This is a genomic window from Marinobacter sp. AN1 (assembly GCF_026013985.1).
Lineage (GTDB): Bacteria > Pseudomonadota > Gammaproteobacteria > Pseudomonadales > Oleiphilaceae > Marinobacter > Marinobacter segnicrescens.
Genome location: NZ_CP110342.1, coordinates 1,322,645 through 1,380,315, shown reverse-complemented (window position 1 = coordinate 1,380,315; position 57,671 = coordinate 1,322,645). Strand labels below are relative to the sequence as shown.

The following is a 57,671-nucleotide window of genomic DNA, read 5'->3' as shown; positions in this document are numbered from 1 at the left end:
CTCCGTCTCCGGCACACGTTGTACCCGGTGGGCGCCGGATTCGAACTTGAGCGCACCGTAAACGCCCTCGCCACTAACCCGGCTGATGATTTCCTTGTAGCCGCCGTGCTCCCCTTCACTGGCGCTGATCACCTCGATCTGCCAGCGACGGGTTTCCGCATAGCGGCTGTACATGCGGAACAGGTCGCCGGCAAACAGGGCAGCTTCATCGCCACCGGTGCCGGCGCGGATTTCCAGGAACACGTTCTTGCTGTCGTCAGGATCCTTGGGCAGCATCAGGCGCTGCAGCTCTTCGTCCAGTTCATCACGCTTCTGGCGAGCGGAAGTCATTTCCTCTTCTGCCATCTCGCGCATATCCGCGTCCCCTTCCCGGGCCAGCTCCTCGGCCGTGGCCAGGTCATCCAGGGTGCGACGCCAGGCCTGGAAGCACTGGACGATGGGCTCGATCTCGGCAAATTCCTTCGACAATGCCCGGAACTGCTTCTGGTCAGCAATCACGCCCGGGTCACCCAGCAAAGCGCTGACTTCCTCGAAGCGGTCAACCAGTTGCTCGAGGCGGGCCTGAATGGATGATTTCATGTTTTTTCCAGTGTGGTGGGAGCGTCCTGAGGATCCAGTGCTTCGAGCTGGTGCAGCTCACGAAGCCAATCGGCCACCTCCGGACGACCTTCAGCGGAGGCCTTGCGCACCTGCACCGAAGGTTCGTGCAACAGCTTGTTGGTCAGCCCCCGGGCCAGGCTGCGCAGTACAGTTTCCGGGTCGTTGCCGTTGTTCAGGGCCCTGAGCGCCTTCGCCACTTCGAGGTCCCGCAGGGTCTCGGCCCGCTCCCGGTACTGTTTAAGTGTGGACACCGCATCCAGGGCACGGATCTGACTGATGAAATCCTGGGTGCCGGCGATGATGAGATTCTCCGCTTCCTTGGCCGCACCGGCCCGGGAACGAAGGTTTTCCTCGATCACCTGGCGCAGGTCGTCGACGGAGTACAGGTAGACATCGTCCAGGCGGGCCACTTCCGGCTCAATGTCCCGGGGGACGGCGATGTCCACCATGAAGTAGGGGCGATGCTTGCGCTTCTTCAGTGCGCGTTCGACGGCACCCTTGCCGAGAATGGGCAATGGGCTGGCGGTGGATGAGATAATGATGTCCACATCCTTGAGGTAATCCGGGATATCCGACAGGACGATGCCCTGCCCGCCGTGTGCCTCAGCCAGGGCTTGCGCGCGTTCCACGGTCCGGTTGGCAACAATAAAATCCTTCACACCGGCTTCCGAAAGGTGCCGGGCAACCAGCTCAATGGTCTTGCCGGCGCCGATCAGCAAGGCGCGGTTACGGGACAGGTCCGAGAAAATATGGTGCGCCATACTGACCGCCGCATAGGCAACGGACACCGGGTTCTCACCAATGGCGGTTTCAGTCCGCACCCGCTTGGCCACTGAGAAGGTGTGCTCGAACAGGCGGGAAAGGAACGAGCCGCTGGCCCCATGCTCCCGGGACAGGGCGTAGGCGTCCTTCAACTGTCCGAGAATCTGCGGCTCGCCCAGCACCATGGAGTCGAGCCCGGCGGCAACCCGCATCATATGCCGCACGGCATCGCTGTCCCGATGGATATAGATGGAGTTTTCCAGGTCGGCTGGCGCCAGCTCATGGAACCCTGCAAGCCACCGCAACAGGGTTGGAGCGCAGTCATCATCTCCCGCCAGGTAAAGCTCGGTTCGGTTACAGGTCGAGAGGATTGCCGCCTCACTGGCACCGGTCGCCACCCGCAGCTCGCGAAAGGCATCCGGCATACGCTCCGGCGTAAAGGCCACCCGCTCGCGGATTTCCAGCGGCGCCGTGCGATGGTTAATACCCAGTGTGATCAATGCCATAATGAACGAGCTGACTCCGAAGCCGGTCCCGGGAGAGCGGACTTGACGTTTATAAAGGGCATTTTACCGGCGCAACCGCCTGTCTGCCACCCACCAATAGAGGAATACCCTTGTAACCACGGTGTGAAATGAGTGACTTGGGCCGAACCCGGCCTTGTGCCATCATAGCTCCAACGACGGCACCGGCAGCGTATACCTTGCCCTCTATTCCAGGAAGCCCAATGCCAAGAAAAGCCTTGTATCTCGCTATCAGCCTTCTTGCCTTCACCGGCTGCGCCAGCATGGACAGCAAGGAACCCTCGCCGGATTCCGGTGCACCGGGGCAACCGGAAGCCACGGCCGCGGTTGAGCAAACCACCGACCAGGCAACTGACAGGGAGTTCCGCCCGGAAGAACTCTATCTTCTGTTAACCGGGGAAATTGCGGCCCAGCGTGGCCGATATGACGTTACCCTCGCGAATTACGTCGAAGCAGCGAGGCAGTCCGGTGATACCGGCGTGATACGGCGTGCGTTGCTGATAGCCGAGTCACTCAATAGCCCGGGCGCGGTCCGCACCCTGACCGAAACCTGGATCGAAGTCGCGCCCCGGAGCGAGGAAGCCCGCCGCGCCGCAGCCATCCAGGCGCTGCGGGATGGCGACCTGATCGGGACCCTGGAGCACCTGGAGCAGATTCTGCAGATGGGCGGTGATGCGGACTTTGACGGCCTCGCCTCCATGGCACCAAGGCTGCCTGCAGATCAGCAACGGGAGCTCCGGCGGCTGTTCGACCAGCTTCAGAAACGACACCCGGACAATGCCGAAATCCGTTACAGCACTGCCCTGCTGCAGAACCTGACGGGGGCCCCGGAACAGGCTCTGGAGACACTCCGCCCATTAATGGAAACCGATGACAACGAGTTCCAGCCGGCGCTGGTGCTTCAGGGTGAGTTACTGTACGAACTCGGACAACGCCGTGAGGCACTGAGACACCTGCAGACCAGCTCCCGGCGCTACCCGGAAAACCGCCAGCTGGGCACACTCTATGCCCGGATCCTGGTCAGTGAAAACGAGATGCGCGCCGCCCAGGATGAGTTCAGCCGCCTGGTGGAGCAATTCCCCAACGAACACGGCCTTCGCCTCTCCCGGGCACTGGTTGCCATCGAGAACGATGAGCTGGACCTGGCTCACCAGGACCTGAAGCACCTGATCAACCTTGGCCAGCAAACCGGCCAGGCCCACTACTACCTCGGGCAGATTGCCGAGAAACGAGGCAACACGGACCAGGCCATCACCTGGTATGAACAGGTTACCGAGGGCAGTCATTACCACCCTGCCCTCAGCCGCGCTGCGGAGCTGCGTGCCGAGGCAGGCGACCTGGACTCGGCACTTGATCAGCTCAGGGACGTCCGTGAACTCAACCCGGAAGATGCAGTCAGCCTCTGGCTGGTCGAGGTCAACCTGCTGCAGGGCCTGGACCTTGACCAGCAAGCCCTGGCCAGTGCCACGGAGGCACTTGAGTCCCATCCGGACGACCAGAGCCTCCTCTATGCACGCTCCATGACGTATGAGCAACTGGGCAGGATCGAGCAGGCGCTGGGTGACCTGCGAACCATGATCGAGCTGGAGCCCGACAACCCCACCGCGCTGAATGCCCTTGGATACGTAATGACTGTCCATACCGAGCGGCTGCAAGAGGCCCGGGGTTATATCGAGCAGGCGCTGGCAATGGACCCGGACAACCCCGCCATCCTTGACAGCATGGGCTGGGTCCTCTTCCGCCAGGGTGACAAGGAGGGTGCGCTTGGCTACCTGCGCCGGGCCTACGAGATCTACCCGGACCCGGAAATTGCCGCCCACTATGGCGAAGTGCTGTGGTCGCTGGATCAGAGGGCCCAGGCGAGAGTCATCTGGGAACGGGCCGAGGACGAGGACCCGGACCACGAACTACTCCAGGAGACCCTTCAACGACTCGGTGTGGACGACCTGTGAGACATCCCGTCACGACGCTCATGAAACCGCTGGCAGCCATTGCAATGAGCCTTGCATTGGTCGCCTGCGCCACCCTTGAGCAGGAGCCCCTGCCGGCAGGGCTCAGTGAACAGCCACCGGCCGACTGGCCACAGCGGCAGACCACCCTGCAGAACTTCAATCATTGGGTGCTGACCGGAAAACTGGCGGTTCGCCAGCCTGGGGACAGCGGCTCTGCCGTGATCAACCGATGGACGCAGAACGACGAACACTATGAGCTGGCGCTGTCGTCAAGCTTCCTCGGAATGGGCAGTACCCGCCTTGAGGGTAGCCCGGGCTTCATCGAGCTCGAACTGCCGGATGGCGAAACCTATGCTTCCTCGGATCCCCAGGGGCTCATCTACTCCGCCACCGGCTGGGAGTTGCCCATCGACGCCCTGGTCTGGTGGATACGCGGACTGCCATCGCCGGATGGCAACTACCGCCTTGCCTTTGATCGCGAGGGCCAGCTAGCACAGGTGCAACAGAAAGGCTGGACCATACGCTATGAACGCTGGCGGGCATTCATGGACGACAGACCCGAGTTACCGGCCCGGCTGACAGCCCGCAAAGGTGAAAAGCTGGTTCGGCTGGTGGTGTCATCGTGGCAACCTGGCTCAGCTGACTGACCATGACGGACCTCACTCGCCCGGACATCACGCTGCCCTCGCCGGCCAAGCTCAACCTGTTCCTGCATATCACCGGCCGCCGTGCCGACGGCTACCACGAGCTGCAGACGCTGTTCCAGTTCCTGGACTATGGCGACACGCTCACCTTTCACCCAAGGGATGATGGCGTTATCACCCTCACTCCGGAGCTGCCAGGGGTGCCGGCCGAGCAAAACCTGGTGGTTCGGGCGGCCCGCTGCCTGCAGGAAGCTTCCGGCACCGGCAAGGGGGCCGACATTCACCTGGATAAAAAACTCCCCATGGGCGGTGGTCTCGGTGGCGGTAGTTCCAATGCAGCCACCACCCTGGTTGGCCTCAACCACCTCTGGCAAACCGGCCTGTCGGAAGACCAGCTCGCCGAGCTGGGCCTAGCCCTGGGCGCCGATGTACCGGTTTTTGTCCGCGGCCGGGCGGCCCTGGGTGAAGGCGTGGGCGAGAAACTGACCCCCGCAAACCCTCCGGAGGACTGGTTTATCGTTGTTAAACCGCCGGTTGAAATCAGCACCGCTGAAATTTTTCAGATCCAGGGTTGACAAGGAACACCCCCCGAATCACAATAGCGCCCGCTTTTGAGGGAGACGCCTCAGGGTACCGAAACGATTGCGAGGATGTAGTTAAGCGACTGTATCCCGAGGTAAAAAACAGCCTGGACTGGCTGGCCAAATTCGGACCCGCAAGGTTAACCGGAACCGGGGCTTGCATCTTTGGACGTTTCCCAACAGAAGCAGAAGCCCTGAAAGTCTGGGCAAAAAGACCCACCGGCATCACGGGGTTCGTAGCTAGAGGGGTGAACCATTCACCACTTCACATAAAGCTGACAGAGCTTAAATGATGCCGAGAAAGCAGCACGATACTGGGGTGTCGCCAAGTGGTAAGGCAACGGGTTTTGATCCCGTCATGCGCAGGTTCGAATCCTGCCACCCCAGCCACCTTTCTTCTTCCTCTGAATCCAAAGCTGAATCACAGAAGGATACCGTCGTGTCCAAGTTGATGATTTTCGCCGGCAATGCCAATCCGGAACTGGCCAAGGCTATTGCCCAGAAACTTCATATTCCCATGGGACAGGCGACCGTAGGCCGCTTCAGCGACGGTGAAACCACCGTCGAGATCAATGAGAACGTCCGCGGTCACGACGTCTTTATTATCCAGCCCACCTGCTACCCAACCAACGACAACCTGATGGAACTGATCGTGATGGCCGATGCCCTGCGTCGCGCGTCCGCCACACGTATCACCGCCGTCATCCCGTATTACGGGTACGCGCGCCAGGACCGTCGGGTACGCTCCACACGGGTAGCCATCAGCGCCAAGGTCGTGGCGGACATGATCTCCTCCATCGGAGTGGACCGGGTTCTGACCGTTGACCTCCATGCTGACCAGATTCAGGGGTTCTTCGACATCCCGGTGGACAACATCTACGCCACTCCGGTCATGCTCGAAGACATCGAGAAGCAGCGCTTCGAGAACTTTATCGTGGTATCTCCCGACGTAGGCGGCGTGGTTCGCGCACGGGCCGTGGCCAAGCGCCTGGACGATGCCGACCTCGCCATCATCGACAAGCGTCGCCCCAAGGCCAATGTTTCCCAGGTCATGCACATCATCGGTGATGTCAAAGACAAGACCTGCATCCTGGTGGACGACATCGTTGATACTGCCGGCACCCTTTGCAAGGCAGCCAATGCCCTGAAAGAACACGGCGCCTCGAGGGTTATTGCGTATATTACCCACCCGGTGCTGTCCGGCCCTGCCATTGACAACATCAATGCATCACAGCTGGACGAACTGGTTGTTTGTGACACCATTCCATTGGGTGACAAGGCGAAGAATTGTGATAGAATCCGCCCCCTCGGAATGGCTGGGCTGCTCGCGGAGTCCATTCGCCGCGTAAGCAACGAAGAGTCCATCAGCGCCATGTTCGAGAACGTCTGAGCCAAATCCGGACCAGGGTAAAGCCAGGCACAGAGAACAGACTCTGAAGTATCCGGAACTGGAGCCCCGTTACCACGAGGCTCCAGTTCTGCTTTAAGCGCCGGCACAAAACCGGCATTCACTGACATCACCATCGCAAGCCTGGTCGCGGGCCCGGTGGATGATTCAACGAGGTAATGACCATGTCCAAGAAGGATTTCGTGATTGAAGCATTTCCTCGCGATGACCAGGGGAAAGGTGCGAGCCGCCGCCTGCGTCGCGAGGAGCGTAAGATTCCTGCCATTATCTATGGTGGCAACAAGGAAGCTACGCCTATCTCCATCTGGCACAACGAACTGAAGAAAGACCTGGAAAACGAGGCCTTCTTCTCCCACATCCTGACCATCGACATTCAGGGCAAGAAGGAAAGCGTCATCCTGAAGGATCTGCAGCGTCACCCGTACAAGCCGATCCTGACCCACGCTGACTTCCAGCGCGTTGACAAGGACCACGAGATCCACGTCAACGTACCGCTGCACTTCCTGAACGAAGACAAGGCTCCGGTCGTCAAGCTGCAGGGTGGCGTCATCTCCCACCAGCTGAACGAAGTGGAAGTTATCTGTCTGCCCCAGGACCTGCCCGAGTTCATTGAAATCGACGTCATGGACCTGGAGCTGGATCAGGTACTGCACCTGAGCGACCTGAAGATGCCGAAAGGCGTTCGCTCCGCTGCCCTGCAGCACGGCGAAGACCACGACCAGGCGGTCGTATCCGTTCACCTGCCCCGTGGCGCCAAGGTGGACGATGAAGCCGAGGAAGGCAGCGAGGAAGAAGGCGAAGACAAGGAGTAATCCCTGTCCGGGGAGTTGGCGTCTATGGCACAGGATATTGTCATGGTGGTGGGTCTCGGTAATCCCGGAGCCGACTACGAGCATACCCGCCATAACGCCGGCGCCCTGTTCGTCGAAGCGCTGGCCCGTGAAGCGGGCCAGACGCTCCGCCCCGAAAAGAAATACCACGGTCTCTATAGCCGAATTCAGTGGCAGGGCCTGGACCTTCACCTGTTAAACCCCACCACCTTCATGAACCGCAGCGGCCTGTCCATCAAGGCACTGGCGGACTTCTTCAAGATTGCCCCGGAACAGATCCTCGTCGCCCATGACGAACTGGACCTGCCACCCGGCACCGCCAAGCTCAAGAAAGGCGGCGGTCACGGCGGCCACAACGGCCTGCGCGACACCATCGCCCACCTGGGCACCAAAGACTTCCAGCGACTGCGAATCGGCATCGGCCACCCAGGCGACAGCCGCCAGGTTACTGGCTATGTACTGGGACGGCTTGGCAAGCAGGAAACCGAGCAGCTCAACGCCGTCATTGACGAGATTCTCCGGGTATTGCCGGACGCAGCCGGCGGCAAGCTCGCAGCAGCCATGAACCGATTGCACAGCTTCAAACCGGCACCCCGAACCACCGGTCAGCCAACAGGCCTGAGCTAGCCCTTACTCGCACCTGTACCCGTACACCGGTATAATTCGCGCAAATTCCGGGCGCCGTCTCTGCCTGCAGCGGCAGATCACCAGACGGCCCCCTTTACGATCAGCAGAGGCACAAATGGGATTCAATTGCGGCATTGTCGGCCTGCCCAACGTCGGCAAATCCACGCTCTTCAATGCACTGACCAAGGCGGAAATTGGCGCAGAGAATTTCCCTTTCTGCACCATTGAACCCAACGCGGGCGTGGTGCCCATGCCCGATCCGCGCCTGAACAAACTGGCGGAGATCGTGAAACCCCAGAAGGTCATCCCCACCACCATGGAATTCGTGGACATCGCAGGTCTGGTGGAAGGCGCCTCCAAGGGCGAAGGCCTGGGCAACCAGTTCCTTGCCAATATTCGCCAGACCGACGCCATTGCCCACGTGGTTCGCTGTTTCGAGGATGAGAACGTCATCCACGTGGCCAACAAGATTGACCCGGCTGCCGACATCGAGATCATCAACACCGAGCTGGCCCTGGCCGACCTGGATACCGTCGAGAAAGCCATCAAGCGCGTCCAGCGGGTTGCCAAGAGCGGCGACAAGACTGCCAAGGCGCAGCTGGATATGTTCGAGCAGCTGCTGCCGGTGCTGAACGAAGGCATGCCGGTTCGCAGCATGAACCTGGACAGCGACCAGATGGCACTGATCCGCGAACTGTGCCTGCTCACGGTCAAACCCACCATGTACATCGCCAATGTCAGCGAGGACGGCTTCGAGAACAACCCGCACCTGGACACGGTCATGGCCATCGCCGCTGAAGAGAATGCCGTGGTGGTGCCCATCTGCAACAAGATCGAAGCCGAGATCTCCGAGCTGGAAGACGACGAGAAATCCATGTTCCTGGACGAGATGGGCATGGAAGAACCCGGCCTGGACCGTGTTATCCGCGCCGGCTACAAACTGCTGGGCCTGCAGACCTACTTCACCGCCGGCGTCAAGGAAGTACGCGCCTGGACCGTCCGCATCGGCGCTACCGCGCCCCAGGCGGCGGCTGTGATCCACACCGACTTCGAACGCGGCTTTATCCGTGCCGAAGTCGTCGCCTATGAGGACTTCGTCCAGTACAACGGCGAACAGGGTGCCAAGGACGCCGGCAAGTGGCGACTGGAAGGCAAGGAGTACATCGTCCAGGACGGCGATATCATCCATTTCCGCTTCAATGTGTAAACGCTGAAAAAAATCCGGGGGTAAGCCTTGACAGATACCCCCCGAATACTGAAAATACGCGCCTCGTTTGGGGCGTAAATCCCGACGAAATGGCAAGGTAGCTCAGTTGGTTAGAGCACAGCACTCATAATGCTGGGGTCGGCGGTTCGACTCCGCCCCTTGCTACCAGAATTTAAAAAGGGTCCTCGCGTAAGCGTGGGCCCTTTTTTAATTCCGGCTGATAATGAGTCGAACCGACGAAGGCGGTGCGACCGGAGCACGCAACGCGTACGGAGGAACGTCGGAGCAACGCGACGACGGCCCGGAGGGTGAGGCCGCAGGCCGAATACTCCGCCCCTTGCTACCAGTATTCAGAAAGCCTGGCTCGAAAGAGTCGGGCTTTTTTCGTTCCTGCCTGGGTGTTTCGGGGGCTGGCCCGGGGGCACGGGCGGCCCTTTCTTCACCGCAATTCACGGCCCGTCCCTGGACCGGCCTTGCTCCGCGCCATTCCTGGCGCTGCTGCGAAAGGGCCGCCCGTACCCCCGGTCCGTCATCCTACCTACCGCGCCTGTACGAACCCATTTGAGCATGACAAAGCTCTCTTCAATTACTGATAAGCCTATAACCGCTGGAACTATGCGGCTGGTGTGTCGCCTGTGGCATACTCCCCATGCTGAAACTCATTAAGAATAATCCACCAGCAAGGAACCGACTCATGAAACCGGAAACTCTGGCGCTACATGCCGGCTTTAGCGGCGATCCGACCACCAAGGCGGCTACCACACCCATCTACCAGACCACCTCCTACACCTTTGACGATACCCAGCACGGTGCGGACCTGTTTGACCTGAAGGTGCAGGGCAACATCTACACCCGCATCATGAACCCCACCAATGGGGTGCTGGAAGAGCGCATGGCTCAGCTGGAAGGCGGTGTGGGTGCACTCGCGGTGGCGTCAGGCATGGCGGCCATCACCTACGCGCTGCAAACCATCTGCACCGTTGGCAACAATATTGTCAGCACCGCCCAGCTTTACGGCGGCACCTACAACCTGTTTGCCCACTCCCTGCCCAACCAGGGTATCAGCTGCCGCATGGTTGCCCATGACGATTACGACGGCATCGAAAAGGCCATCGACGACCAGACCCGCGCCCTGTTCTGCGAGTCCATTGGCAACCCGGCAGGCAACGTGGTGGACATCCAGAAATGGGCCGAGATCGCCCACAAACACGGCATTCCCCTGATTGTGGACAACACGGTGGCCACACCTTTCCTGTGCCGTCCGTTCGACCACGGCGCAGACATTGTGGTGCATTCCCTGACCAAGTACATCGGCGGTCACGGCACCACCGTGGCGGGTGTGGTTGTGGATTCTGGCAAGTTTGACTGGAAGGCCAGCGCCGACAAGTTCCCCATGATGAACAAGCCCGACCCCTCCTACCATGGCGTGGTCTACACCGAGGCCCTGGGCCCCGCAGCCTTTATTGGCCGCTGCCGGGTGGTGCCGCTGCGTAACACGGGCAGCGCCCTGTCACCGTTCAATTCGTTCCTGATCATGCAGGGCCTTGAAACCCTGGCACTGCGGATGGAACGTCACTGCGAGAACGCCGAAAAGGTCGCCCGGTACCTGGAAGATCATCCCTTGGTCGAGTGGGTCAACTACGCAGCACTGCCCGGCAGTCCCTACAAGGCCACCTGCGACAAGATCTGTGGCGGCAAGGCATCCGGCATCCTGAGCTTTGGCATCAAGGGTGGCCGTGACGCCGGCGCGAAGTTTATCGACGCCCTGCAACTGATCTACCGCCTGGTGAATATCGGCGATGCCAAGTCCCTGGCTTGCCACCCGGCCACCACCACCCACCGCCAGCTGAACGCGGATGAACTGCGCAGCGCCGGTGTCAGTGAGGACCTGGTGCGACTGTCCATTGGCATCGAGCATGTGGACGACATCATTGCCGATATTGACCAGGCCCTGAAGGCTGCCAGCTAATCCGGCGATAACGAAACGGGGGAGGCCGCGGCCTCCCCCTTTTTTTGATCAGCAGGAACTCAACTCTCCCGTTCTTCCTGCCAGGTCTTCAACAGTTCCTCGTAGGGTACGGTTTCACCCTGAGGCTTTTCGTTATCGAGCTTCGGCTTGGGCGCACCGGGCTGGTCCAGCCAGTACTGGGCGTCCCTGGGCTCGTTCAGTTTGGGGCCGCAGGTTTCCATCACGTTGGCCCGCTCAAGGCGCATCATGATGCTGTCCTGGGCTTCCGCCAGGCCGTCCAGGGCTTCCTGGGGACTGGCCTCACCACTGGCAGCCTGTGAGATATACTGCCACCACAGCTGGGCCAGCTTCGGATAATCCGGCACGTTGGTGCCGGTGGGGCTCCACTGCACCCGCGCGGGGCTGCGATAGAATTCCACCAGGCCACCCAGGCGCGGGGCCGCTTCGGTCATGGCATCCGAGTTGATATCAGATTCGCGAATCGGCGTCAGCCCCTTGAGGGTTTTCTCCAGGGATACGGTCTTGGCCACGGTGAACTGGGCGTAAAGCCAGGCCGCCAGGCGCCGCTCTTCCGGGGTTGAGTCCAGGAAGGTCCAGGAACCTACGTCCTGATAGCCCAGTTTCATGCCCTCTTCCCAGTACGGGCCGTGGGGAGACGGGGCCATCCGCCATTTCGGGGTGCCGTCTTCGTTGACCACTGGCAAGCCGTCTTCCACCATGCTGGCAGTGAACGCGGTGTACCAGAAGATCTGTTGGGCAACGTTACCCTGGGCAGGAACGGGACCAGCTTCCGAGAAAGTCATACCCTGGGCTTCCGGCGGGGCGTACTTCTTCATCCAGTCCAGGTACTTGGTGGTGGCATAGACCGCCGCCGGGCCATTAACCGCACCGCCGCGAGTCACGCTGGAACCCACCGGGTGACACTCCTCCACGCGAATGCCCCACTCATCCACCGGCAGGCCGTTGGGCAGGCCCGTATCGCCAGCACCGGCCATGGAGAACCAGGCATCGGTGAAGCGCCAGCCCAGCGAGGGGTCTTTCTTGCCATAGTCCATATGGCCATAGACCCGCTCGCCGTCAATTTCCTTCACATGCTCGGTGAAGAACTCGGCAATGTCTTCATAGGCGGACCAGTTCACCGGTACCCCCAGCTCATAGCCGTAGATCTCCTGGAACTGCTCCTTGAGATCGTCCCGCTCGAACCAGTCAGCCCGGAACCAGTAAAGGTTGGCAAACTGCTGGGTGGGCAACTGATACAACTTGCCATCCGGGGCCGTGGTGAAGTCCAGGCCAATAAAGTCGTCCAGGTCGAGCGTCGGCAGGGTCAGCTCCTTCGCCTCGTTTTCCATCATGTCGGAAATGGGGACCACCTTCCCATAACGCCAGTGGGTCCCGATCAGGTCAGAGTCATTGATATAGCCGTCATAGATATTTCGGCCCGACTGCATCTGGGTCTGCAGCTTCTCGATAACGTCCCCTTCCTGGATCAGGGTATGGGTCAGGTTGATGCCGGTAATTTCCCGGAAGGCCTGCGCCAGCCGGCTGGACTCATACTCATGGGTGGCAATGGTCTCGGAGACCACGTTGATATCCATGTCGCGGAATTGCTCCGCCGCCCGGGCGAACCAGAGCAATTCCTCCAATCGCTCTTCCTCGCTCAGGGTCGACGTGGAGAATTCCTTGGCCCATTTGCGGGCGGCATCCTCGTACTGGTCTGCGTGGGCCAGTGAGACAGGGCCTGCTGCCAGGGCTGCGATCAGCGCCCCCAGCAACAGTGTTGAGTGCTTGTTGTTATTGAACATATCCAACCTCGTCTGTTCGTGTAAGAGTCGAGTCAAAACTGCGGACTGACTGTATTTGTTCCCGGGCGGCGGGGTGCCTGCACGGGTCGTTCTCTTACATCAGGGACCCGGCTCCGCCAGCCCCCTTCGCCTTGGTGGTTCCATGAGTTCCTATAGGCATACCCTCCCTTCCGGTTAGCTCCTTTCAGCCCCAACGCAGCAAAATCAGCAGCCAGGCCACGGACACTGCCAGGGCAACCCATAGTGAGATCTCACTGAGCCCCAAAAATGCCAGGTGAATGTAGGCCGCACAAAGCAGCCCGATAAACAACCGGTCGCCCCGGGTGGTGGCAATGGGAAGGAAGCCCCGTCGCTCGCTGCACGGCGAAGCCAGTTCCCACACTGACATGGCCACCAGAATGCAGGCGATAACCACGAAGAAAATGGCAACCGGCTGGGTCCAGTTCATCCAGTCCAGCATCAGACTCCCTCCCCTATACACGCCCCAGGGCAAAGCCCCGGGCCACGTGGTTGCGAACGAACCAGACCACCAGTACCCCGGGCAGGATGGTCAGCACCCCGGCCGCCGACAGCACCCCCCAGTCAATGCCGCTGGCGCCGATGGTGCGGGTCATGATGGCGGCGATGGGCTGCGCGTCCACAGACGTCAGCGTCCTGGCCAGTAGCAGCTCTACCCAGGAAAACATGAAGATAAAGAACGCGGTCACCCCGATACCGGAGCGGATCATGGGCATGAAGATCTTCACGAAGAACCGGGGGAAGCTGTAGCCGTCGATATAAGCCATCTCGTCATACTCCCGGGGCACCCCGGACATGAAGCCCTCCAGGATCCACACCGCCAGGGGTACATTGAACAGGCAGTGAGCCAGGGCCACGGCGATATGGGTATCAAACAGCCCGATGGAGGAATACAGCTGGAAGAAGGGCAACAGAAACACCGCCGGCGGCGCCATGCGGTTGCTCAACAGCCAGAAGAACAGGTGCTTGTCCCCCAGGAACCGGTACCGACTGAACGCATAGGCCGCCGGCAAGGCCACAGTCAGGGTGATCGTCATGTTCATCAACACGTAGGTCATGGAGTTGATATAGCCGGAGTACCAGCTCGAATCGGTAAAGATCACCACGTAGTTGTCAAAGGTGAAATTCTGTGGCCAAAGGGTCAGTCCGCTGAGGATCTCCCGGTTGGTCTTGAACGACATGTTCAGCAACCAGTAGATGGGCGTCAGCAGCAGGATAATGAAGACCGTAATGCCCAGTCCCTTGCTGCGGGATCGTTCTCTTATCGCCATGGCCTAGCGCTCCTTGTCCATATGGGTGATGGCAGTAAAGAACAGCCAGGACACCAGCAACACGATCAGGAAGTACACCAGGGAAAAGGCCGCGGCGCGCCCCAGGTCGAACTGGCCCACTGCCATGGTGGTCAGGGTCTGGCTCAGGAAGGTGGTGGAACTTCCCGGCCCGCCTCCGGTGAGCACAAACGGCTCGGTATAGATCATGAAGCTGTCCATGAACCGCAGCAGCACGGCGATCACCAGCACGTTTTTCAGGCGGGGTAGCTGGATATAGCGAAACACCGCCCAGCGTGAGGCGCGGTCAATCTCCGCCGCCTGGTAGAACGCCTCGGGGATGGCCCGCAGGCCGGAATAGCACAGCAGTGCCACCAGTGGCGTCCAGTGCCACACATCCATCAACAGCACCGTCAGCCAGGCGTCCACCGGGTCGCCGGTGTAGTTGTAGTTGAAGCCCAGCTGGTTGAGCCCCCAGCCGAACAGGCCGATATCACCCCGGGCGAAGATCTGCCAGATGGTGCCCACCACGTTCCAGGGAATCAGCAGCGGAATCGCCAGCAGGATCAAGCACAGGGACGCGCGAATGCCACCTTTTGGCATCATTAGCGCGATCCCGATTCCCAGCGGAATCTCGATAGCCAGGACCGCTGCAGAGAAACCGAATTGCCGCAATAGCGACGCCTGCAGGCGCTCGTCCCGCAATACATCCCGGAACCATTCGGTGCCCACGTAATAGGCGTTACCAGGACCGAAAATATCCTGCACTGAATAGTTCACCACGGTCATCAATGGCACCAGGGCGGAAAACGCCACCAGCAGCAGTACCGGCAGCACCAGCCACCAGGCACGGTTGTCCGGGACCTTTCTCATGGCGATGCCTCCACCAGGAATTCGTCCACGTACAGCTTCAGCCAGCGTGCCGGAAAGTGAAGGTGCACCACCTGCTTCCGCTCAACCTGGATATCCTCCGAGAGCCGGACCTTGAGGCCCTGGCCTTCCAGTTGCGCGGTGAGGATCTGGTAGGTACCCAGGTCTTCCACATCCTCCACGATGGCCGGGCAGCTATCCGGGTTCGGCTCTGTCAGTTCGATAAATTCCGGCCTTATACCCAGGCGCAGATTGTCCGAGCCTGTTTCCGCGAGCCGCTTCATCACTCCTTCCGATAGTGGGAAGCGCGTGTTGCCGAACTGCACTCCGCCCGGGCAGCGGGTCACATCTATCAGGTTCATACCGGGGCTGCCGATGAAGAAGCCTACAAAGGTATGGTTGGGGTTCTCGAACAATTCCGTGGGTGTACCAAACTGCACGATGCGCCCCTCGTACATCACCGCGATCCGGTCAGCGAAGGTCGACGCTTCCAGCTGGTCGTGGGTTACATAGATCATGGTGATATCGAACTGTTCATGGATCTGTTTGAGCTTGCGGCGAAGTTTCCATTTCAGCTGCGGGTCGATCACCGTCAGGGGTTCGTCAAACAGGATCGCCGAGACGTCCTCCCGAACCAGCCCACGACCCATGGACACCTTCTGCTTTTCGTCTGCGGTCAGGTTACGGGCCTTGCGGTGCAGCAGGGGTTCCAGCTCAAGGACTTCCGCAATTTCGTTGACCCGCTCCCGGATTTTCGCCTTTGGTAACCCGCTGTTCCTGAGGGGAAAGGCCAGGTTGTCGAACACCGTCATGGAGTCGTACACCACCGGGAACTGGAACACCTGGGCAATGTTGCGCTCCCTGGGCGAGAGATGGTTGACCGGCTTGCCGTCGAACAGTACCTGTCCTTCCGAGGGCGCCAGCAGGCCCGAAATGATGTTGAGCATGGTGCTTTTGCCGCACCCGGAAGGACCCAGCAGCGCATAGGCCCCGCCCTTTTCCCATACGTGGTCCAGCTGACGGATGGCGTAGTCTTCCGGCCCGGCTGGCTCCTTTTCATAGCTATGAGCCATGGCCGTCAGGGCGATCTCAGCCATGAACACCTCCGCTATCCGCCGGGGTATGCACCAGCGCCCGACGCTGGTCGAACACGAAAAGGCGGTTCATGGGCAGGTAGATTTTTACCTGCCCTCCCGGGTGACGTGTATGCACTCCCAGCTCCTGGACCACCATGTCCAGCGCCCCGGCACCCACGTGGAGGAAGGTTTCCGAGCCACTGATTTCCGCCAGTTCCACTTCCATTTCCAACGCCAGGTCATCCTCCCCCGCCGGAGATAAGCCCACATGACTGGGGCGAATGCCGAAAAGGTAGTCACCTTCTGCCAGATCACCCAGTTCACGGGTGAGGTCGTGGTGGATATTGGCGCCAAAGGTAACCGAGTTGCCGGTGACCTTACCCGGTAGCAGGTTCATGGGCGGTTCGCTGAACAGTTCCGCCGCCAGGGTGTTGACCGGTCGACGATAGACCTCCGCCACCGGTCCGGTCTGCACCACCCTGCCCTCATGCAGCAATGTTGTGGTGCCACCCAGTGCCAGGGCCTCGTTGGCTTCGGTGGTGGCATAGACCGCAATGCACTGGCGCTCACGGAACAACTGGCGAAGCTCCGAGCGCAGCTCCTCCCTCAACTTGTAATCCAGATTAACCAAGGGTTCGTCGAAAAGGATGAGCGTTGCATCCTTGACCAGTGCCCGGGCCATAGCGGTCCGTTGCTGCTGCCCCCCGGAAAGCTCCAGCGGGTAACGGGACAGCAGGTTATCGATGTGCAGCATGGCTGCCGTCTCTTTTACCCGACGATCCAGTTCCTGCTCCTTCATCTTTGCAAGGCGCAGGGGTGAGGCAATGTTTTCGTAGACGGTTAGGTTGGGATAATTGATGAACTGCTGATAGACCATCGAGACATTGCGCTTGCGCACGCCCTGACCGGTCACGTCCTCGCTATTATGGAGGATACGGCCGCTGTCGGGCTGGTCCAGTCCCGCCATCAGGCGCATGAGGGAAGTTTTCCCGGCCAGGGTCCGACCCAGCAGCACATTGAACGATCCGGCCTCGAACGTCAGATCGGCATCACGGATGAAATCCACGCCATCAACGGCGCGGGAGACATTCTCCAGTTGCAGCGACATCCGGTTTCCTTCTTGTTTTTGTGCAGGCCGCTCGCAAGCACCCTGCTGTCCCTTTGAAACAACCTCCTATCGTTCTAGTACAGGCTCTGAATGTTCGCAAACAATCATGACCATTTTCGCAGTTTGTTAACGAAAAACGCCTGACTCCCTGTCACGCCACACAACCTGCTGAAATACCACAAGCTGAACGATCCTGGTTTATACTGCAGCGGCAAAAGCCTTTTCGCTGACGAACATCGGGAGTCAACATGCCGCAAACCCGCCGCCAGGAGCAGATCCTGGAACTGATTCAGCAACAGGGGTTTGCCACCACGGAACAGCTGGTTGACCACTTCCAGGTGACTCCGCAAACCATCCGCCGGGACCTGAACGAACTGGCGAGGCAGAACCGGGTACGCCGGCACCACGGCGGCGCCGGAATCGACTCAAGCACGGTGAACACCGCCTACCAGGCCCGCAAGATCATGGAACTGGACGCCAAGGAGCGCATCGCCTCAGCACTGGTGGACATGATTCCCGACAACGCATCACTGTTCATCAATATCGGTACCACCACCGAGACCATCGCCCGGGCCCTGCTGGTAAAGAACAACCTGCGGGTGGTCACCAACAACCTGCACGTAGCGTCAATCCTCTCCGCCAGGGAAGACTTCACCATAATTATCGCCGGTGGCGAGGTACGTAACCGGGACGGTGGCATTGTGGGCGAGGCCACCCGCGACTTTATCAACCAGTTCCGCATGGACTTTGGCATCATCGGTATCAGCGGCATTCACAGTGACGGCTCGCTGCTCGATTTCGACTACCGGGAGGTCCGCGTCGCCCAGGCCATTATCAATAACTCCAGCCAGGTGTTACTGGCGGCAGACCACACCAAGTTCGGTCGCAATGCCATGGTCCGGCTGGGCAACATCGTGCAGGCCGACCATGTGTTCACCGACCAGGCACCGCCTGAGGAAATCTGCCACCTGCTGACCGAACACCAGGTCAGTCTGCACGTCGTCTGAGCTGGAGACACCATCATAGGCACTTTCGTTTATTTTCGATATTTTTCTTTACGAATATCCACGACTTTTCCATACTCCTTCCATCGGTGCACATCCAGGATTAAAGGAAGAACGTGATGACCGGCAAACCGGAGAGTTATGACGTGGTCGTGGTGGGCGGCGGCGTGAATGGCACAGGGATCGCCATGGATGCCGCCGGCCGGGGCCTCAGGGTACTGCTTTGTGAAATGAACGACCTGGCCTCAGCCACCTCCAGCCGCAGCAGCAAGCTGATTCATGGCGGCCTGCGTTACCTCGAACACTATGAATTCCGCCTTGTGCGCCAGGCCCTCGCCGAACGGGAAGCCCTGCTCGCAAATGCGCCCCACATCATGTGGCCGATGCGCTTTCGCCTGCCGCACCAGCCCCACCTGCGACCGGCCTGGATAATCCGCGCCGGCCTGTTCCTGTATGACCACCTGGCCAAGCGTGAACTGCTGCCCGGTTCCCGGTCCATCACCTTTACCCCTGACGATCCACTGAAACCGGAGATCACCCGGGGGTTCGAATATTCCGACGGCTGGGTGGATGACGCCCGACTGGTGGTGCTCACGGCCCGCAAGGCGGAACAGCTCGGTGCCCGCATTCAGACCAGGACCCGCTGCGTCCGGGCCGAACGGGGCAGTGATCACTGGCAGGTTACCCTGCTGGACACCCGAACCGGTGATTCCCGCGTGGTTCGTACCCGGGCATTGGTCAATGCGGCCGGCCCCTGGGTCAGCAGCCTGTTCGACAGCACCCTGGACCAGAAAGCCCCGCGCATGATTCGCATGGTCAAGGGCAGTCATATCGTGGTACCCCGACTCAACCGGGATGATGAGGCCTACATCCTGCAAAACGAAGACGAGCGGATTGTCTTTGTCATTCCCTACGAAGACCACTTCTCACTGGTGGGCACCACTGACGTGGACTACGAGGGCAACCCGTCGGAAGCCACGATTTCCGGCGAGGAAACCCGTTACCTGCTCGATATTGTTAACCACTATTTCCGCCACCAGCTGACGCCGGAGGATGTGGTCTGGTCCTACTCAGGGGTCCGACCACTGATGGATGATGAGGAAGAAAGTGCCCAGAAAGCCTCACGGGACTATTCCTTCGAAGTGGATGCACCTGGCGGAAAAACACCGCTGCTGTCGGTATTCGGGGGCAAGCTCACCACCTTTCGCAAGCTGGCCGAAGCAGCCACTGACCGGCTCTGCCAGTATTTCCCGGAAGCGCGGGGACACTGGACACGGGACGCCGTCCTGCCGGGCGGTGACTTCCAGAGTCAGCCTCGCTTGCAGGAAGCCCTGTGCCAACACTACCCCTGGCTACCCGGCCTGCTCGCCTCACGCCTGGTACGCAGCTATGGTACGGACAGTTACCGACTGCTGGGCGACAGCGCCCGCCTGGATGATCTCGGGCGTCACTTCCTGGGCAACCTCTATGAGCGAGAAGTGGACTACCTGGTACGCCACGAATGGGCAGGCAACGCAGACGATGTCCTGTGGCGGCGCACCAAGCAGGGCCTCTACGCCAGCGCAGAGCAGATCGGCGAACTGGAAAGTTGGCTGATGACCCGCACGTCACAGCCACCCGAGAAGGCCTGCGCTTCCGGCCAGCAACCGGTCTGAACCCGACCAAAGTGGCACCGGGATTTCCCCTATGCCGCTTGTATCCACTGGTCCGGGGCCTTACTCTTTACGTACCCGCATACACCTTCGCAAAGAGACCCCGGTTGCCATGAGCGACAACGCCAAACCCCGCGTAGTCAGCGGCTCGAAGTTCCGCAATGAACACGGATTCTCGGCCATCAAGGATGGCGTCAAGAAAACCGCCAGCGCGGAAACGCCTGTGCAGCGCAAACCCAAATGGCTCCGTGCCCGCATGCCCGGCGGTGAACGCTTCGAGGCAGTGCGTCAGAACGTCAACGAGCATCGCCTGAGCACCGTATGCCAGGAATCCCACTGCCCGAATATTGGTGAGTGCTGGAACAACGGTACAGCGACTATCATGGTGATGGGCTCCGTATGCACCCGGGCCTGCAAGTTTTGTGCGGTGGACACCGGCAACCCCAAGGGCTGGCTGGACCACGACGAACCGGAAAACACGGCGAAGTCCGTTGAGCTCATGGGCTTGCGCTACATCGTGCTCACCTCAGTGGACCGGGACGACCTGGACGATGGTGGTGCCGCCCACTACGCCGCCTGTGTTGCCGCCATCAAACAGCGCACCCCGGAAGTCGCCGTCGAAGCCCTGACCCCGGACTTCGATGCGGTCATGCCCCACGTGGAGAAAGTGGTGGATTCCGGACTGGATGTGTTCGCCCAGAATGTTGAAACCGTCAAACGCCTGACCCGTCGCGTCCGCGACCCACGTGCAGGCTATGAGAAAACCCTGAGCGTTCTCGCCCACGCCAAGCAGTACCGCCCGGACGTGCTCACCAAGACCAGCCTGATGCTGGGCCTGGGTGAAACCGAGGAAGAAATCCTCTCAACCATGGACGACCTGAGGGCCATCGGCGTGGACATCCTCACCCTCGGTCAGTATTTGCGCCCCACGCCCAACCACCTGCCGGTGGAACGTTATATCACCCCGGAGGAATTCAACCGGTATCGGGACATCGGGCTGGAAAAAGGCTTCATGGAAGTTCCCTCCGGCCCCATGGTTCGGTCCAGCTATCGTGCCGACCGGGTATTCGAGAAGAACAACCTTGGCCTGGCCGTGCCGGCGGTACCGCGAGACACCAGCGCCATTCCAGTACGTCAGGTGGACTGACCCCTAAAAACATTGCGCCAGCGGCTTGCCGCCGCTGGCCGCACCCCGGTACCTGCTAACCTCAAGAAAAGCCACCAGCCGCCGATACCTGTTTGTAAGACATTGTCAAAGGTCAGCCCCAACTGATCCGGAGCAAGCATCGCCCCCTGTTCCGGTGATATCTTCAGGAGCCGATTCGTAATCCGTCCACTGCCGCCACCGGTGGACCATGACAACAACAGGTTAACCATGCTGACGCTGCTCAAGAATGCCCGCCTGAAGTACAAATTCTGGCTACTGAACATCATGGTCTTCGTGGTCATGTGTCTGCTGGTGCTCTACGCCATCAGCGATGTCGCGAACCGGACTGACCAGCCGTTCATGACCGTGTTCGCCGACGCAGCGCCCGGATATGCCGGCATCGTAGCGTTACTGATGCTGCTGGAGATGGCCGGCTCCCAGTTACTGATTTCCTTTATCGAACGGCACGTCAACCGGCTCAAGAAAACCATGGTATCGGTTCAGCAGTCCGGCGATCTCAACGAACGGGCCAGTGTTGACTCCAGCGATGAGATCGGTGAGATGGCCGAAGCCTTCAACGCCATGCAGCAACGCACCGGTGACGTGGTCCGCAACATGCTGGAGGCGATCCGCCGCCTGCACGAGGAAGTCCGTGAGCTGACCGCCGCCGCTGAGCAGCGCCGTGACGAGCTGACCCGGCAACAACAGGGTGCCGATCGTTCCGCCGAGACGGTAGAGGCCATGCTGCAGAGTTTCTCGGGCATTGCCGAACAGGCCGGTATGGCCAACACCCTGTCCCATGAAGCACACCGCGCCGCCCGCGAGGGGCACGACCGGGTCACCCGGACGGCGGATTCCATTGAGAAACTCTCACAAACCGTTGAAACCTCGGCCGGGGCAGTGCAGGCACTGGCTGGCAACAGCCAGGAAATCCGCCAGGCGGTGACCGAGATCAGGGGGATTGCCGAGCAGACCAACCTGCTGTCACTCAACGCCGCCATCGAAGCTGCCCGTGCCGGTGAACAGGGCCGGGGCTTCGCCGTGGTTGCCGATGAGGTCCGCAAGCTGGCCCAGCGGGTGCAGGACTCCACCGACCAGATCCAGGGCACCCTGGACCGGCTCCTGGATGCCATGGCGGCCGCGGTTGACCAGATGACGGCCAGCTCGGACGATGCGCACCGCTGCGTCAGCGATGCCTCAGAGGGTCGCCAGGCGTTGCAGGACATCCAGGGCATGGTGGCCCGCATCGACGAGACCAACGAACAGATCGCACGGGTGTCCGCCGAACAGACTGCCGGCACCGATGCCGTCCTTGCCGACGTGCGGGGGATACGCGAAACCACTGAGGGCATGGTCCGAGAACTGGCCGCCAGCGCTGAAATGACCCGGCGCCTCAAGCAGCTTATTGACTCCCTGGAAGAAGCGTCCCGACAGGTACGCGCCAGTTAAAGCGGATGTTCCGGCACGGCGAGTCATTTAACGCTATTTTTCACAAAATTTTTCACAGTGTGGCAGACTTCGCAGTTCCTTCTGACCAGCGGAGTCTGTCACTCAATGCGTTCCTTCTACAGCCTCTATGACCGGCTGATTCTCAACCACCCCTGGCGGGTGCTGATCCTGTTTGCCGTCGTGCTGGTCATTGCCAGCCTGAAACTGCACCAGTTCCGCCTGGACGCCTCTGCCGAATCCCTGGTGCTGGAGAATGATACCGCCCTGGAGGACTACCGCACCGTCAGCCAGCGCTTTGAAGCGTCCGATGATTTCCTGGTGGTAACCTACAAGCCGGACGGCGACCTGTTCAGCCAGCCGGCCATTAATACCCTGCGCAACCTGCGGGATGACCTGGCCGCCCTTGGGCCGGTTGGCTCCACCAACAGCATTCTCAACGTTCCCCTGCTCCACAGCCCGGACCTCGGCATCGACACGGTTGATGAGGAGCTGCTGACGCTGGACCAGGACGAGGTCCCACTGGACCAGGCCAGGGACTCCCTGCTTTCGAATCCCCTCTATCCCAACATGCTGATCAGCGAGGATGCCAGTACCACGGCGATCCAGGTCAACCTGCCAACACCCGACCGTTACTTCGAGCTGGTGCGCCTGCGCAATGACCTGCGGGAGCAGGCCCGGGTAGGTGAACTGAACCAACAGCAACGGCAGAAACTGGAGCAGGTCTCTGAACAGTTCCGACAGCTGGCAGCCGAACTGGAGGCCGAGCGTGAACAAACAATTACCGATGTTCGCGCCATCCTCGACCGCTACCGCGACAACGCCGAGATTCACCTGGGCGGTGTACCCATGATTGCTTCGGACATGATCCGCTTTATCGAAAGCGATCTGTCCACCTTTGGCGTGGGTGTACTGATCTTCCTGCTTCTGACCCTGGTGGTGATCTTCCGTAGCTGGCAGTGGGTAGTGGTACCCATCCTGTGCTGTGGGTTCACGGTATGGCTGGTGGCCGGTTACCTGGGCTGGATGCAGTGGCCGGTGACGGTAATCTCGTCCAACTTTGTCTCCCTGCTGCTGATCATGACCCTGTCACTGACGATCCACCTGATGGTGCGGTACCGGGAGCATCAACAGGCGCATCCCCAGGACGACCGCAAACAGCACCTTCGCGATACGCTCTCCACCATGGTGAAACCCTGTTTCTACATGGCCCTGACCACCATGGTGGCCTTTGGCTCACTGACCTTCAGCGGCATCCGACCGGTGATCGACTTCGGCTGGATGATGACCCTGGGCCTGGCGCTGGCCTTTGCCATCAGCTTCCTGGTGTTCCCGGTCCTGGTCGCCCTTCTGCCTGAGCCGCCGGTGCGCCAGAGCCGCCCGGGCAGCTTGCCGCTGACCGATGCCTTTGCACGCATTACCGAACGCTTTGGCGGTACAGTGCTGGCCGGCTCCCTGGCCCTGGCGGTGCTGTGCGTGGTGGGCATGAGCCGCCTGTCGGTGGAAAACAGCTTTATCGACTATTTCAAGTCCGACACTGAGATCCATCAGGGCATGGTGGTGATTGACCAGAAGCTCGGTGGCACAACGCCACTGGATATCATCATTACTGACCTGGAACGACCTGAAGATGCCGAAACTGATCCCTTCGCCAGTGACTGCGACCCCTTCGTAGAGGACTGCGAAGATGGTGACCTGCGGGACACCTGGTTCACCTGGCAGAAACTGGATCGCCTGGAGCAGGTCCATGACTACCTGGCCGGCCTGCCGGAAACCGGCAAGGTACTCTCCGTCACCACCACCCTGCGCCTGCTGGCCGAAATCAACGGCGGTGAGCCCCTGAACGCCATGGAGGTGGCCTTCGTGCCGGCCATGCTGCCGGATGACCTGGCCCCCATCCTGCTGACGCCCTATATCAATGAGGAGCACCACCGGGCACGCATCAATATCCGCCTGATCGATTCCCTGCCAGACCTTCGACGGGATGAATTGCTGGCCGAGATCCGCAATCACCTGCACGACAAGTTGGGCTTTGAACAAGGTCAGCTACTGTTCACCGGTATGACCGTGATGTACAACAACATGCTCCAGAGCCTGTTTGACTCCCAGATCCGCACCCTGGGCATCGTATTCCTGGCGATCACGATCATGTTTTTCGTACTGTTCCGGTCCCTGAAAATGGCCCTGATCGGCATTGCCCCCAACCTGCTGGCAGCGGGCTCTGTGCTGGGCCTGATGGGCTGGCTGGGCATTCCCCTGGACATGATGACCATCACCGTAGCCGCCATCACGGTAGGCATTGCCGTGGATGACACCATCCACTATATCCACCGCTTCCGGGTAGAGTTCGAAAAGGACCGGGACTATATCGCCACCATGCACCGTTGCCACCAGAGTATCGGTCGGGCCATGTCCTACACTACCCTGACGATTATCATTGGTTTCTCGATCCTGGTGCTGTCCAACTTCCTGCCCACCATCTACTTCGGCCTGTTCACCGGCTTTGCCATGTTCATGGCACTGATGGGAGCACTGATGTTGCTGCCCCGGCTGATCCTTCTGTTGAAACCTTTCGGCCCGGCTGCCAGCCACTAATGAGCCGTTAAAAAAACCCTGGTCACCTTGCGGCGGCCAGGGTTTTCTTTCAGCTTACGGTCATTCAGCTGGTGGTTGGCTTGCCCTCCGGGGTCGGTGTATCGCCGTTATCCGTGTCCAGCATTTCATCATGCTCGGCCATATCCCAGGGCAGCTTGCCCGGCGAGATGTGGAGGAAGTGCAGGTAGTTCTCGAACTGGTCGAGGATGTCCTTGATGATGTCATCCTTGTCATAGCCGAATACATCATAGGAACGACCGCCACGACGCAGGAATACCTCGGCGCGATAGAACACGTCCGGCTTGTCCGGGTCACGCTTCAGCTCCGCATAGACGAAACCGGGCATGGGATGTTCGGTAAGCCGGATGTCATAGACAAAGTCCACATGACCTTCCCGGTGCACCTGGAGGTGGGAACGAATGTTCGTGTCGTCATAGGTCGCTACGGCCTCCCAACCTCGCTCGCGCATTTCCGATTCCACCTCTCGCATTGCAGCCATCACCTTGTCGCGGATGTACCCGGCCACCTGCTCCCGGTCAGGGAATTCCATAATCCCGGCCAGGCGGTGCCGCCACTGTGAGCCTGTCATATGACGATTGGAGGCCATATGAGCCACAAGGCTGGTTTCACGATGCCCTTCGATCACCAGCGCCCGCCACATACCCACCATGGCGATCAGCATGATGATGGCAAACGGCAGGGCACTGGCGATGGTCATTGTCTGCAAGGCATTCAGACCACCTGCCAGCAACAGGGCCGAGGCCACCACCCCTTCCAGTACCGCCCAGAATACCCGCTGCCAGGCCGGTGTTTGCAACACACCACCGGAAGCCAGGGAGTCAATAACCAGCGAGCCGGAGTCGGAGGAGGTCACAAAGAAGGTAATGATCAGGAATACCGTCACCAGCGAGATAAAGAAGGACCAGGGTAACTGATCGAACAACTTGAACAGGGCCACCGCATGGTCATTCTGTACGTCAGCGATCAGCGTGGTTACACCCTCATTCATGATCAGGTTCAGTGCGGTGTCGCCAAAAATGGAGAACCAGAGGAAGGTAAACAGGGAGGGCACCAGCATGACCCCGACCACAAACTCACGAATGGTGCGGCCGCGACTGATTTTCGCGATAAACAGGCCCACAAACGGTGCCCAGGCAATCGTCCAGCCGAAGATGAACAGCGTCCAGTTACCAATCCAGTCGCTACGGGTATACGCCTGCAGGTTGAAGGTACGTTCCACGATGCCGCTCAGGTAGCTACCTGTGTTCTGCAGGAAAGTCTCCAGAATCAGGATGGACGGACCGACGATAAATACGAAGGTCATCAGCAATACCGCCAGCACCATGTTAAGGATGGAGAGATTCTTCACACCCTTGTCCAGGCCGGCCACAACCGAGACCGTCGCGGCCGCAGTGATAATGGCGATGGCGATGATCTGCACCGTAGTGCTGATCGGAATTCCTTCCCAGAGATAGTTGATACCCGCATTGATCTGGGCAACGGAAAGCCCGAGGGTGGTGGCAATACCGAACAGGGTACCAAGGATGGCAAAGACATCGACAATGTGCCCCAGCGGCCCATAGATTCGCTCGCCGATCAACGGGTAGAGTGCGGACCTGATGGACAGCGGCAGGCCGTGACGGAAGGCAAAGTAAGCCAGCACCAGGCCAACCAGGCCATAGATAGCCCAGATATGGAATCCCCAGTGAAAGAAGGCGATCTGCATCGCCTGCTTGGCAGCATCAACCGTTTCTGCAGCCCCTGCGGGCGGTGAGGAAAAGTGTAATACCGGCTCGGCTACCCCAAAGAACAGCAGCGCTATGCCGTAGCCGGCGGAGAACAGCATGGCAAACCAGGCGGGGAAACTGTACTGGGCCTCGGCATGGTCTGGCCCGAGCTTGATATTTCCCCAGCGAGACGCCGCAACGGAAACAATGAATACCAGGAAGATCGCTACTGCGAGCATGTAGAACCAACCAAAAGTGTTGGTAATCCAGGCCAGTGTGCTTGCAAATAACTCGCCTGCGAGCTCAGGATTGGCAATCGTGCCGACAACCAGCAACAGCGTGACCACTACAGCAGGAACAAATACCGGTGCCAGGATGGTCGATTGAAATGATTTTTTTTCTGCAATCATAGTCAGGTCCATGTCTGGGGCTGTCAGTGACGGGTCATGCTTCCCGGTAACAGCCCCCGGTTCGCGAAAATCGTCCGAGATAACTATAGGTTAAAATACTGGTTATGGATCAGTGTTGAGCAATACTCCAATAAAAAAGCCGCACTCCCCGAACCGGGAAATGCGGCTGTCTGATTCCATTGCGCCACCGCAGTGGCGCAATTGTCAGCGCATTACTGCATCTGCTGTTGCTGTTGCATCTGACGCTGCTGCATTTGCTGGCGCATCTGTTGCTGCTGGCGCTGCATTTCACGCATGCGCTGCTCCAGGGTATTGCGCTGCTCTTCAGTGAACACGCTGTCGATGCGGGCCTGCATCAGGGTGGACAGGGCTGTCATCTCACCGTTCAGCTCACCCAGGCGTGCCGCATCTTCGCGGATGGCGCCTTCGTCATAGTCGGGGCCGATCTGGTCCTGCAGCTGCTGCTGGACTTCGGTAGCTTCCGCCTGGAGCTCCCGAAGTTCGCCCTGGGTTTCCTGCATAATCTCGCGGATCTCTGCTTCCTGGTCAGCGCTGAGGCCGACAAGCTCGGCAATCTGGGAAACCTGGTCCGGCTGCTGTTGCTGGGCCATGGCAAATCCGGCAAAGGTCATGGCAATCAGGGCAAGCGCAAAGTTGCGAATAAGGGTCATCTAAATCTCCGTGGTATCATTGGTCAGTCGTTTATGAATGGCATCGGAACATGTCCACCCTAAAGAAATCAACCGGCAAATTCACCCCACAACTGGCGCCTATAACGACATATCATCCACCTGCCGCCTGTCAGGCCCCGGCATCTGCGGCCTCACGGGAAATGTGAAAAATTCTTTATTCCCCGCCATAATGGCGCCCTGTCCCACTTCACACTGCCCATCCACGCCAGGAGCTCACACCATGGCCATCAACTGGTTTCCAGGCCACATGCACAAGGCCCGCAAGGAGATCAAACAGGTGATGCCGCAGATGGACCTGATCATCGAGGTCCTGGATGCGCGCATACCGTTCAGCAGTGAGAACCCCATGGTACCTGCCCTGAGGGGCGATACGCCGGTCATCAAGGTGCTTAACAAGCGGGACCTGGCGGACCCGGAGGTCACAGCGTTATGGCAGCAGTGGCTGGAGAAGGAAAAGGGCATACGCGCCGTGACCCTGACCCACAATCAGCGCAACGAAGCCCTGGGCATTTTGCGACTGGCCCAGGAGATGGTGCCTGATTCGATTCGCGACACCCGTGCCCTTCGGATTATGATCCTGGGCATCCCCAATGTGGGCAAGTCCACCCTGATCAACACCCTGGCCGGGCGGCCGGTGGCGAAAACCGGGAACGAGCCCGCCGTCACCCGGGCCCAGCAGGCAATCAAGTTGCCGGACAATATTTTGCTTTACGATACACCGGGCTTCCTGTGGCCCAAGCTGACCCCGGAAGAGTGTGGCTACCGGCTGGCGGTTACCGGCGCCATCCGGGCAGCGGTCATCGAGTTCGAGGATGTGGCCCTGTTCGCAGCGGACTATCTGTTGCAAGCCTACCCTGACCGCGTTTGTGAACGTTATGGCCTGGACGAGATACCCGCCGACGGCCTTGCACTGATGGACGCCATCGCGGCGAAGCGCCGTTTCTTTGCCCGTGGCGGCATTCCGGATCTGCATAAGGTATCGGAAGTGCTGCTGAACGAGCTTCGGGCCGGCACCCTGGGCGCTGTTTCACTGGAAACGCCGGAAATGGTCGAAGCGGAACAGGCCCGGGAAGCACTGCGACTGGAGCAGGAACAAGCCAGGGAGCAGGAGCGCAAAAAGAAAGGTAAACGCAGGAACGGCAACACCTGACGAAGGTCAAATATCAATCTTTCGCGATTTTGCCTAAACTCTCGCACCAGATCTGAACAGGCGGGTTTTTGGAGTACCCGCCGGGAATGTACACCAGGGTGTTGCTCCCTTGTAGAGGAGCCACCCGGCACCAAGGAGAACAGTATGAGACGGGTTGTGGTAACCGGCATGGGCATTGTGTCCTGCCTTGGCAACTCCATCGACGAAGTCACCAACAGCCTCAGGACGGGCAAGTCCGGCATCCGGTTCAATGACACCTATAAGGAGCTGGGCTTCCGCAGCCAGGTGTGCGGGATGGTGGACGTGGACACCTCGGTCATTGACAGAAAGATCCGCCGTTTCATGGGTGAGTCAGCGATGTACGCCTACCTGTCCATGGAGCAGGCCATCGCGGATTCCGGCCTGACGCCAGAGATGGTCTCCAATGACCGTACCGGCCTTATCGCCGGCTCCGGCGGGGCTTCCTGCTCAAGCCAGGTGGAAGCGGTAGACATTATGCGGGAGAAAGGCGTCAAACGGATTGGTGCCTTCATGGTGCCGCGCATCATGACCTCGACCGTATCCGCCTGCCTGGCCACGGCTTACAAGATTCGCGGCGTTAACTACTCCATGTCGTCAGCTTGCGCGACCAGTGCCCACTGCATTGGCCACGCCATGGAGCAAATCCAGAATGGCAAGCAGGATGTTGTCTTTGCCGGTGGTGGCGAGGAAGAGGACTGGAGCCTCACCATGCTGTTTGACGCCATGGGCGCCCTCTCCTTCAAGTACAACGACACGCCAGAGGCCGCCTCTCGCCCCTTCGACAGTGGCCGTGACGGCTTCGTTATCGCCGGGGGCGGCGGCATGCTGGTCCTGGAGGAGCTGGAGCACGCCCGCAACCGGGGCGCCAATATCATCGCCGAGCTGACCGGCTACGGCGCCACTTCTGACGGCTATGACATGGTGGCCCCCTCCGGCGAAGGCGCTGCTCGCTGCATGCAGCAGGCCATGGCCACCGTGGATGGCGACATTGATTACATCAACGCCCATGGCACCAGTACTCCGGTAGGGGATGTGGCAGAAATGAAGGCGGTGCGCAACGTATTCGGCGACAAGGTACCCGCTATTTCGTCCACCAAGTCCCTGACCGGCCACTCCCTGGGCGCTACCGGTGTGCAGGAAGCCATCTACTCCCTGCTGATGCTTCAGAACGGCTTTGTAGCCGGGACTGCAAACCTGGAAAATCCGGATGAAGAGCTTGCCGGCATGCCCATCGTAGGGCCGGCGTCAAGGCAGGCTGAACTGAACCACGTCATGTCCAACAGCTTCGGCTTCGGGGGCACCAACGCCTCCCTGATTTTCAGCCGACTGGACTGAGCGCCCGGCCCTGGCCGTCATGGCCGGGGCCGGATTTCGGGTTTAAAGAAGGGCGCTAACCATTGGCAAACTGCCTCTGTCGTATTATCGTGTGAGTTGATATGCATCAACCAGGGTCGCCATGAATCAGTCCATTCCCGTAAATCAGGTTTCTTCGATTTCCAAGTCATCCTGTCAGCATTGCAGCCTGAGCAATCTGTGCCTGCCATTGGCGCTCGACAGCGATGACATGAATCGTCTGGACGAGGTGGTAAACCGTGATCGGATCTTCAATCGCGGGGAGCAGGTGTTTACCCAGAGCACGCCATTCCGCTCCTGTTATGCGGTGAAAAGCGGCGCCATCAAAACGTCCGTGATTACTGAATCCGGAGATGAGCAGATCACCGGCTTTTTCATGCCCGGTGAACTGGTTGGCCTGGACAGCATGAGTGACGATACCCACGCGTCGACGGCAAAGGCACTGGAGCGTACCAGCGTATGCGAGATTCCGGTGGAGCAGCTGGAGCAGTTGGCCCATACCCTGCCGGGCATGCAGCATCACATGTTCCACCTGATGAGCCAGGAAATCCGCAACAGCCACCAACTGTCCGTACTGCTGAGCAAGAATACCGCAGAGGAGCGTATCGCAGCGCTGCTTCTGTCGCTGTCGACCCGGTTCCAGCGCCGCAAGCTCTCACCGACCCATTTCAACCTGCCTATGGCCCGTAATGATATTGCGAACTTCCTTGGCCTTGCGGTAGAGACGGTCAGCCGGGTGTTTACCCGTTTCCAGAATCAGGGCCTGATTCGTGCGCGCGGCCGGGACATCGAGCTAGTCGACCTTGAGGCCCTTCAAACCATGGCCCAGGGCACTGCCCAGACCTGACAGGGCCAGCTCCCCTTCCAGCGCGGAACGCCAGGGCAACTGTTTCACCCCGAAGGTGTTGCGGATCTTGGTGCATCCCAGGGTAGCGTTTTCCGGCTCGACGGCTGCCCATGACGGCAGTTCGTCGACCACGTGTATCGCTACCTCATCTCCTTCGCCGTCCATTCCTGGCAGGTCCGCCAGGGTCAGCCCGAGGTCATACTGGCTGATCTCTTCGGCACCGGCGTATTGATAGGTCCCCCAGACCTCCGCACCGCAGTCCATTTGCAGAACCATCGCCCGGATCACCCTGGCGAGATCACCGCTGGCTACCGGCTGCCCCCGATGGCGGCTGGAAAGCCGTAACGGCTCCCCTGCCCCTGATGCACCGTGCACCTTACGAATAAAGCGCTGGAGGCCCCATCCGGTGCGCAACAGTATGTGCCGGGGCAGGACCGTTCGCATCACCTGTTCGCACTCCCACTGCCAGATACCCAGCTGCCCGATAGGGTTACCCGGGTTGGAAGACAGGTAGGCACTTTGCTTGCGACCATCAAAGACGTAGGACGTGGACAGCTGTAGCAGGATCATCTCGTTCGCGGCCGCATGCTCTGCCAGCGCCATGGGCAGGGAGAAGGCCTTGGTGCGGGCCTGTTCCGGGTCCGCCTCGGCGACCTCCGGATCTGTCAGCCACATGGCATTGACGATGAGATCGGTGCTCGGCGGCACCCATTGATCCACTCCGGACAGGTCCAGGTGAGACAGGTCACTGATCAGCAGGGGGGTCACGGCAAGATGGGTGCTACTCAGTTGTTTGAGCAACAGCCGGGCCAGCACACCATTGTCATGGACTACCAGAACATTCACAAATTGGATCCTGTGCTCAGACTTATTGATTTCCCGCCTCGATACGGGGTACTCGCTGGGTGACTCCGGTCAGAAGCTCATAGCTTATCGTACCGGCGCAGACGGCCACTTCGTCAACCGGGATGTTCTCCCCCCAGAGCTCCACAGTATCTCCCACGGCTGCCCCGGGAACGTCACTGAGGTCCACCGCCAGCATGTCCATGGACACCCGGCCGATCAACGGTACCCGTGTTCCACGGATCCACATCGGCGTTCCGTTTACTGCATGACGGGGGTAGCCATCGCCATAACCGATACACACCATACCCATCCGTGTGGGCCTGCAGGCCCGCCAGGTCTCGCCATACCCTACGGCATCACCTGGTGCCAGCTCCCTGGTGGCAATCAGGCGCGACTCCAGGGTCATGACGGCCCTCAGTCCCAGCGCCGGGCCGTGGCACCCAAGCATGGGCGAACCCCCGTAAAGCATGATACCCGGCCGGGTCCGATCGAAAAGCGCCTGCCCGCTCCTGAAATGGGCAGCGGAATTGGCGACGCTTCGGGTAATAGCCCCCAACCCGGCGGTAGCCTGGTCAAAAACCTCTGTTTGCCGCGCAGTACTCTCACTGTGTTCATCATCCGCGCAGGCGAAGTGGGTCATGGCACCGGTAACGGCGACCCCGACTTGCGCCAGTCGGTCCCTGGTCGTCTCCAGATCGCCAGGCGCAAACCCCAGCCGATTCATTCCGGTATTTACCTTGAGCCAGATCTGCGGCCGCGCTTTACCACTCTCCAGCCAGGCCAGTTGCTGGGGGTCGTGGACCACGACGGTAAAGTTCTGCGCTTCACAAACACCCAGGTCCCGGGCCTCATGAACACCCTGCAGGAGCAGAACAGGCTGTGTCAGGCCAGCCTCTCGCAAGGCGATGGCTTCTTCCAGGCAGGCGACCGCATAGAGATCCGTCTCCGCAGCCAGTGCCCGGGCCACGCGCCCAATCCCGTGGCCATAGCCATCCGCCTTCACCACGGCGATGGTACGGGACGGGGCCGCGCGTTCCCGGGCAAGGCGGAAATTATGGCGCAGATTGTCCAGGTGTATGCGGGCAACGGTGGGGCGCGACATCAGTAATCCCCACCGTAGTCGCCGTGGGCCAGGTCCTCGAACTTGGTGTACTTGCCAATAAATGCCAGGCGCACCGTGCCTATGGGACCATTACGCTGCTTGCCAATGATGATCTCGGCGATGCCCTTATCCTGGGTATCCTCGTTATAAACCTCATCCCGGTAGACAAACATGATGACATCGGCGTCCTGCTCAATGGCACCGGACTCACGCAGGTCCGAGTTCACCGGTCGTTTGTTGGGGCGCTGCTCCAGACTCCGGTTAAGCTGGGACAGGGCCACCACAGGGCAACTGAGCTCCTTGGCCAGACCCTTGAGTGAACGGGAGATCTCGGAAATTTCAGCGGTCCGGCCCTCGGTGTTACCGGGCACCCGCATCAACTGCAGGTAGTCCACCATGATCAGGCTGAGCTTGCCACCGTTTTCCCGGGCAATCCTGCGTGCCCGGGAACGCATCTCGGTGGGGCTGAGCCCCGGGGTGTCATCGATGTAGAGGGGTTTGTCCTTGAGCAAACTCACTGCCGAGGTAAGCCTGGGCCAGTCGTCTTCCTCCAGTTTGCCGCTGCGCATGCGGGTCTGGTCGATACGCCCCAATGACGAAAGCATACGCATGACGATCGAATCCGCGGGCATCTCCATACTGAACACCAGGACAGGCTCACCGGAGGACAACAGGGCGTTTTCCACGATGTTCATGGCGAAGGTTGTCTTACCCATGGAAGGACGACCAGCCACGATAATCAGGTCCGCCGGCTGCATCCCCGAGGTCCATTCATCCAGGTCAGTGAAGCCGGTGGTCAGGCCGGTAACTTTCTCACCGGACTCGAACAGTTCCTCGATACGGGTCAGCGCCTGGGTAAGAATGGGATTTATGGCCTTCGGACCGGAGCCCTCCTTGGTGCGGGACTCGGCAATCCGGAAGACATTGCGCTCGGCTTCATCCAGCAGGTCCGAGCTGGTCCGCCCCTGGGGGTTGAAGGCCGAGTCCACGATACCACCAGAAACCTCAATCAACTGACGCAGAATCGAACGTTCTGCCACAATCTGCGCATAGGCCCGGATATTGGCCGCACTGGGCGTTTTCTCCGCCAGCTCTGCCAGGTAGGAGAGGCCGCCGGCGTCTTCAATATCCCCCGCTCGCTCCAGGTATTCTGCCAGGGTCACCACATCCAGCGGCTCACTTTCGGAAGCCAGCCTCTCCACGGCGGCGTAGATCAGCCGATGATCCTGGCGATAGAAATCCCCAGCGGTGATCACCTCGGAGACTTCATCAAAACGCCGGTTATCCAGCATCAGCCCCCCCAGTACGGCCTGTTCTGCTTCCACGGAATGGGGAGGAATTTTCACCCTGGAGGTTTCCAGATCACTGCTGGATGCCTTGAAACTGCTGGTGGCCATGGATTTTCTCGGATACCGGAATACGAATGGAATTGCCCTGGTCGGCCCTGATTAACGGAGCGACCTGACCCGTTCAAGGATACCAGAAACACACAGGCCCGGAAGCTGCCAAGGCAGTCCGGGCCTGTGGATTTGAGAAGCAGGCGAACAGGTCGCCGATTCTCACTTCATGACGAACGGGACAATCAGTCTGCGACAACGGCCAGCTGAACGGTCACAGTTACGTCAGTGTGCAGCTGAAGCTCGATTTCGTACTCGCCGGTGACCCGGATCGGGCCTTCCGGCAGGCGAACTTCGCTCTTCTCGACTTCAGTACCGCCAGCAGTGATGGCGTCAGCGATGTCACGTACACCGATGGAGCCGAACAGCTTGCCCTCGTCACCAGCCTTGGAGCTGATGGTGAAGGACTGGCCTTCCAGCGCCTCGGCGCGGGACTGTGCAGCAGCCAGCTTGTCGGCGGCAGCCTTTTCCAGCTCTGCGCGACGCTCTTCGAACGCCTTCAGGTTGTCTGCGGTCGCCGCTACAGCCTTGCCATAAGGCAGCAGGAAGTTGCGGCCGTAACCGGACTTGACCTTGACCTTGTCACCCAGGGAACCCAGGTTTGCCACTTTTTCGAGCAGAATAACTTCCATCTCGTTAACCTCTTCGTGCTTTATTCAGCCGGACCGGAGGGCTTTATACGGCCCCGGATATCCAGCCAGCTATCCACAATTGCCAACAGCATCAACAACAAACTGATCGTAAAACCCTGAACCACAAGCAAGGCGTAGAATACCACGAGCCAAAGGTTACTGGCGTTCTTGCGACCGACCACGCCGTGTACCAGCGCGATGCCAGCCACCAGCAACGGCAGCCCTGCCACCCAACCCAGCAGTAACGGATTGATTCCGATTACCGGGGCCACCAGCAGCAACAGCACACACAGGGCTGATACGCCGCGGGACAAGCGGAAAGCGTGGAACTCACGCCGAAATCCGCCCGGGTTGTACAGCACCGCCTGCCAGTACCTGGACAGCATCGCCACGGCGACGGCCATACCCAGGTATGTACCTGGCATCAGGCCTTCCACCATGCTGCGCATGGCTTTCTCAAGGTCGCTCCCCAGCTGCTGCGACATGTCCGGATACGCCCATTGATAGAGACTCATGAACGCTTCGGTCACTTCCTGCAGCATGCCGGAAAACAACACCGGCAACGCCAGGCCGATGACCAGCCCGAGGCTGGAGCCTGCGAGCAGGCTCTTTTCCCAGGACACGGTACTGCGAAGTACCGCCGTCATCAGGAATACCAGTAACAGCACCGAAATTACCGTCGGCTCGTTACCTATCCAGGCCCAGCCAAGTGCTGGCAGCAGTGCCCAAAGGGCAATATTGAGCCCCTGGGCCACTCCAAGCCGTAGTATGACCAGGCCAACAACCGCTGCGCCGATCCATGACAGATAGGGTATGGCGGTTGCAAGGGCGGCGACGCCGCCCGCTTGCAGGGGACCGCGCATTACATACTGTGCCAGTGCACGCATGGTCCCGGGTCCTGTACGATCTTAGTTGTCGTGGCTGTCCGAGTACGGCAGCAGGGCCAGGTAACGAGCACGCTTGATGGCGGTCGCCAGCTGACGCTGATAACGGGCCTTGGTGCCGGTGATACGGCTGGGCACGATCTTGCCGGTTTCTGTGATGTAACCTTTCAGGGTGTCCAGATCCTTGTAATCGATCTCTTTGACACCTTCTGCCGTGAAGCGGCAGAACTTACGACGTCTGAAAAAACGAGCCATTGATAAACTCCTCAACTCCGGATGGGGTGATTACTCTTCTTCGTCCTGGGACTTTTCCTGACGGCGCTCACTGCTCTCAGTGTTGCGACGCGGACGGTCGTCGGAACGACGATCTTCCCGGGACTCAGCTGCCTTCATCGGAGACATGTCAGTGTCCGGACCATCACGACGGATCACCAGGTCACGGATGATCGCATCGTTGAAACGGAAGTTGTGAGCCAGCTCGTCCAGTGCGGCCTGTGAACATTCAACGTTCATCAGGACGTAGTGAGCCTTGTGGATCTTGTTGATCGGGTAAGCCAGGTGACGACGCCCCCAATCCTCAAGACGGTGAATCTTGCCGCCATCATCAGTGATGAGGCCGGTGTAACGCTCGATCATGGCGGGCACCTGCTCGCTCTGATCGGGATGCACCATGAATACGATTTCGTAGTGACGCATGTTTTCTCCCTACGGTTTGAACAGCCTCCAGCAGGTGTATCCGCTCTGCAGGAAGCAAGGAGTTGGCAGCATGGAAGCTGCCGCTTTCCGGGAATTGCCATGAAAATCCGGAAGATACTCCGGTTTTCAGACAATAAAACCCCGCCCCTTCAAAAAGGGGTGACGCATTTTATGCCCATGGAGGATTCGTTGCAAGCTATCCGGCGCTTTGACGCTGGCGCACGGCCTCGTAGAGACAGACTCCCGTCGCGACCGAGACATTGAGGCTGTCCACCAACCATGCATGGGAATCTGGATCAGGTGATCACAATGCTCACGGGTCAATCGCCGCATACCCTTGCCTTCCGCTCCCATCACCAGCCCGACCGGACCCTTGAAGTCCGCCTGGTACAGGGTCGCCTCTGCCTCACCGGCAGTACCGATCAGCCAGACGCCCTGCTCCTGCAGCGTGCGCAGGCAGCGAGCCAGGTTAGTGACCCGAACGAAAGGTACCGTCTCGGCAGCGCCACAAGCCACCTTTCGGGCAGTCGGGTTCAGCGTGGCCGACTTGTCTTTCGGTACAATAACGGCTGCAACACCGGCCGCATCAGCGGTGCGCATGCAGGCGCCAAGGTTATGGGGGTCGGTCACACCGTCCAGCACCAGCAGCAGTGGCGGCTCGGACCGGCCGGCCAGCATCCGGTACAGGTCGTCCTCGGTCCACTCCCGGCTCTCGCTGACCTGGGCCACAACGCCCTGATGGGCGCCGGATACACGGGCATCGAGTTCCTTACGATGCACTACCTGCCACTGAACGCCAAGCTGATCGAGCCCTTCGGTAATCTGCCTGACCCGGCGATCCTGCCGGCCCTGCTGGATCCAGACCTGCTGCAATCGCTCCGGCTCTTTCTTCAGAACCGCGTCAACGGCATGCCAGCCAAATACGAATTCTTCCGACACTATTTTGTCCCTTTCCGTTTAGCGGCTGGCGCCGGTTTTCTTGCGACCACTGCTCCTGCGGCCTGAGCCCTTGCCAGAGGCCGGCTTGCGATCCCCCTGCTTGCCAGAGGATTTACTGGAAGCCTCCCTGGCCGCTTCGGCTGACAACTGGTCCTTCGCGGAAGGCTTACGTGAACGGGAGCGGCCCTTGCTGCCCTTACCGCCCTTGCCTTCCCGGGACTGCTGCTCCGCAGACTTGCCCTTCGGCGCCCCCGGAGCCCCCTTCCCTGATGACTTGCGGGCACCGGAACGGCGGCTTGGCTCGCTGACCAGCTCCAGGTCAATCTTGCGGTCGTCCAGGTCCACCCGCACGACCTGTACGCGCACCTCATCCCCAAGATGGAAGCTGGTCGCCGTGCGCTCGCCCACCAGGCGGTGCTTGGCGGCATCGTGGTGATAGTAGTCCCCACCAAGGGTGGAGATATGCACCAGGCCCTCTATGTAGATGCCGTCCAGCTCGACAAAGAAGCCGAAAGGCACCACCGCCGCGATAACACCATCGTAGGTCTCACCCACATGCTCGCGGAGGAACTCGCACTTGAGCCAGGCCATCACATCCCGGGTGGCATCATCTGCCCGGCGCTCTGTCATGGAGCAGTGCTCGCCCAACTGGACCATTCTGGCCTGGTCGTAGGGATACTCCGCCAGCTCCGAATCACGCTTCGGCGGGTGTTCCACGTCCCTGGCCGGCTCCTCGCGATGCACGATAGACTTGATGGCCCGGTGCACGATCAGATCCGGGTACCGGCGAATGGGTGAGGTAAAGTGGGTATAGCTGGTGTAACCCAGCCCGAAGTGGCCACTCTCATCAGGACTGTAGACTGCCTGGCTCAGGGACCGCAACATCACCATCTGGATCACATGGGCATCAGGCCGGTCCTGGATACTGCCGAGCAGCTCCTGGTAGTCGGACGATGAAGGCTTGTCGCCACCACCAAGCTGCAGACCCAATTCACCCAGGAACAGCCGTACGGCCTGCAATCGCTCCTCGGAAGGGCCATCGTGTACCCGGTACAGGGCCGGTACCCGGTATTTCTTCAGGAAGCGAGCCGTCGCCACGTTGGCGCAGAGCATGCATTCCTCAACGATCTTGTGGGCATCGTTGCGCTGCACCGGGACGATTTCCTCGATCTTGCGATGGGCATCGAAGATTACCCGGGTTTCGGTGGTTTCAAAGTCGATCGCGCCACGCTCGGTGCGAGCTTCCCGAAGCACCTTGTAAAGGCCATACAGGTCGTGCAACTGGGGCAGGATATCGGAATAGAGCTGGCACAGACTGATGCCGGTTTCCGTATCCGGGTGCTCCAGCATCTGACTGACCTTGGTGTAGGTCAGGCGCGCGTGGCTGTGCATCACCGCCTGGTAGAACCTGTAGCCGCTGATACGGCCCGAAGCGCTGACGGTCACGTCTGCCACCATGCAGAGACGATCAACCCCCGGGTTCAGAGAGCAGAGCCCGTTGGAGAGCTTCTCCGGCAGCATGGGCACCACATGGTCCGGGAAGTACACCGAGTTCCCCCGGTTGATGGCCTCCTCGTCGAGGGGCGAACCCGGCCTCACGTAATGGGACACGTCCGCAATGGCCACCAGCAACCGGTAGCCGCCCCGGGGACGCGGCTCACAATAGAGTGCATCATCGAAATCCCGGGCGTCTTCACCGTCAATCGTTACCAGCGGCAGGTGCCGGATATCCACCCGGTTCTGCTTGTCTTCCTGCTTTACTTCTTCCGGTATGGCCGCCGTCTGGCGACCAACTTCCGGCGGCCAGGCATGGGGAATATCGTAGGAGCGAATCGCCACGTCGATTTCCATTCCCGGCGCCATGTGCTCTCCGAGCACTTCCACCACCCGACCAGTAGGCTTGGTGCGCTGGGTAGGCTGACGCAGGATATCCACCACCACATACTGGCCATGACGGGCCTTGCCGCAATCTTCCTCGGCAATCATGATCTCGTTATTGATGCGCGGGTTTTCTGGCACCACGAAGGAGATGCCGCTTTCCCGGAACAGCCTGCCCACGGTCTGGGTCGTGCGATGCTCCAGCACCTCGACAATCTTGCCTTCACGACGACCACGGTCATCGACGCTGTCCACCCGGGCCGCTACGCGGTCACCATGGAATACCTGGCGCATCTGGCGCGCACTCAGGAAAAGGTCCGAGCCGCCGTCATCCGGCATCAGGAAGCCAAAGCCATCCTTGTGACCGGATACACGACCGGTCACAAGGTCTGCTTCATCAATAGGCAGGTAACGGCCCTTGCGGTTACAGATCAGCTGACCATCACGGCACATGGCGATCAGGCGGCGACGCAGGGCCTCAATACCCTCCTCGCTGGTCTGGCCAAGCTCCTCGCAGAGGGTCTCGTGGGTTGCAGGGGCTCCCCGCTGGCGCAGGTGGTCGAGGATGAACTCCCGACTCTGTATGGGGTTGTCGTACTTCTGTGCTTCGCGATCCGCGTGGGGATCACGCGGTTCTTTTCTTGAAACCATCGTGTCTCTCTTATCTGGTTTGGACCGGCATACGCCGGCAACCAGCCCCGACCGCACCCGTCTGACGTCCGGTTAATTCGACAGGGTTCTGAGCCCGTCGCGGACCAGAACCCTGTCGAATTACCCGGACCAGACGGCGAATCAGCGCGCCGGGCTGGCATGAATGTATCCGGAGTATAACGCCCAGCACCCATACCCACCTAACAAAGGCCAGAAATCGCCCTTAAGGGATCATGCCTACGCGTGGTAAAAATTTCATGAATCCGGCCCAAAAAATGTTTGACAGCCCCAGAACGAATCATTAAAGTACGCGCCATCGGTTGAGGCGACACGCCGCAGCCAGCAACCAAAGGCTTGAATTCGAAACAGAATTCAGTAAGATAGCCAGAAGTTGTAGTCACCTGCCGAGGTGGTGAAATTGGTAGACACGCTAGCTTCAGGTGCTAGTGGGGGCAACCCCGTGGAGGTTCAAGTCCTCTCCTCGGCACCATCCTTTTCCTCTATTGGATGGTCGAATCAATACCTTACAGACTTCAGATATACAGGTGTTTGGGTTAGAAAAACCCGACTTTAACACACCTGATTAAACCATTTCTATTTCCCTACTCCGCCCTGATTGTTCAGCCACCTTGGGCTGCCGTTAACGCACTTTCTCCTTCTTCCTTTATTCAGCTAACGACGCCGTTTGTCGCCTTCATTCAATACCCTACTCTCTCGCAGCATTGCCCGTGTACGCCCTCGCCGCTACACTCAAAGGCATTTTGACCCGCATGGGCACCACACGCCCCATGCTCATTGCAGTAGATGGAACCCATTGAATGAGCCACAACATCACCCTTGCGCAACTTGAATCCTTCCTGTGGGAAGCCGCCGATATCCTGCGCGGCAACATGGACGCATCCGAATACAAGGACTACATCTTCGGGATGATGTTCCTGAAGCGCCTGTCGGATGCCTTTGAAGAAGCACAGGAAAGCGTTGTCCGGTACTACATGGACAAGGGCAAGACCGAAGACCAAGCCCGTGAGCTGGCGGACGATGAGGACGAATACGACAAGACCTTCTATATACCGCCCGTTGCCCGCTGGGGTGCCATCAAAGACCTGAAGCACGACATTGGCTCTGAACTGAACACCGCCACCGAAGCCATCGAAGAATACAACCCCGTCCTGGAAGGGGTGCTGGTTTCCATCGACTTCAACATCAAGAACAAGCTGTCGGATAAAAAACTGCGTGACCTGCTGAGCCACTTCAGCCGTTACCGCCTGCGCAACGAAGACTTCGAGCGCCCGGACCTGCTGGGCACCGCCTACGAATACCTGATCAAGATGTTCGCGGACAGTGCCGGAAAGAAAGGCGGTGAGTTCTACACCCCATCCGAAGTGGTGCAGCTATTGGTTGCCCTGCTGAAGCCCCATGCCGGAATGCGTATATACGACCCCACCGCCGGTTCTGGCGGTATGTTGGTGCAGACCCGAAACTATCTGGCGACCCACGGTGAAAACCCGTCCAACCTGTCCCTGTTTGGTCAAGAGATGAACTTGAATACGTGGGCAATCTGCAAGATGAACATGTTCTTGCACGGAGTCTACAGCGCGGACATTCGCAAGGGTGACACTCTGCGCGAACCCCAGCATACCCAAGGCGGGGAGCTGATGACCTTTGACCGGGTGATTGCCAACCCGCCCTTCAGCCTGAAGAAATGGGGCAAGGAAGAAGCGGAGAGTGATTCCTATGGTCGCTTCCCCTACGGCACACCGCCCAAGGATGCCGGTGACCTGGCATTCGTTCAGCACATGATTGCCAGCCTGAACGCGGAAGGCATGATGGGCGTGGTTATGCCTCACGGCGTTCTGTTCCGGGGTTCCAGCGAAAAAGCCATTCGCCAGGGCATATTGAATGATGACCTGTTGGAAGCCGTGGTGGGCTTACCGGCTGCACTGTTCTACGGCACCGGCATACCCGCCTGCCTGTTGATCATCAACAAAAACAAACCGGCAGAACGTAAAGGCAAGGTTCTTTTCATCAACAGCGAGCTAGAATACGAAGAAGGCAAAAACCAGAACAAGCTCCGCCAGCAGGACATTGAAAAGATCGTCCGGACCTTCGACGGCTCTTTTTCGGATGGAACAGCCGAAATCAAACGCTATTCAAAAGTCGTCACCCTGGCTGAAATCGCCGAAAACGATTACAACCTGAATATCCGCCGCTACGCCGACACCAGCCCACCCCCGGAAATCTTCGACGTGCGCGCCATACTGCACGGAGGCATCCCGGTGCGGGAAGTGGAAAGCGAGTACATCCGGGAGGAAATTCTGGAAGACTTCGATGTGTCCACGGTGTTTGTGAAGCGAGATACTGACTACTACGACTTCAAACCGGAGATCGACACCAAAGAAGCCATTCGGGAAACCGTGGGTGATGTTGATGCTAAGGTGATCGCCCAGTTGGAGCGTTGGTGGGACAAGTACCGGGTGTCGTTGAATGAACTGGATGTACAGGTAAATGAAGCTGAAAGCGTGATGAAGGGATATTTGAAGGAGCTGGGGTATGAGTAATGCGGTTCCTGACGGGTGGCAAATCAAAAAACTCGGAAGCCTTGTGGACCCAAGGTCTAGCAATGTCGATAAAAAGACGGACCCTGGTGAAATCCCAGTTCGGTTGTGTAATTATACTGATGTTTATTACAAAAATAGGATCACGTCCGACATCGATTTCATGGAGGCTAGCGCAAAACAGAGGGAAATTGACCGTTTCTCGCTAGAGAAGGGTGACGTGATAATCACGAAGGACTCAGAAACACCCGGTGATATCGCGGTTCCTGCCTACGTATGCGAAGACCTAAATAACGTGGTTTGCGGATATCACCTGACGTTGCTAAAACCACATATGGCAGAATCCTATGGCGAGTTCCTTTCGCATCTTTTCCAATTGTCCAGTGTACAGCATTACTTTTATGTTCTGGCAAATGGGATTACCCGTTTTGGATTGACTGCTGACGCCATTAGTGAGGCTCCGCTTCTAACGCCCCCACTCCCCGAACAACAAAAAATCGCAGCCATCCTGTCATCCGTCGATGACGTGATCGAAAAAACACGCGCACAGATCGACAAGCTGAAAGACCTGAAAACCGGCATGATGCAGGAGTTATTGTTCAAAGGAATTGGACATACGGAGTTTCGAGATTCGCCCGTCGGGCGAATACCGGCATCTTGGAGGGTCTCGCCACTGCACAGTGAAGCCAAGATTTCCTATGGCATCAGCAAGCCCTTGGACAGAACATTGCAACAAGGCGTCAAGATCATTGCCTTACCCAACGTAACAAAGGAGGGTGAGTGGAACTTGTCTGAAGTCCCATTAGTTGATCCATCCTTAGTGAAACAAGATGATTACTTAAAGCACGGGGATATATTGTTCAACTGGAGAAATGGAAGCATTGCACATCTAGCCAAGACGGTCCTTTTTGATTTGCAAGGCACCTATACCCATGTGGGTTTCTTACTAAGAATTCGAACCGGGGATAATCTTAACGCTAGTTTCCTGCATTTTTTTCTAAAATATATTAAAAACAATGGATTCTTCTTGAACTCCAAGATTCAAGTTAACAACACCTACAACAAAGAAGAACTTGGCGACGTACTCATACCAGTTCCTCCATTGCATGAGCAAAAAGTCGCGGCAGATCAAATTGCTACAGTTGAGTCGAACATTTCTCTCGTTGCGAGAAGACTTGAAAAGCTAGAGAGTTTGAAAAAATCCCTAATGCAAGACCTGTTAACTGGAAAAGTCAGAGTCAAAGTCGATCAAAAGGAGTCAGCGGTTGCCTAACCTGGCACCTGCCCCGATATGTTTCAGGATGAAGTCGAAAAAGTCGAACTGCCCGCCATTGAACAACTGACTCGCCTTGGCTGGACCTACGTGCCCGGTGCTGAACTTGCGCCGGTTCTGCCGGTCGATGGATCACCCGCAGGCGAACGTGGCTACTACCGGGATGTGGTGCTGTCCAAACGCCTGGAAGCTGCCGTGGTCCGGCTGAACCCGTGGATCAGTGACGAGAATCTGCGCAAAGTCGTCCGGGAATTCACCCACCCCAATCACGCGGGCTTGATGGAATACAACCACTCCATCTATGACTTGCTGGTGAACTACCTATCCGTTGAACAGGACTTGGGTGCCGGTCGCAAGGGGCAGACCGTCAAGGTTATCGACTTCGATAACCCTGAAAACAACGAATTTCTCTGTACCAACCAGTTCAAGATTGAAGGACCCGTTAAGTCAATCACACCAGACATTGTCTGCTTCGTAAACGGCTTGCCGTTGGCTGTGATTGAGTGCAAATCGCCGTATGCTGCCGACGCTATAGCCGAAGGCATTAACCAGCTGCGCCGTTACGCCAACCTGCGGACTCCGGAAGACGATGAAGGTGCCCAGAAGCTATTCTGGTACAACCAGCTGATGGTATCCACCTGCCGGGATCAGGCGAAGGTGGGCACCATCAGTTCCAGCGCCCAGCATTACGGTGACTGGAAGGATGCTTACCCGTTTACGGATGCGGATATTCAGGCGATGGCGCAACAGGCTGCCTTCATCTCCACCGGCTCGACAGCACCCAGCCACAAGACCGGTGATGTGCCCTCACCAGAGTATCTGGTTGCCGCTAAGCAGATCGCTTCAGGCACCGGAACCAGTTCAGGCGAAGTCACCCCGCAACAGCGGTTGCTTGCTGGCATGTTCGACCCCGCCAGCTTCCTGGACCTGATGCAGAACTTCACCCTGTTTGAACCGGTGGATGGTCGCCTGATCAAGAAGGTGGCGCGGTATCAGCAATACCGGGCAGTAAACAAAGTCATAGAACGCCTCAAGAGCGGCACCACGCGCAAGGAAAAGTCAGGGGTAGTCTGGCATACCCAAGGGTCCGGAAAGTCCCTGACCATGGTTATGCTGGCTGTGAAGATGCGCCGTGACCCGGAGTTGAAGCAGTACAAGCTGGTGTTCGTGACTGACCGCACCCAACTGGACGGGCAACTCTCAAAAACCTTCCGGGATGCCCAGAACGAAACCATCTACAACGCTGGTTCCGTGGCGGAACTGAAGGAACTGCTGTCCAAGGATTCTTCCGACATTGTGACCGCCATGGTGCAGAAGTTTCAGGAAGCGGAACAGGAAGGCGACTTCACCGACCTGAACCCCAGCGACAAGATCATTGTGCTGGCGGACGAAGCCCACCGCACCCAGTTTGGCGGGCTGGCAATGACCATCAATGCCGCCCTGCCCAACGCCCCGAAGATCGGCTTTACCGGCACGCCTCTGCTGAAATCCCAGAAGATGGACACAGCCTTCGGTGGCTACATCGACAAGTACAAGATCAACGAAGCCGTGGATGACGGTGCCACCGTGCGCATCATCTACGAAGGTCGCCAGGTTCAGAGCGATGTGGTGGGTGATTCGCTGGACGCGCTGTTTGAAGAATACTTCAAAGACAAAAGCGACGACGAAAAGCGGGAAATCAAGAAGAAGTACGGTGTGGAACGGGCAGTGCGGGAAGCCCCTGCCCGCATTCGCTGGGTGTGTATCGACCTGTTGAAGCATTACCGGGAAAAGATTCAGCCCAACGGCTTCAAAGCCATGATTGTGGTGGGCAGCCGCCATGCCGCCACGGTGTTCAAGAAGACCCTGGACGACCTGGAAGCGCCCCCTTCGGAAGTGATCATTTCCGGTGCCCACAACGACCCGGCATACCTGAGCCTATACACCGATAGCGCCCATCAGAAGCAGGTGATCAAGAACTTCACCAAACCCATGGATGAAGACCCCACCAGTTTCCTGATCGTGAAGGATATGCTGCTGACCGGCTTTGACGCACCTATTGCACAGGTGATGTATATCGACCGGAGTTTGAAGGACCACACCCTGATGCAGGCAATCGCGCGGGTGAATCGGACATACAAGGGCAAAGCCTGCGGTTACGTGGTGGATTACTACGGGCTATCAGACTACCTGACCGACGCGCTGAAGCAGTTCAGCAGTGAAGATGTGGAAGGCACCTATCACACGCTGAAGGATGAAATACCGCGCCTGAAAGCGGCTCACACCCGTGTGGCTGCCATCTTTGCTGGGGTTAAAGGCACAGATGTAGATGATTACGTTCTGCACCTGAAGGATGAAGACACCCGCCAGCAGTTCGAACTGGCGTTCAAGAAGTTCGCCAAGCAGATGGAGGTGATCCTGCCGGACACCGCCGCTCAACCGTTCATTCCGGACCTGAAGTTGTGGGGCAAGGTGCAGAACGCCGCCCGTAATCGCTACCGGGACCCCGGACTGAACATCTCCGATGCCGGTGCGAAAGTCCGCCAGCTGGTGGATGAACACATCATCAGCACCGGGGTAGACCCGAAGATTCCACCCGTGGACCTGCTTGCAGCGAACTTCAAGGAAACCGTGGAACAGATCAAATCCCCGGAATCCCGCGCGTCCGAAATCGAAAGCGCCATCAAGCACCACATCACCGTGAACCTGGATGAAGACCCGGAATACTACAAATCCCTGAGCCTTCGCCTGCGGGATATTATCGAAAAGACGGCGGGCAAGTGGGACCAGCAGCTGGAAATGCTGCTTCAGATGGTCGATAGCATGGAGTCTGAACACAAACAGGCTGCGGATGATCTGGGGCTGAGTGAAACGGAATTCGCTTTCTACAACATCCTGATGGCGGAAGTGACCAGCCATGCCGGTGAAGATGCCATCAGCGAAGCCGTACACGACGAAATCAAGGCAACCAGCCAGGACCTTGTTAGCATGTTCGATGAAGCGACCCAGATTGTGGACTTCTTCAGCAAGCCGGACGAAGTGAAGCGGATGAAGAAGGAAATCAAACGGGCGGTTCTGGATTGTTCGTTTGGTGAAAAAGCCCTGGTAAACGTAGTGCAGGATCGGTTCATGGAACTGGCGAAGAACAAGTTCAAATGATGGCAGCGCAAAAACCCCATTCACGGCACCCAGAGTACCGGGACGCAAACGGCTTCATTGCCGAGGTCATCCGCACCAACCGCCGGAAGTCTGCGGATATTCGCGTGGAGGATGGCGCGGTGTCCGTGGTGGTGCCTGTTAACACTCCTGCCGAAAAGATCGACCAGCTACTGGCAGCCAAACGCCGCTGGATTAAAGAAAAGATCACCCTGCACCGGGAAATGTCCCCCGCCAGCAGCAAACGCTATGTTTCGGGCGAAGCCTTCAGCTATCTGGGGCGTAACTACCGCTTGAAGGTAGAAACAGGCAACTTCGCGCCTGTGAAGCTATTGAACGGGCGTTTGGTGGTCACCGTACCCAATGGCACCGAACAACCTCACATGGTCCGAAACGCCCTTTTGCGCTGGTACAAACGGCAAGCAGAACAGAAGCTGACCGAGAAAGTGAACCGCTTCGCGCCCATGGTTGGCGTAGAGCCTGCCGGGGTTGGCATCCGCACCTTCAAATCCCGCTGGGGCAGCTGTACTACCAAGGGCAAGCTGGAATTTAACTGGCAGATCATGATGGCACCAAACCGGATGGTGGATTACGTGGTGATTCACGAACTCTGCCATTTGATACGGCATGACCATTCCCCGGAATTCTGGCGGGAAATGGCGCGAGTGATGCCGGATTACCCGCATTGCCGGGAGTGGCTGAAGGACAACTCCTTCAACTTTAGCCTATAAGGTAAACGCCCCCCCTAACTCATTCAGCTTCATTGGCTGCCCGGTCAAGATTTGCTTAGAGCAAATAAGTTTGCTCTAAGCAAATTTTCGTGTAAGATGGGATCTGACTGGATGACAACGTCCAGGCGTTCTTTAAAAGACTTATCTCGTGATAATTGGTGACCAGACAAGGACCAACCCTATTTTGATTGGTCGATGCGCTTTGATTAAGGCATCTCTCTCCGGTGGCGCGTAGCCATTGCTCCATGTCAGCGATTCGATTGACAGATGTGGGCGACTGGCGACCTCCGGTCGGTAAAAAGGGTTCGTGGCGTTCCGCTGTGTTTCTTTCGGTCCCAATTGCGTTGTGGCGACTGGTGCAATTGCACCGAGGAAACCCATCAACACGAGGATAGATGCATGAGTAATGCAGAGTCTTTAAAGAAGTTGCTAGTTCTTCTCGAAGAAGTGAAAGCAGCTACACGTGATACAGCGGAACCCGGCGTTAGTGAGGCACTGGACGAAGCCATTGGCGAACTTCAGCGCATTCATGACAGTGACGAAAGTAGTGAGGCGATCAAACTCAAAGCCCTTGAGTGTCTTGGCAGGTTTTTCCAAAGCCTACCGGGTATCGCAAAACTTCTGGAACTGCTGTCAGGTAACTGACGCAACGAACCCTATTTTACATTGGTGACTCTTATGGATTTAGGTAGAGCAATAACCAGAGTACGCCGTTTAAAAAAAATGACTCAAGCCCAACTGGCTCAGTCTGCCGGGGTCTCAGTCTCGCATTTGTGCCTAGTCGAGAAGAATAAGCGTGATCCTAGCCTTCAGCTTGTCGAGTCATTAGCGAAAGCACTCGGTATACCTGTTAGCGTTTTGGTCTTTCTTGCCGCTGAAGAAAGCGAAACACCGGAACTCGAACAGCAGCACTTCCAATCAATTACCGACGCAATCAAAGGTCTTATGAGCAATGACGCCGCTTAGGAGCGTAGACGTCACTGCTCACCTTCCCAAATATGGGACCCTCCAGTCATTAGCGTCACTGCTTTCCATCCCAGAAGCCCAGCTTCTTCAGATTGCCAACTCAGTTGATTCGTATCATCGACCAGGAAAAACCCTCAAGAAAAAGAACGGTGATCCCAGACCAACTCACGATGCGGAAGAACCTCTGAAAACCATCCACGAGCGCATCAAAAACCGTATTCTGAAGAAAATCTCATACCCATATTACATGCTGGGTGGAATTGCCGACCCTGTTAACCCTCGAAGCTGCCACGCTCATGCAAAGATACACAGTGGGAAAAAGGTATTAATCACCGAGGATATTAAAGACTTCTTCCCAAGGACGACCAAGGATGTTGTCTACAAGGTTTGGCTTCGCTGTTTCAGTTTTTCGCCGGAAGTTGCAGGCATCTTAACCAGACTGACGACTTATCAAGATGAGCTACCACAAGGTTGGAAAACAAGTGGATACCTTGCAAACCTGGTGTTTTGGGAGCGGGAACCCCAATTGGTTAGCCAACTAGAAAAACAAGGATTAGCCTACAGCCGCTTTATGGATGATATATCGATATCCAGTCGGAGAAGCCTGGTTAATGGGGAAAAGCGCGCAATTATATCCAGCGTTTACGCTATGCTTTTCGGTGAAGGTTACGCGCCCAAGCGTTCAAAGCATTCTATTGTGACACCAGCCGAACCCATGCAAGTTACTAGCCTAAACGTCAACGGCAGGAAGCCTACGATTCCAAAGCAACAGCGCCACGCTGTTCGGGCTGGAATCTTCAAGTTAGAAAAGCAAGCACTTGAAGACAACACAACAGACGATTTCTGCAAAAAGTGGAAATCTCTATCTGGCAAGGTTGGTCGAATCACCACTCTCCACCCGAAGGAAGGAGCAAAACTGAGACGGCGGCTAAATTCGATCAAGCCTCCACTCAATCGCTAGCCAGGAGCAGCCCCTGCGAAAATGGCTGACCCACCCTTTGTAGTGTGGTCAGCCAGTGAGCCAACCAGCCTAGAAACAGTGGTCCATCACGAATTGCCGACTTTTGACCCCCCATTCCCGGTAGTCATCTTGCTCCAACTCCCCCTGAATACCAGGGCACCCTTCAAAGAAATCCAGCAGCAAACAGGCGAAGCCGGAATCACGGTCAACATGGGCTGCTTCACATAGCGCATCAAACACGCCAAGTACTGAGGTGGACCCAATCAGTTGGACAACCTGATGGTGTCCCTATGACCTGCCCCCAACTTTCTAATCCATTCTGATCTTAGTAATGTTCATCACCAGAGTGTAGTGGTCAACTAATCCCGGACAGTATTTTAAGGTTTTCCTCAGCGGCAACGGGCGAAATGCCGTCGTTGAATGCGTGAGGTCGTTGCCGGTTGTAGTAGTCCATCAGATAGCCACCCACATCTTTTTTGGCCTCAGGCAGATTTCGGTAACCCAGGGCCGGTATCCATTCGGATTTTAGGCTCCGGAACAGCCTCTCCATCGGTGCGTTATCCCAACAGTTGCCTCGACGGCTCATGCTTTGAGTCATCCGATAGCGCCAGAGCCTCTGGCGGAACTTACGGCTGGCGTACTGGCTCCCCTGGTCCGAGTGGAACATGACCTTCTCTGGCTGACCACGCTGTTCCCAGGCGTGATCCAGAGCTTTTACAACCAGATCCGCATCCGGACTGGACGACATAGCCCAACCAACAACGCGGCGGGCGAACAGATCCAGCACGACAGCCAGATAGCTCCACCGCTGGCCGCTCCATACATAGGTAATGTCACCACACCACGCCTGATTGGGCTGGTCTACCGTAAACTCACGAGCCAGATGGTTCGGGATATCCGGTCGCTCAACGGTGGCCTGCTTGTAGGCGTGAGGGCCAGGTTGCTTGCAAATCAGCCCTAGCTCGCTCATCAGTCGTCGAACCTTGAAGCGACCAATGACAACGCCGTCGTCATTGAGCATACCCTTGATTGTTCTGCTGCCGGCAGAGCTGCGGCTTTTGGTAAACAGGCGATTAACCTGAGCCTTCAGGGCCAGACGCTCAACATCCACGTGCTTCCGCCGTTGGCGATACTCGTAATAGCTGGAACGGCTGATATCGAACGCATTGCAGACCATTTCAACAGGCATTTGCTCACTTAACTGGTCTATCAGCGCGTACGATTCAGGTCGTCCGACATCAAGAGAGCGGTAGCCTTTTTTAGTATGGTCTTCTCCATCTCAAGGCGTTTGCAGCGGGCTTCCAGCTCCTGAATCCGTCGCTGCTCCGGGGTCAAAGCTTTCCCCTTTGGGGTAATGCCTTCTCGCTCATCCGTCAGCTGTTGAACCCAGCGTCGCAAAGCACTTTCACCCACGCCCAAGGACGTACAGGCCTGGGCAATGGTGTAACCTTGATCCAGCACCAGGCTGGCTGCTTCCTGTTTGAACTCAGGAGTAAAGGAACGTCGTTTTCTGGTCATCAGACACCTCGCTTATGGTGGCGATCTTACCACCTACGTTGGTGTCCGGGATCATTGAACCACTACAGTGAGGACGATGAACATGAAGAAGCGATTCACCGAAGAACAGATCATTCCCATTCTGAAGGAAGCCGAGGCTGGCCTGCCGGTCAAAGAGCTGTGCCGCAAGTACAACATCTCGGACGCAACCTTCTACACCTGGCGTAAGAAATACGGTGGTTTGGAGGTCTCTGAGGCCCGTCGTTTGAAGGCCCTGGAGGAAGAGAACGCCCGGCTCAAGAAACTGCTGGCCGAGTCCATGCTGGACACAGAAGCTCTGAAGGCGGCTCTCAACCGAAAGTACTGACCGTCGGGAACAAGCGCGAGGCTGTGCGTACCATGCTGTCGGAGACGACGATATCCGAGCGCAAAGCCTGTTCACTCGTCGGGTTATCCCGCGCAACGATGCGGTATCAGTCTCAGCGTTCTCCAGAGGAGCGTGAACTGACAGAGCGCATCAAAGCCATTGCGTTCGAACGTCGCCGGTTCGGGTACCGGCGTGTTCATCAGTTGCTGCGTCGTGAGGGTGCTGAGGTGAATCACAAGAAGGTTTATCGACTTTACCGGGAAGCAGGCTTGGCCGTCCGCAAACGCAAGCGCCGTAAAGGGGTGATGGTCGAACGGCAGCCCTTGGTGCTGCCCGATGCGCCGAATCATACGTGGTCTATGGATTTCGTCATGGATTCCTTGGCCAACGGGCGCAGGATCAAATGCCTGACGATCGTGGATGATTTCACCAAGGAATGCCTCGACATTCCCGTTGCTATGGGAATCTCAGGCGAACAGGTGGTCCGCACCCTGGATGGCATAGCGGCCTTCAGAGGCTATCCAAAGGCCGTCAGAACCGATCAGGGGCCGGAATTTACTGGCAGAGCATTGGATCAATGGGCCTATCATCATGGCGTTGAGCTGAAGCTGATCCAGCCTGGAAAGCCGATGCAGAATGGTTACGTCGAGAGCTTTAACGGAAAATTCCGGGATGAGTGTCTGAATGAACATTGGTTCCGGGATCTTGCTCATGCCCGCGAAAAGATCAGCAACTGGCGCTTGGACTACAATGAGCGGCGACCGCATTCATCCTTGGGGTATCAGACACCCCTGGAGTTTGCCTCCGCTCTCCGACTTGGAAAAACTGATTCAAAAGTAACGGACATTACTAGGGAGCAGTTGGATTAAAGACTGGGGGCAGGTCACTCCTGATCCGGCTCGGCCACAGATAATCCATACCGGTGAGTCCGCGCAATTCGATCCAAGCTTCGACCGATTCGCGCGTCTTTTTCGTTATCTCAAACTGAACAGGTTGACTGGTTTTCTGCTGAATGACTTGCGCCCGATCCAGAACCTCTCCGTTTCTGGAAATATCTCGAACCAAGAGCTTTACCATGTCGCAGGATCGGAGCTTGCAATCAATAGCCATATTGAACATCGCCAGCTCTCGGATGTTCTTTGCAATCTCCAAACGAATACGGATAGCCCATATTTGTTCGAGTTTGAGCGGTAGCTTCTGGCCAACGAGCTTTCCCTTGTTCCAAGGAGCTTTGCTGATAGGAAATGTCATAACACGGCCCTCTTTGGACGGTAAGGGTGTAATCCCCCCATTTCTAACCGTTCTTTTGAATAGAGAATTAAGCGGCCTCCAGTAGTCTGGACGGGGGTATTCCTCCAATGGCCGTGTTCGGTCGTTCGTTGTTGTACTGCCAGAGCCACTGAGTCGCTAATAGCTGAGCATGGGCAATGCTTTCGAACTGATGCAAGTCTAGCCATTCATGTCGTGCGGTCCGATTGAACCGCTCGATGTAAGCATTCTGGGTGGGCTTGCCAGGCTGAATGTAGATCAGCGTAATTCGGTTTCTGTTGGCCCAGTTTATCAGTGACTGCGAGATGTATTCTGGCCCATTGTCACATCGAATCGCTGCGGGTTTGCCGCGCCATTCAATGATCTGGTCCAGGGCACGAATCACCCGTTGTGCGGGTAATGACAAGTCGACTTCAATGCCCAGGCCTTCCCGGTTGTAGTCATCAATCACATTGAAGGTTCGGAACGTCTTGCCGCTAACCAGTTGATCGCTCATGAAGTCCATCGACCAGACCTGATTGGGCGCGGTCGGCACATCCAGCTCACCTGGATAATCCCGCTGGATCCTTCGTCGGGGCTTGATGCGCAGGTTCAGTTCCAGCTCCCGGTAAATGCGATACACGCGTTTATGGTTCCAAGGGTAGCCCTTCACGTTACGCAGATACAGGAAGCACAGGCCAAAGCCCCAGCGCTTGTGCGTTTGTGTGAGCCGTAACAGCCAGTCCGCCACCAGTGCGTTCTCGCCACCAAGCTTCGCCTGGTAGCGATAGCAGGTTTCGCTGATGCCATACACCACACAGGCCAACCGAATACTGATGCCATGTTTGGCCACGCCCTTGATGGCCATCTCCCGGCGTTGAGATGGCCTTACAACTTTCCCTCAAGAGCTTCCTGGCGCAGTTCAGCTTTGAGCCGCTCTTCGGCATACATCTTCTTCAGGCGAGCGTTCTCAGCTTCCAATTCCTTCAGGCGCTTCATCATGGATGCATCCATACCGCCAAACTTCGAACGCCACTGATAAATCAGGGCCGTGCTGACGTTGTGCTCACGAGACAACTCAGCCACCGGAACACCGGCTTCGTGCTGCTTCAAAATCGCCATGATCTGGCTGTCAGTAAATCGAGACTTCTTCATCTGTCGCTCCTTCTGCGATCATTGTAAAAGTCTCTACTCAAAACCTCGATTATTTTCTGGGGGGACTACAAGGGCCCTTAAGTATGGCTCAGAGGATGTTCTCTGCTGGCCAACCTGGTCGCAAAGCGGACATTCAGGTCGACCACAAAGCGGACCTTTTCATGGGCCGCGTGACCCCGTTTCACCCTACGGTTCACTGAGGACTTGACGCAATTGGAATGTCTGGCGAAACACCCACGGGCGGAAAACTATAATCAGCAGTGCAACTGAAACGGGGATTTTTACAAAACCATTCCGGTGTAGTTTGTGGAGCGATTACGTCTAACTGAGATCGGAAAACGCACTATTTAATTTTGCTACTCTTTCCGCGTAATGGGGCCACCCAGCCTCTTCACCAGATTGGGCTAATTGATCGAACTCTGAAATAAGAACTGAAACGTTTGCATGAGCATGTTCGTCAATCGATTGGAGCTTAGTGTTCAATCTTTCTTCCAAGTCCTCACGAGAAATGCGCTGGGTGGACGCAGGCTCGAGACAATCTTGTATTATGTTAATTAATTCAGGGTCAAAAGGCTTCGATCCAACTGGGTTGATCTGTGCGCCTCTTTTAATCCATTTTTTCCACGGATTCTCTCGCAGCCATTTGTTGCTTTTCTCTTTCGATGGCCGGGGCCAGATTTGGCTGGTGTGCTCCCCAATTGGGTGGGCGCCACCGGTCAGCATTTCGTAAAGAATAACTCCAAGAGCAAAGACATCAACCTTAGAAAAGTCGCGAAGAGGTTCGCCTTGAGGAACTGTGTGGTATTGCTCGGGTGCCATGTATGGGCGGCTACCGTATGGGTGCCCTAGCATCCGGTAGGCATTCGCTAACTCAAAGTCCGCTATATACGTTCGACAGCGCAGAGGGTAGTCCAGCGGTACTCTGAAATGGTCGGCTATGTAGTCAATGAAGATGTTCTCAGGTTTAAGATCTTGGTGGCACTCCAGTCCTTTGTTTGCGCAATAAATGAGTCCATGAACTATCTGAATCGCGATACTAATCGCATCCGCCTCACTTATAGGTCCTTCAGAAATAACATCGCGCAAATTGGCATCCCGTTTTCTCGAAAGCAGGAACGGCGCACCGTGAATTACGGCAACATCAAAAAACCGCTGAACTAGCGGATGGTGGCAGACGAGATGTGCATTATTCACTTCATGCAGAGCCCGGTAAAAAAATTGATATTTTTCATTTTCTGACATCGAATCAGTTACCTGGATGCCTTTTGCAACAACATATCGTGGAACTACACCCGCGCCCTGATCGAAGGTATAGATACTAGAGTGAGGGCTAGACATTTCTCCACAAATTGTTCCGTGCTTATGAAGGGCAAGTTCGATGAGTTGAGTCTGCAATTCTCGAGGAAAATTCCAAAGCCTCTCCATATAGTGACTCCAAAATGTGAAAGCTAAAAAGGGTCCTGATTCAACCGTTCAGAATAGCCGATAAAGGTTCGCCGAGGTCGTATCTGGGGCGTACCTCGATCAACCAAACACCATGTTTCCTGCATTTTCGCTTCTTGTCCACGTCCCGCCTTTGAGTTTTCTCAAAGGTATTGCCTGGAATGCGGGACGGTCGCAAAGCGGACATTCGGATCTGAGTCGCAAGGCTCTGTTCTAGGCTATGGTGTGCCATGCGTATCGAGTGGAGTCCATCAGCCGTTTAAAACCGTCCGTGGAAACGGCTTAGAACACAACGCTGATAACTAGGGGATCGGTTCAGACCAAGCCTAGTGTCAGGACTGACTCACATGCCCCCTCAAATTCAAATCTATGACGATTACCGCTATCGAATTAACTCCAGGGTAATCCATTGCAATACTGCTCCAATATGATTCCAAGGCATAGCCGAGGTTATTGAGGCCAACCCTTTGGCCTCCTATCTCCCATCGTTTTCCTTGCGCGACCTCCCCAGCAACCAATAGAAACACACCACATCCCGCACCTTCTTCGCGAAGGTAGTCTCCCGCCAGTTGATTGCGAAGCCTCTCGCAGAGCTCTGGTCCACTCCATTGTTTATCGAGAAGCTTCAATTCGATGGGAACAGGTGAAGTCACATTGCTATTTTGCAGCCAAATGTCCATGCGTTGACTATTGGCGAGCTCTGGCTCTTCGGCTGTTGTATATCGATCTTGAGAATGCCCTCGAAGCCAACCAGCAATATTTGTTCGCATTTCTATCTCGTCTGTAACCCTACGCCAAGTTTTCCATGGACTATCATTGCCCCTTTCAAGCCAATGCTTTAAGTCAACAAGCTTATTTACTGCCAGCTCGTATAGTTGACGGTGGGTTTCCGGGACAAGCTGCTGGTTTTTCTGGAATTGACTAACCTGCCTCCCGCTCCATGGCTCTAAATCTCCATCTTCTTGGGCTCGTTTAGTAGCTAAGAAATGCATCCTTTGGCGATAAGAGACGACTGGATGCTCATTGGCAAGTTCCTTGATCGCTGCGTAAGTCTGTTCCCCTGGAATGCCCGCCAATAGACTAAACAGCTGATCACGGGCGTCTTGCGCGTCGTCGCGCAGTTCTGGAGTAAATACTCCGCGTCCCGACCTGTTGATGTCTTGAGAGTTATTGTCAAATCTGGTGTATGACCATCAGGCAGCGTTCCTGTCAGATTGATCTTCCACCTGTATTCCATCCTGAAACTGCACGTTGTCCACGACCAGCTTCAGTTGGTCGAACCCCTTGATCCGCTTCCAGCGCTTTTGGGCGGACTGTAGCAGTTTGAACACCATCGATAACGTGGTGTCGCGGTTGCCGCAAGAGCGGCTTCGCTTGGTTCTCAGTCGCACTGTGGCGAAAGTGGATTCAATCGGATTGGTCGTCCGTAAGTGAATCCAGTGAATCGCCGGAAAATCGTAGAAGGCCAGCAGCTCGTCACGATCCTTCTCCAGGTTTTCCATGGCCTTTGGGTACTTGTCCCGGAACCGCCTCAAGGTGCTATCGAACGCCTTGTGAGCGCTGTCTCGCGTCTCGGCCAGATAGATCTCGTGCAGTGCCGATTTCACCTTTGGCTGCACGGACTTGGGCAGTTTGTCCAGCACGTTAGCCGTCTTGTGGACCCAGCACCGCTGGTGCCGGGTGTCCGGAAACACCTTGCTCAGGGCCTTCCAGAAGCCCAGTGCGCCGTCGCCAACAGCTAGCTTGGGCGAAGGCTCCAGGCCTCTTTCCCGTATGTCCGTGAGCAGCTCTCGCCAGCTGGCTTCGGACTCCCGGTGGCCATCCTCGACCGCAACCAGCTCCTTGTGGCCGTGCTCGGTCACGCCGATGATCACCAGCAGGCAGAGCCGGTCATCCAGGCGGACGTTGCTGTACACGCCGTCCGCCCACCAGTAGACGTAACGCTTCTGGCTCAGGTCTCGTCGCTGCCAGTCCTTGTGCTCATCAAGCCACTTCGCCTTGAGCCGAGACACTGTGTTGGCCGAC

Annotated in this window: 47 protein-coding genes, 3 tRNA genes and 2 pseudogenes (2 of these 52 running past the window's edge); 27 read left to right on the top strand and 25 right to left on the bottom strand. The window is 57.6% G+C overall.

All coding sequences use genetic code 11. From position 1 onward, the window contains the following. On the bottom strand, positions 1 to 579 hold the 5' portion of the coding sequence (prfA, locus tag LJ360_RS06225; RefSeq protein WP_091849255.1) for a peptide chain release factor 1. Its footprint begins 507 nt before the window's first position; the window shows 579 of its 1,086 coding nt (coding positions 1-579); its start codon is at positions 577 to 579; its stop codon lies beyond the left edge, outside the window. Next, on the bottom strand, positions 576 to 1,868 hold the full coding sequence (hemA, locus tag LJ360_RS06220; protein ID WP_091849257.1) for a glutamyl-tRNA reductase: 1,293 nt from the start codon (positions 1,866 to 1,868) through the stop codon (positions 576 to 578). Before hemA ends, prfA begins: the two co-directional genes overlap by 4 nt. Before the next feature lie 221 nt (positions 1,869 to 2,089). Between hemA and LJ360_RS06215 the strand changes: the two genes are divergently transcribed. The 10 genes and pseudogenes from LJ360_RS06215 (at position 2,090) to LJ360_RS06170 (ending at position 11,104) form a co-directional block, all read left to right on the top strand. Further along, positions 2,090 to 3,838, top strand: coding sequence for a tetratricopeptide repeat protein (locus LJ360_RS06215; protein ID WP_264995608.1), 1,749 nt, complete (start codon positions 2,090 to 2,092; stop codon positions 3,836 to 3,838). A gap of 20 nt (positions 3,839 to 3,858) precedes the next feature. After that, on the top strand, positions 3,859 to 4,485 hold the full coding sequence (lolB, locus tag LJ360_RS06210; protein WP_091849271.1) for a lipoprotein insertase outer membrane protein LolB: 627 nt from the start codon (positions 3,859 to 3,861) through the stop codon (positions 4,483 to 4,485). A 2-nt stretch (positions 4,486 to 4,487) separates the two neighbouring features. After that, positions 4,488 to 5,356 (top strand): annotated as a pseudogene (gene ispE / locus LJ360_RS06205) (4-(cytidine 5'-diphospho)-2-C-methyl-D-erythritol kinase). A gap of 22 nt (positions 5,357 to 5,378) precedes the next feature. Then, positions 5,379 to 5,453: transfer RNA gene (locus LJ360_RS06200), tRNA-Gln, on the top strand. A 49-nt stretch (positions 5,454 to 5,502) separates the two neighbouring features. Continuing rightward, a complete protein-coding gene (locus tag LJ360_RS06195; protein WP_091849287.1) occupies positions 5,503 to 6,453 on the top strand; it encodes a ribose-phosphate diphosphokinase in 951 nt (316 codons plus the stop codon). A gap of 182 nt (positions 6,454 to 6,635) precedes the next feature. Next, positions 6,636 to 7,283, top strand: coding sequence for a 50S ribosomal protein L25/general stress protein Ctc (locus LJ360_RS06190; RefSeq protein ID WP_091849370.1), 648 nt, complete (start codon positions 6,636 to 6,638; stop codon positions 7,281 to 7,283). A gap of 24 nt (positions 7,284 to 7,307) precedes the next feature. Then, positions 7,308 to 7,928, top strand: a complete 621-nt coding sequence (pth, locus tag LJ360_RS06185) for an aminoacyl-tRNA hydrolase (protein WP_264995607.1) — start codon at positions 7,308 to 7,310, stop codon at positions 7,926 to 7,928. A gap of 115 nt (positions 7,929 to 8,043) precedes the next feature. After that, positions 8,044 to 9,135, top strand: a complete 1,092-nt coding sequence (gene ychF, locus LJ360_RS06180; protein ID WP_091849291.1) for a redox-regulated ATPase YchF — start codon at positions 8,044 to 8,046, stop codon at positions 9,133 to 9,135. A gap of 91 nt (positions 9,136 to 9,226) precedes the next feature. After that, a tRNA-Met gene (locus LJ360_RS06175) sits at positions 9,227 to 9,303 on the top strand. A 526-nt stretch (positions 9,304 to 9,829) separates the two neighbouring features. Next, entirely contained in the window at positions 9,830 to 11,104 is a 1,275-nt protein-coding gene (locus LJ360_RS06170; protein WP_264995606.1) for an O-acetylhomoserine aminocarboxypropyltransferase/cysteine synthase family protein, read from the top strand. Positions 11,105 to 11,163: 59 nt separating this feature from the next. On the opposite strand, the gene LJ360_RS06165 is transcribed toward LJ360_RS06170, so the two are convergent. The 6 genes from LJ360_RS06165 to LJ360_RS06140 all read right to left on the bottom strand — a co-directional run bounded on the left by LJ360_RS06165 (position 11,164) and on the right by LJ360_RS06140 (position 17,246). Beyond that, the gene (locus LJ360_RS06165) at positions 11,164 to 12,906 is read right to left on the bottom strand and encodes an ABC transporter substrate-binding protein (protein WP_091849295.1); all 1,743 of its coding nucleotides are present in this window, start codon (positions 12,904 to 12,906) and stop codon (positions 11,164 to 11,166) included. Between the two features lie 184 nt (positions 12,907 to 13,090). Beyond that, positions 13,091 to 13,366, bottom strand: coding sequence for a DUF2160 domain-containing protein (locus LJ360_RS06160; protein WP_091849297.1), 276 nt, complete (start codon positions 13,364 to 13,366; stop codon positions 13,091 to 13,093). A gap of 13 nt (positions 13,367 to 13,379) precedes the next feature. Next, entirely contained in the window at positions 13,380 to 14,195 is an 816-nt protein-coding gene (locus LJ360_RS06155) for a carbohydrate ABC transporter permease (RefSeq protein WP_091849299.1), read from the bottom strand. A gap of 3 nt (positions 14,196 to 14,198) precedes the next feature. Then, positions 14,199 to 15,065: a carbohydrate ABC transporter permease gene (locus tag LJ360_RS06150; RefSeq protein WP_091849300.1), complete on the bottom strand. Its 867-nt coding sequence runs from the start codon at positions 15,063 to 15,065 to the stop codon at positions 14,199 to 14,201. Beyond that, complete coding sequence (locus tag LJ360_RS06145; protein WP_091849301.1) at positions 15,062 to 16,159, bottom strand: ABC transporter ATP-binding protein; 1,098 nt, start codon at positions 16,157 to 16,159, stop codon at positions 15,062 to 15,064. Before LJ360_RS06145 ends, LJ360_RS06150 begins: the two co-directional genes overlap by 4 nt. After that, positions 16,152 to 17,246: an ABC transporter ATP-binding protein gene (locus tag LJ360_RS06140; RefSeq protein ID WP_091849302.1), complete on the bottom strand. Its 1,095-nt coding sequence runs from the start codon at positions 17,244 to 17,246 to the stop codon at positions 16,152 to 16,154. Before LJ360_RS06140 ends, LJ360_RS06145 begins: the two co-directional genes overlap by 8 nt. Positions 17,247 to 17,494: 248 nt before the next feature. Between LJ360_RS06140 and LJ360_RS06135 the strand changes: the two genes are divergently transcribed. The 5 genes from LJ360_RS06135 (at position 17,495) to LJ360_RS06115 (ending at position 25,090) form a co-directional block, all read left to right on the top strand. Beyond that, positions 17,495 to 18,253 (top strand): DeoR/GlpR family transcriptional regulator, encoded by a 759-nt coding sequence (locus tag LJ360_RS06135; protein ID WP_091849303.1) that lies wholly within the window; start codon positions 17,495 to 17,497, stop codon positions 18,251 to 18,253. A gap of 116 nt (positions 18,254 to 18,369) precedes the next feature. Next, complete coding sequence (gene glpD / locus LJ360_RS06130; protein ID WP_264995602.1) at positions 18,370 to 19,905, top strand: glycerol-3-phosphate dehydrogenase; 1,536 nt, start codon at positions 18,370 to 18,372, stop codon at positions 19,903 to 19,905. Between the two features lie 109 nt (positions 19,906 to 20,014). Continuing rightward, on the top strand, positions 20,015 to 21,049 hold the full coding sequence (gene lipA, locus LJ360_RS06125) for a lipoyl synthase (protein ID WP_091849305.1): 1,035 nt from the start codon (positions 20,015 to 20,017) through the stop codon (positions 21,047 to 21,049). A 228-nt stretch (positions 21,050 to 21,277) separates the two neighbouring features. Continuing rightward, the gene (locus tag LJ360_RS06120; protein ID WP_091849372.1) at positions 21,278 to 22,498 is read left to right on the top strand and encodes a methyl-accepting chemotaxis protein; all 1,221 of its coding nucleotides are present in this window, start codon (positions 21,278 to 21,280) and stop codon (positions 22,496 to 22,498) included. Between the two features lie 105 nt (positions 22,499 to 22,603). Beyond that, positions 22,604 to 25,090 (top strand): efflux RND transporter permease subunit, encoded by a 2,487-nt coding sequence (locus tag LJ360_RS06115; protein ID WP_264995601.1) that lies wholly within the window; start codon positions 22,604 to 22,606, stop codon positions 25,088 to 25,090. Positions 25,091 to 25,154: 64 nt separating this feature from the next. Here LJ360_RS06115 and LJ360_RS06110 read toward each other — a convergent pair whose 3' ends face one another. Together LJ360_RS06110 and LJ360_RS06105 are read right to left on the bottom strand one after the other, a co-directional pair. Then, positions 25,155 to 27,227, bottom strand: a complete 2,073-nt coding sequence (locus LJ360_RS06110) for a BCCT family transporter (protein WP_264995600.1) — start codon at positions 27,225 to 27,227, stop codon at positions 25,155 to 25,157. Between the two features lie 212 nt (positions 27,228 to 27,439). After that, a complete protein-coding gene (locus tag LJ360_RS06105; RefSeq protein ID WP_091849311.1) occupies positions 27,440 to 27,898 on the bottom strand; it encodes a Spy/CpxP family protein refolding chaperone in 459 nt (152 codons plus the stop codon). Positions 27,899 to 28,139: 241 nt separating this feature from the next. Between LJ360_RS06105 and ylqF the strand changes: the two genes are divergently transcribed. From ylqF to fnr, 3 genes are all read left to right on the top strand, one after another. Further along, positions 28,140 to 29,069, top strand: a complete 930-nt coding sequence (gene ylqF / locus LJ360_RS06100) for a ribosome biogenesis GTPase YlqF (RefSeq protein ID WP_264995598.1) — start codon at positions 28,140 to 28,142, stop codon at positions 29,067 to 29,069. A 144-nt stretch (positions 29,070 to 29,213) separates the two neighbouring features. Continuing rightward, a complete protein-coding gene (fabB, locus tag LJ360_RS06095) occupies positions 29,214 to 30,425 on the top strand; it encodes a beta-ketoacyl-ACP synthase I (protein WP_091849313.1) in 1,212 nt (403 codons plus the stop codon). 121 nt (positions 30,426 to 30,546) lie between these two features. After that, on the top strand, positions 30,547 to 31,290 hold the full coding sequence (fnr, locus tag LJ360_RS06090; protein ID WP_091849314.1) for a fumarate/nitrate reduction transcriptional regulator Fnr: 744 nt from the start codon (positions 30,547 to 30,549) through the stop codon (positions 31,288 to 31,290). Here fnr and LJ360_RS06085 read toward each other — a convergent pair. The 9 genes and pseudogenes from LJ360_RS06085 to rnr all read right to left on the bottom strand — a co-directional run bounded on the left by LJ360_RS06085 (position 31,237) and on the right by rnr (position 40,315). Then, complete coding sequence (locus LJ360_RS06085) at positions 31,237 to 32,136, bottom strand: SDR family oxidoreductase (RefSeq protein WP_091849315.1); 900 nt, start codon at positions 32,134 to 32,136, stop codon at positions 31,237 to 31,239. The genes fnr and LJ360_RS06085 overlap by 54 nt on opposite strands. A 22-nt stretch (positions 32,137 to 32,158) precedes the next feature. Then, the gene (alr, locus tag LJ360_RS06080) at positions 32,159 to 33,238 is read right to left on the bottom strand and encodes an alanine racemase (protein ID WP_091849317.1); all 1,080 of its coding nucleotides are present in this window, start codon (positions 33,236 to 33,238) and stop codon (positions 32,159 to 32,161) included. After that, positions 33,238 to 34,635, bottom strand: a complete 1,398-nt coding sequence (gene dnaB, locus LJ360_RS06075) for a replicative DNA helicase (protein WP_264995596.1) — start codon at positions 34,633 to 34,635, stop codon at positions 33,238 to 33,240. Before dnaB ends, alr begins: the two co-directional genes overlap by 1 nt. A gap of 185 nt (positions 34,636 to 34,820) precedes the next feature. After that, positions 34,821 to 35,267, bottom strand: a complete 447-nt coding sequence (gene rplI, locus LJ360_RS06070; protein WP_091849319.1) for a 50S ribosomal protein L9 — start codon at positions 35,265 to 35,267, stop codon at positions 34,821 to 34,823. A gap of 20 nt (positions 35,268 to 35,287) precedes the next feature. Continuing rightward, positions 35,288 to 36,154: a hypothetical protein gene (locus LJ360_RS06065; protein ID WP_264995595.1), complete on the bottom strand. Its 867-nt coding sequence runs from the start codon at positions 36,152 to 36,154 to the stop codon at positions 35,288 to 35,290. A 21-nt stretch (positions 36,155 to 36,175) separates the two neighbouring features. Beyond that, entirely contained in the window at positions 36,176 to 36,406 is a 231-nt protein-coding gene (rpsR, locus tag LJ360_RS06060) for a 30S ribosomal protein S18 (protein ID WP_007154918.1), read from the bottom strand. 30 nt (positions 36,407 to 36,436) lie between these two features. After that, positions 36,437 to 36,847, bottom strand: a complete 411-nt coding sequence (gene rpsF, locus LJ360_RS06055; protein ID WP_091849321.1) for a 30S ribosomal protein S6 — start codon at positions 36,845 to 36,847, stop codon at positions 36,437 to 36,439. 196 nt (positions 36,848 to 37,043) lie between these two features. Then, positions 37,044 to 37,786: pseudogene (rlmB, locus tag LJ360_RS06050) on the bottom strand (23S rRNA (guanosine(2251)-2'-O)-methyltransferase RlmB). Positions 37,787 to 37,804: 18 nt separating this feature from the next. Then, complete coding sequence (gene rnr, locus LJ360_RS06045) at positions 37,805 to 40,315, bottom strand: ribonuclease R (protein ID WP_264995593.1); 2,511 nt, start codon at positions 40,313 to 40,315, stop codon at positions 37,805 to 37,807. Between the two features lie 403 nt (positions 40,316 to 40,718). Here rnr and LJ360_RS06040 point away from each other — a divergent pair. The 8 genes from LJ360_RS06040 to LJ360_RS06005 all read left to right on the top strand — a co-directional run bounded on the left by LJ360_RS06040 (position 40,719) and on the right by LJ360_RS06005 (position 49,936). After that, positions 40,719 to 40,805 (top strand) — tRNA-Leu (locus LJ360_RS06040). Positions 40,806 to 41,133: 328 nt separating this feature from the next. Then, the gene (locus LJ360_RS06035; protein ID WP_264995592.1) at positions 41,134 to 42,873 is read left to right on the top strand and encodes a type I restriction-modification system subunit M; all 1,740 of its coding nucleotides are present in this window, start codon (positions 41,134 to 41,136) and stop codon (positions 42,871 to 42,873) included. After that, positions 42,866 to 44,143, top strand: a complete 1,278-nt coding sequence (locus tag LJ360_RS06030) for a restriction endonuclease subunit S (RefSeq protein WP_264995591.1) — start codon at positions 42,866 to 42,868, stop codon at positions 44,141 to 44,143. The genes LJ360_RS06035 and LJ360_RS06030 overlap by 8 nt, the downstream gene beginning before the upstream one ends. Positions 44,144 to 44,161: 18 nt before the next feature. Beyond that, positions 44,162 to 47,281, top strand: a complete 3,120-nt coding sequence (locus tag LJ360_RS06025; RefSeq protein ID WP_264995589.1) for a type I restriction endonuclease subunit R — start codon at positions 44,162 to 44,164, stop codon at positions 47,279 to 47,281. Beyond that, positions 47,278 to 48,009 carry a M48 family metallopeptidase gene (locus tag LJ360_RS06020; protein ID WP_264995588.1) on the top strand — a complete coding sequence of 244 codons (732 nt, stop codon included), beginning with the start codon at positions 47,278 to 47,280 and terminating at the stop codon, positions 48,007 to 48,009. The genes LJ360_RS06025 and LJ360_RS06020 overlap by 4 nt, the downstream gene beginning before the upstream one ends. Positions 48,010 to 48,408: 399 nt before the next feature. Continuing rightward, positions 48,409 to 48,654, top strand: a complete 246-nt coding sequence (locus LJ360_RS06015) for a hypothetical protein (protein ID WP_264995586.1) — start codon at positions 48,409 to 48,411, stop codon at positions 48,652 to 48,654. A gap of 33 nt (positions 48,655 to 48,687) precedes the next feature. Beyond that, complete coding sequence (locus LJ360_RS06010) at positions 48,688 to 48,975, top strand: helix-turn-helix domain-containing protein (protein ID WP_264995585.1); 288 nt, start codon at positions 48,688 to 48,690, stop codon at positions 48,973 to 48,975. Next, positions 48,962 to 49,936: a reverse transcriptase family protein gene (locus LJ360_RS06005; protein WP_264995584.1), complete on the top strand. Its 975-nt coding sequence runs from the start codon at positions 48,962 to 48,964 to the stop codon at positions 49,934 to 49,936. The genes LJ360_RS06010 and LJ360_RS06005 overlap by 14 nt, the downstream gene beginning before the upstream one ends. 355 nt (positions 49,937 to 50,291) lie before the next feature. Here LJ360_RS06005 and LJ360_RS06000 read toward each other — a convergent pair. Next, a protein-coding gene (locus tag LJ360_RS06000) for an IS3 family transposase (protein WP_264994284.1) occupies positions 50,292 to 51,454 on the bottom strand; the annotation gives its coding sequence in 2 pieces (ribosomal slippage) (positions 50,292 to 51,199 and positions 51,199 to 51,454; 1,164 coding nt in all). Between the two features lie 82 nt (positions 51,455 to 51,536). On the opposite strand from LJ360_RS06000, the gene LJ360_RS05995 reads away from it, so the two are divergent. Next, a protein-coding gene (locus LJ360_RS05995) for an IS3 family transposase (protein ID WP_264995225.1) occupies positions 51,537 to 52,669 on the top strand; the annotation gives its coding sequence in 2 pieces (ribosomal slippage) (positions 51,537 to 51,795 and positions 51,795 to 52,669; 1,134 coding nt in all). On the opposite strand, the gene LJ360_RS05990 is transcribed toward LJ360_RS05995, so the two are convergent. From LJ360_RS05990 to LJ360_RS05970, 5 genes are all read right to left on the bottom strand, one after another. Next, positions 52,650 to 53,051 (bottom strand): hypothetical protein, encoded by a 402-nt coding sequence (locus tag LJ360_RS05990; RefSeq protein WP_264995583.1) that lies wholly within the window; start codon positions 53,049 to 53,051, stop codon positions 52,650 to 52,652. The two genes, LJ360_RS05995 and LJ360_RS05990, sit on opposite strands and share 20 nt — an antisense overlap. 67 nt (positions 53,052 to 53,118) lie before the next feature. Then, positions 53,119 to 54,203, bottom strand: a protein-coding gene (locus tag LJ360_RS05985; RefSeq protein WP_091855255.1) for an IS3 family transposase whose coding sequence is annotated in 2 segments (ribosomal slippage) — positions 53,119 to 53,942 and positions 53,942 to 54,203 — 1,086 coding nt in all. Because the reading frame shifts where the segments join, the coding sequence is not laid out codon by codon here. 321 nt (positions 54,204 to 54,524) lie between these two features. After that, positions 54,525 to 55,628, bottom strand: a complete 1,104-nt coding sequence (locus LJ360_RS05980) for a protein kinase domain-containing protein (RefSeq protein ID WP_264995581.1) — start codon at positions 55,626 to 55,628, stop codon at positions 54,525 to 54,527. 350 nt (positions 55,629 to 55,978) lie between these two features. Then, the gene (locus LJ360_RS05975; protein ID WP_264995580.1) at positions 55,979 to 56,722 is read right to left on the bottom strand and encodes a hypothetical protein; all 744 of its coding nucleotides are present in this window, start codon (positions 56,720 to 56,722) and stop codon (positions 55,979 to 55,981) included. 117 nt (positions 56,723 to 56,839) lie between these two features. Continuing rightward, positions 56,840 to 57,671, bottom strand: the 3' portion of a protein-coding gene (locus tag LJ360_RS05970) for an IS256 family transposase (protein ID WP_264994805.1). 422 nt of this gene lie beyond the right edge of the window; the window shows 832 of its 1,254 coding nt (coding positions 423-1,254); its start codon lies beyond the right edge, outside the window — the gene reads right to left on this strand; it ends in the stop codon at positions 56,840 to 56,842.

Bases quoted from the DNA above. Each gene is read 5' to 3' on its own strand.
- LJ360_RS06160 (WP_091849297.1), bottom strand. From the start codon at position 13,366: ATGCTGGACTGGATGAACTGGACCCAGCCGGTTGCCATTTTCTTCGTG.
- LJ360_RS06135 (WP_091849303.1), top strand. From the start codon at position 17,495: ATGCCGCAAACCCGCCGCCAGGAGCAGATCCTGGAACTGATTCAGCAA.
- LJ360_RS06035 (WP_264995592.1), top strand. From the start codon at position 41,134: ATGAGCCACAACATCACCCTTGCGCAACTTGAATCCTTCCTGTGGGAA.
- LJ360_RS06120 (WP_091849372.1), top strand. From the start codon at position 21,278: ATGCTGACGCTGCTCAAGAATGCCCGCCTGAAGTACAAATTCTGGCTA.
- LJ360_RS06150 (WP_091849300.1), bottom strand. From the start codon at position 15,065: ATGAGAAAGGTCCCGGACAACCGTGCCTGGTGGCTGGTGCTGCCGGTA.
- ylqF (WP_264995598.1), top strand. From the start codon at position 28,140: ATGGCCATCAACTGGTTTCCAGGCCACATGCACAAGGCCCGCAAGGAG.
- rpsR (WP_007154918.1), bottom strand. From the start codon at position 36,406: ATGGCTCGTTTTTTCAGACGTCGTAAGTTCTGCCGCTTCACGGCAGAA.
- rplI (WP_091849319.1), bottom strand. From the start codon at position 35,267: ATGGAAGTTATTCTGCTCGAAAAAGTGGCAAACCTGGGTTCCCTGGGT.
- LJ360_RS06140 (WP_091849302.1), bottom strand. From the start codon at position 17,246: ATGTCGCTGCAACTGGAGAATGTCTCCCGCGCCGTTGATGGCGTGGAT.
- LJ360_RS05990 (WP_264995583.1), bottom strand. From the start codon at position 53,051: ATGACATTTCCTATCAGCAAAGCTCCTTGGAACAAGGGAAAGCTCGTT.
- LJ360_RS06145 (WP_091849301.1), bottom strand. From the start codon at position 16,159: ATGGCTGAGATCGCCCTGACGGCCATGGCTCATAGCTATGAAAAGGAG.
- LJ360_RS06010 (WP_264995585.1), top strand. From the start codon at position 48,688: ATGGATTTAGGTAGAGCAATAACCAGAGTACGCCGTTTAAAAAAAATG.
- LJ360_RS06115 (WP_264995601.1), top strand. From the start codon at position 22,604: ATGCGTTCCTTCTACAGCCTCTATGACCGGCTGATTCTCAACCACCCC.
- glpD (WP_264995602.1), top strand. From the start codon at position 18,370: ATGACCGGCAAACCGGAGAGTTATGACGTGGTCGTGGTGGGCGGCGGC.
- LJ360_RS05980 (WP_264995581.1), bottom strand. From the start codon at position 55,628: ATGGAGAGGCTTTGGAATTTTCCTCGAGAATTGCAGACTCAACTCATC.
- ychF (WP_091849291.1), top strand. From the start codon at position 8,044: ATGGGATTCAATTGCGGCATTGTCGGCCTGCCCAACGTCGGCAAATCC.
- dnaB (WP_264995596.1), bottom strand. From the start codon at position 34,635: ATGGCCACCAGCAGTTTCAAGGCATCCAGCAGTGATCTGGAAACCTCC.
- LJ360_RS06015 (WP_264995586.1), top strand. From the start codon at position 48,409: ATGAGTAATGCAGAGTCTTTAAAGAAGTTGCTAGTTCTTCTCGAAGAA.
- LJ360_RS06030 (WP_264995591.1), top strand. From the start codon at position 42,866: ATGAGTAATGCGGTTCCTGACGGGTGGCAAATCAAAAAACTCGGAAGC.
- LJ360_RS06005 (WP_264995584.1), top strand. From the start codon at position 48,962: ATGACGCCGCTTAGGAGCGTAGACGTCACTGCTCACCTTCCCAAATAT.
- LJ360_RS06190 (WP_091849370.1), top strand. From the start codon at position 6,636: ATGTCCAAGAAGGATTTCGTGATTGAAGCATTTCCTCGCGATGACCAG.
- rpsF (WP_091849321.1), bottom strand. From the start codon at position 36,847: ATGCGTCACTACGAAATCGTATTCATGGTGCATCCCGATCAGAGCGAG.
- fnr (WP_091849314.1), top strand. From the start codon at position 30,547: ATGAATCAGTCCATTCCCGTAAATCAGGTTTCTTCGATTTCCAAGTCA.
- lipA (WP_091849305.1), top strand. From the start codon at position 20,015: ATGAGCGACAACGCCAAACCCCGCGTAGTCAGCGGCTCGAAGTTCCGC.
- pth (WP_264995607.1), top strand. From the start codon at position 7,308: ATGGCACAGGATATTGTCATGGTGGTGGGTCTCGGTAATCCCGGAGCC.
- LJ360_RS06155 (WP_091849299.1), bottom strand. From the start codon at position 14,195: ATGGCGATAAGAGAACGATCCCGCAGCAAGGGACTGGGCATTACGGTC.
- LJ360_RS06020 (WP_264995588.1), top strand. From the start codon at position 47,278: ATGATGGCAGCGCAAAAACCCCATTCACGGCACCCAGAGTACCGGGAC.
- lolB (WP_091849271.1), top strand. From the start codon at position 3,859: ATGAAACCGCTGGCAGCCATTGCAATGAGCCTTGCATTGGTCGCCTGC.
- LJ360_RS06025 (WP_264995589.1), top strand. From the start codon at position 44,162: ATGTTTCAGGATGAAGTCGAAAAAGTCGAACTGCCCGCCATTGAACAA.
- LJ360_RS06165 (WP_091849295.1), bottom strand. From the start codon at position 12,906: ATGTTCAATAACAACAAGCACTCAACACTGTTGCTGGGGGCGCTGATC.
- LJ360_RS06110 (WP_264995600.1), bottom strand. From the start codon at position 27,227: ATGATTGCAGAAAAAAAATCATTTCAATCGACCATCCTGGCACCGGTA.
- hemA (WP_091849257.1), bottom strand. From the start codon at position 1,868: ATGGCATTGATCACACTGGGTATTAACCATCGCACGGCGCCGCTGGAA.
- fabB (WP_091849313.1), top strand. From the start codon at position 29,214: ATGAGACGGGTTGTGGTAACCGGCATGGGCATTGTGTCCTGCCTTGGC.
- rnr (WP_264995593.1), bottom strand. From the start codon at position 40,315: ATGGTTTCAAGAAAAGAACCGCGTGATCCCCACGCGGATCGCGAAGCA.
- LJ360_RS06065 (WP_264995595.1), bottom strand. From the start codon at position 36,154: ATGCGTGCACTGGCACAGTATGTAATGCGCGGTCCCCTGCAAGCGGGC.
- alr (WP_091849317.1), bottom strand. From the start codon at position 33,238: ATGTCGCGCCCCACCGTTGCCCGCATACACCTGGACAATCTGCGCCAT.
- LJ360_RS06215 (WP_264995608.1), top strand. From the start codon at position 2,090: ATGCCAAGAAAAGCCTTGTATCTCGCTATCAGCCTTCTTGCCTTCACC.
- LJ360_RS06105 (WP_091849311.1), bottom strand. From the start codon at position 27,898: ATGACCCTTATTCGCAACTTTGCGCTTGCCCTGATTGCCATGACCTTT.
- LJ360_RS06170 (WP_264995606.1), top strand. From the start codon at position 9,830: ATGAAACCGGAAACTCTGGCGCTACATGCCGGCTTTAGCGGCGATCCG.